Genomic DNA, 56,916 nt, shown 5'->3' with positions numbered 1-56,916 from the left:
CGCTCCAGGTGGTATGCCTCTCTCCACTCGTGCTCTGCAAGAAGGCAAATTCACGACCGTTGACCGCTACCCGCAGCAGGTGGCGGATCTGATTGCTTATCTGCACGATGAGACAGGTCCAACGCATGCGTACCCAGGCTTGTTAGCGGCGCCTGTACTTGAGACCGTGCCAGAGCTGTGGCTGCTTGGCTCCAGCTTCGAGAGCGCGCGCATTGCGGCGAGGCTTGGCCTTGGCTTCGGCTTCGCACAGTTCTTCGGTGTGCCAGGCGGCGAAGAAGCAATTCGCGGCTACCGTGCGAATTTCCAGCCTTCTTCGTTCAACGACAAACCGAACGCACTCGCGGCCGTTGCTGTATTTTGCGCAGATACAGAAGAAGAAGCAGAACGAATTGCTAAGAGCACTTCTCTATTCTTCCTAATGCTTCATCGTGGTGGCAGACTCGACTACTTCCCTTCTGTTGAGACGGCTGAAGCTTATCCTTACGATGAGATCGATATTGAGTTTCTTAACGGACGCCGCAGCAATATGATCGTTGGTACACCTGACATCGTTAAGCAAAAGCTGGAAGCCATCAAAGAACGAATGGACGCCGATGAGCTCATGATCGTAACGAATACGCACAGCTTCGAAGCGCGCATTCGCTCGTTCCAGCTCGTTGCAGAAGTATTCGGCATGCAAGGATAATCTAATTGAATATGTAAGCGGCCTGCACATTGGTGATTTATCACTGATATGCAGGCCGCTTTTATATGGCTATGAAGTATATTCATCTATAATTTCTACTACTTCGATAATTCCGATAACCACTAACTAAGGAAGCTCGTTGCAATGTAATAAACATACAATTCGCTGTCTTGCATGGTCTGCCCCCCTATTAATGATTAAAATCCTGCGACACATTCATGAATTCCAGCTGTTTCATACCATAGAGGAACTTAGGCTTCCGATTGATCATACCCATACCCAGGTCCAGTATTCGCAGATGCTTCAGCTTCTCTAGCTCTCGCGGCAGCTCATGGATCGAGGTGTATCGAATCGTAAGCTGCTCCAGTTGTTCCAGCTCTCCAATCTCCGGAGGGATGCGGTTTAAGCTGATCTCTTCCTTCGGCTTGATCCGATAATCGGGAGTCGGCCGATCCGAGCTGCCACAATGAATGCTAAGCTCTCTCAGATTTTTTAACTTGGCTATGGATGAAGGTATGTTCTCTAGATCTGCTGTCTCGATTCTCAAGCGTTCCAGCTTGCTTAACTCGAACAACGCTTCGGGTAGACGATAAAGATCCTGTTCAAAAATTTGAAGCTCACGCAATTCTGTAAGCTCCCGAATTCGATCAGGCAGCTCCGTGAGCCCATGTCCACTTATATAAAGCCAGTCGGTTTTATGCTTAATCGCATCATCCAGCAGACGATCCAGATCCCGATGAGCCTTTAATTGTATGAAAATCCCTGTCACTCGTTCCATTAGTTCGATTGCTTCTTCCTCTGTTACATCCATACCATACATCCGTTCATGAACAACCGAGTAAAGGTAATCTCCGCCTCCTTCTTTTAAGAAACATAGGTCTTCAGGAAACCTAGGGTATATCCAATCCGACAAACCGTTTGCCAATTGCTTCAGTAGAGTACCGCTTTCTTCGCAGCATCTATACATATAGTAAGTGCCCGCGGTATAAAAGGCATGACTGCGATACGTATCTCTTATTCGAATAACCTCATTCATATCATGGTTTGGAATGACGAGTGTCTTTATCAGGTAAGGCTCTAACACTTCCAATACACTTGCGTATTGGCCTCGTCCCTCTTCATCAGTCGGAATTTTCTCCCCGAGCACAAAACATTCCGAGTTCCTTATCGCCAAATCAACGATCTGCTCATAGGCTTCGCCTTTAGGGTCTGTATACATTCTCATCCTGTGTGTCTCCATTTCCATAGAAAGTACATAACAGCCTTATTGGCATAATACCACAAACTGGAATTCGACCTGCCCGTTAGATCAATAAAAAGTTTCATGCATGGCGCGTGCTGCCCTTCTTTTGCTACAATACTATCGTTGGACAATGACTGCTCCATAAGGAGGATATACATATGAACAAACGTCCGCTTGGAAGAACGGGCTTGCAGGTGAGCGAGGTCAGCTTTGGCACATGGGCGATCGGAGGCTCATGGGGACAGACTAATGAAGCCGAATCGCTTCGCGCGCTGGACAAGGCGATGGAAAAAGGCGTTAACTTTTTCGATACAGCCGACGTCTACGGCGATGGTAAAAGCGAGCGGCTGCTTGCCCGCGCTACGAAAGGCAAGGAAGAAAAAATTCACATTGCGACGAAGTTTTGCCGCCAGGGGGATATTTTTGCCCCGGAAACCTATTCCGAGCAGCGCGTTCGTCAATGGTGCGAAGACAGCTTGAAACGGCTGGAGCGTGATACGATTGACTTGTATCAGATCCACTGCGCGCCGTTTGAGATTCTGAAGCAAGGCGCCGTGTTCGAGGTGCTGGACAAGCTGAAGCAGGAAGGCAAAATCCGCGCCTACGGTGTCAGTGTGGAAACGGTCGAGGAAGGTTTGTTTTGTCTGGAGAAATCCGGTGTAGAGGCGCTGCAAATCATTTTCAACATCTTCCGGCAGAAGCCCATCTCGGAGCTGCTTCCACGGGCGGAGGAGCGCGGCGTCGGGCTGCTTGTTCGGTTGCCGCTCGCAAGTGGCCTCTTGACTGGCAAGTTTACGACGGAGTCAACATTCGAAGCGGAGGATCATCGAAACTTCAACCGCGACGGCGCGGCGTTCAACGTCGGCGAGACATTCGCGGGGTTGCCGTTCGCCAAGGGCGTTGAGCTTGCATCCCAGCTTGGCTGGATTGCCGAAGGCCGTGGCAATATGGCGCATGCCGCACTCCGCTGGCTGCTGGATTTCAAGGAAATCACATGCGTTATCCCGGGATTCAAGAATGTTCGACAGGTCGAGGATAACCTCGGTGTACTAACTGCTAAGCCATTCAGTGCAGAAGAACAAGAGCGGCTGCGGCAATTTTACGAGGAACAGATTCGCGATCATATTCGCGGCCCGTATTAAACGATAAAGGGAGCCTTAGGGCTCCCTTTGTCGTTGGGTTCATATGTACTAACTCTTCTATACAATTCGAGCCTATTCACGCATTGGGAAATCTCCTTGCAAAGCAATAATAAAATTGACCGCCAAATATGGCTGCATGTTGTTATGCGGACTGCTGCCGCCCGCCGCGCCTACCGTACTCGCGTGCAAATGGACTGTGTTTTGGCTGGTCAAGCCAGTGATGTAGGCAAGCGGAGCCCGTCTGCCCTGTGGCGCAGTCGGGAGACTGTTAGCAGGCGCTTCCAGAGGCACCGATGCTTCCCCGTAATTCAACGAATGCGAGTGATAAGGAATTTCCGATTGAAGCAGCGTTACCGTTTGATTGCCTCCAGACTCGCCTATAACACGTGCAGAGAGCCCCAGCCCTTGCCCTTGCTGAATAGGTACTGTGCCCTGCAAGTTCGGAAGCGCAAAGGTGGTTTTTCCGTCCCCGCCATAGTAAGTGCCTATCAGCGAAAACAATGCCGTGTTTTGCGCGATAGGCAGGGTCTGCCCGTTGCAAAACGCCCAGCCTAGCGGCGCAAAGCTGCCGGCGAACATCCGAATCTCCGCTATAAATTGATCTGACATTCAGGATACTCCTTCCTCAACTTCGAGATGGATATGTGCCTTGCAAAGAAATGCAAAAGGAAAGCGTCAAATAAGGCTGCATGTTGTTATGTGCCTGCGTGCCCCCGGTACTCGCTATAGTAGAAGGGGACAATTGCCCGCCGTTGCCCGGTCCGGACGTGTGATAAGCACTGACTGAGGTGCCTGCCCAAACTGCGCCTTGCGGCGAAGAGACGGCTGCTCCGGAGGACGATGCTTTCAGCAAATGACTATGTACAGGAAGCTCCTGAGTCGTTACTGTGTGGCTTTCTTCGCCGCCCTGTTGACCTAGTACAACGCCATTGCCGAAATGCATCGGCACGCGCCCGCGAAAATCTGGAAGCGCAAAAGTCGTTTGTCCGTTGCCGCCGTATGTCGTGCCCAATAGCGAATACAAAGCCTGATACTGGCTAATCTGCAAAGTCTGCCCGTTACAAAACGCCCAGCCTTTTGGCGCAAAATTAAATGGAAACACACGGATTTCTCCAACATAGGGGTCGCTCACTATTAAATTTCACCTTCCCTTAAAGATTCACACAAAAATAGATTTTAGGATTGCGTCGGAAATATTCCATATAATGAAATGATAAAGTTGATGCTCAGGAATGGCATCATATTGTTATGGGGCTGGCTGCTCCCAATCGGTTCAATGGCACCAGCCATCATTTGGCCTTTGACAGCCGCATTCCCCTCCGTATAAAAGGAAAGAGAGGAAGACGCTAACGAAGCATCCTTAGGATTACTTGTATTCCCCTGTGCCGACTGCCCAAGAACGGTATGGGTATGCGCCGGGATTTGGTTCGTCGTTAGCGTTACCTGCTCGGTGCCGCCGTTCTGACCTAACACATAAGTAGAACCTCCAGAAGCATTCGTTCCCATGTGAATCGGAGCCCTGCCGCTCAAATTCGGCAATGCAAAGGTCGATACTCCGTCGCCTCCGTAAGTCGTTCCGATTAGCACATACAAAGCCTCATATTCCGATATCGCCAATGATTGCCCCTGACACAACATCCATCCGGCAGGAGCGAAGTTTCCGGCAAACATTCGAATTTCGCCAATATATGAACTTGCCATTTGTCACTACTCCCTTCTATTATTTCGTTTAACATTTCCATTACAGCTTGCTAACCGGCTAAATCGCCATATGAAAAATCGCCTCATAGCGGTAACCGTTTGCTGTTGGCCCGATCGGACTGACAAAAATATCAAGCTCCCCTAAATCCGCATGGTAAAGCGGCAGCGTCTGCTGTGGAAGAAACACATCGCTTGGTCCGTCGAACAGCAGTGTAAACCGTTCGAAGCCCGGGTCTTCTTTGACCTTTTCCACGACGGCAAGCGTTAGCTCTACCTTACGCTCAAGACCGACCACTTCAAATGCCGTGTTGACTGCCTGTTTGTACATGGCAAGCGTTGGCATCATCTCTCCCCCTCGCCTTCCAGAACACCATACCCATACCAATGCATCTCGCTGTATACGTCTCCTTCTTGTACAGTGCGAAAACCAAGCTTGCTATATAACGATTTAGCTCTTGCGTTTCCGTTATCGACGTTCAACGTCAACGGAACGCCAAAATTCGCGGCTTCCCGCTGCAGCCCCAGCAGCAGTCCGCTTCCGATTCCTTTGCCCCTATACGCCGGCAGCAAAGCGATATCAACCAGCCTGACTTCAGAGCTGCCACGAAACACGCGGTACGCGCCGATCTGTTCGTCATCCAGTTCGATCACTTGGCATTCGCTCCCGGGATAAGCCGCCTGATAGGACATTTCCCTTGCCCGGTATTGAAATGCAGCAAAGGTTCGCAGCGCTTCGCCGCTTAAGCCCCAGCCTTCCAACTCCGACCTTCTTGTCTCCATATAAAGCATCTCCAGAAATATTGAATCTCCCGGAGCAGCGGCTCTGCTATTCAAGATGAACCCCCTAATTACGGCGTAACGGCTTCAAATTTCGCCTTTCCGCAACATTCTTCGTCAATATGTCCATCATATCTCGAACTCTCGCGAAATAAAACAGTTTTTATGTCAAAAACAGGTTCAATAGAACCCCTATCTATGCTATCTTATTGCTAGACTATCAAAACCTATCTTGTTTCGGACGCTCAGGAGGTATTATGAACTATAACAAAGATGTTTCCCGCCGTTCTTTCCTTGCTATGCTCGGCACTAGCACGGCCGCGCTGGCAGCCGCATCCTCGGGGCTTGGACCGCTTATGGAAACCGCCGAAGCATCGGCATCCAAGCTGCTTGGCTCACCAGCTGCTCTCCCTTTTCCCGCGCTTTCGGCGCAAACAGCTGATCGGCTGTCCATTCCGTCCGGCTATTCCGTCAACATCCTGTCGAAGGATGCTGCGGGCGGATACGCCGGCTTCTGGAGCTCCGGCTCTTCCAATGAAGGCCGACTGTGGGTCAGCCGCAGCGTAAACGCCGACCCATCCAAACGGGGAGCATCGGTCTATGACGTGAAGCGCGCTGACGCATCCTCCGCCTGGAGTGTGACAGCAGAGCGCCGCGTCACCGCGCTGGACCGCGTCCGCCTGACGGGGCCGGCAAGCGGCTCCAAGACGCTGCACAACGTGACGGTGGCGCAAGGCTTGTGGAGCAACGGAACCGGCGGCAGAACGCCTTGGGGAACCGTGTTTGCCGGCGAGCAGGCAGCAGACACTGGCGCGGCCAAAGCCGGCCTTGTTCCGGTTGCAACCGGCTGGATGGCCGAAGCCGATCCGGCTGACGGCAGCTTCGCGATCCGCAAGCATACAGCGCTTGGCCGCTTCAATCATGGCCATGCCGCAGCTGTAATCGCGCGGGACAAGCATGCTGTCGTTTATATGGGCAGCGACAAAGCACTGTTCAAATTCGTGAGCGATGATACATACGATTCTCAGCTTGGCAGCAGCAATTCCAAGTTACTTGAAGCGGGCAAGCTGTACGCAGCAGACCTTGGACGCGGCAGTTGGATCGAGCTTACCGTGGACGCGGTACACACGAAGCTGTCCGATCCTTCCTTCCGCGTGCCGGACAACGTCGGCAGGCTGAAGGAGGACTTGCTGGACGATATCCAGAACCAAGCGGATGTGCTCGTTTACGCCCAGGAAGCAGCGCTTATCCTTGGCGCAACGGCTCTTGAACAAGCAACCGGCGTTGCGGTCCACCCAGCTGATCAATCGCTGTTCGTCGCGCAGGTTGGCAGTGCCGCAACCGGTCACGGCTTTGGGAGCGTGCTGCGTTTGGTCGAAGAAGACGGCAATGCAAGCGCCGCGCGTTTCGAAACGGATCTCGCCGTCTCCGGCAGTCGCCAAGCCGGATTCAGCTCGCCGAGCGCAATAGCGTTCGATTCGTCGGGCCGCTTGTGGATTGCCACGGCGATACCGCAAGCGCACTTGAACGAAGGAGCGTACGCTCCTTTTGGCAATAATGGCCTGCTTGTCCTTACACCAAAGGGCGACACGCTTGGCAAAGCGGAAGCATTTGCTTACGCGCCAGTTAAAGGCATGTTCTCCGCTCCGTCCTTTGGCCCTGAAGGGACTTTGTTTACAGCAACGGAGGGCGCGGACATCCTGGCGATTCGCCGAAGCTAACTAATTACGCGCCATTCAAAAAAGGCTTGTTCCGCCGACGACCGGTGGAACAAGCCTTTTAATTATCGTACTATATGAATGCCCCGCATGTTTCCTCCGGCAAACGGGAATTCTTGTCCATTTCCCCTAAAGTGCATCCTTTACCCTCTTATTTGCTCGATCTATCGTTTCGGTTCCTCATGTGTCACGATAAGGTTCCCGAACGGGTCATGGAACTTCAGAAACCGTCGACCATCATCGTCTGTCACGATCAAGCCCTTCAGCTTTCCGCCGCCCGATACTTCTACTTTCCCAACCAGAGCGTCCATATCATCAACCTCGACACCCAACACTGGATACTCCTCGCCGCCGACGGTAAAGTTCGCAGTCGTTCCCGTTTCTGTCTTCCACATGAACAGGTTGACATCGTTTCCGAATTTCACCGAAGCAAAGTCACCGAAATTCCCTTCCAGTCGACAGCCAAATACGCCGCAGTACCATTCGACCGCCTGATCCAAATCGTTTACTGGAAGCTGTACATGGCTGATATAAGGTTTCTTCATCTCAACGAATCTCTCCATTATCGCCTGCTAATCATATTGAGCATGCCATTAGAACATTCCCATCGGGGTCTTTAAACCAGATAACCTCATCGTCCCTATGCTCGATAACGATGTTTAATTTATGTAGGAATTGATAGGTTTCCTCTATATTCGGCGCATCCAGACTAAAGAGAGGTTGGGTTGTTGGTTCTACTTTATCTACACGGCGTAAAAATAGATTTGAACACTGACTCTCTCCCAAACCAAAAATATGAATATCGGTTCGATCTGTTTCAGGAATCGGTAAACCAAGTACTTTGCAGTACCAGACGATTGATTTCTTCACATCAGTGACATAGACAAAAACAGCAGGAACAATCGGTTTTATCGGTGTTTCAATTTCTCGTTTTATCATCTTTGAAACCTCCTATGTGACCTACTCTAGTTTTGACTATTTCTCCTGGCATGCCCAGAAACGATTTCCGTACGGGTCCAAGAACATCATGACTCGATCAGGACCACCAATATCTTGAATATCTCCCACCGTTACACCGCTGCGAATCAAATTGGATTGCAGCTGCTCGATGTTATCCGTTGTAAATTGTATAGAATAATGTGGATTCAGCTTAACGTTACCTGTGTACCATATACTGTTCTCGTCGTCCTCTTCTTCCCCGAAAAGTAAGATTTCTTGTCCATTTGCTAGCTTTAGGCTGGCAATGCCCATCTTCCAAATGAGCTCGAATCCTAGAACGGTCACATACCAATCAATTGCTTTCTCGTATTCTTCCATATTCCCCGATTTAGTAACCGGAATGCCGAAGACAATATTTTTCACAACGTTACTCATTAGTGTCCTCCCAGCTGCCGCGGTGGCAAGTGCTCTTTGATAGCTCTGAACTAACGTCTCCTGTTATTTCAACGAGCTACTAGCTCTTGATAGGTTTGTTTAACAATCCCGTACGCAACCAAATCATAATATTGTTCCCACTTGTAAACATGTTGTACAAGAGTCCCTTCGTAAGTCATCCCGATTTTCTGCATAACCCTTGAGGAAGCTAAGTTTGTCGAAAATGCGTGCGCACATATACGATTCAAATCAAGGTCATCGAATCCGAATTTCATCATTCCAATTCCAGCTTCCGTCATGTAACCCTGACCCCAGTACGGTTTTCCTATCCAATATGCCAATTCCGCTCGTTTATGCTTAGGCGTGATTCCTAAGGCAATCGTACCTAACAATTTATCATCGAGTTTACGAACAATTGCAAAGTGATAATTATTACCTTCCTTGAAGCTTTCATGTGTACGTTTGATAAATTCCTCGGCAGCTCCTTCAGGATATGGATGCGGAATGTTTAAAGTAGATTTCGCAATATCATAGTCCCCCGCCAATTCCCTTATTTGTTCTGCGTCATCAAGCTCCAGTGTTCTTAACATTAAATGATCAGTAAAAAGTTTCAAAGAAACTCACCATCTATCTGCTTCACGGGAATATATATTTTGAAACTACCTGAATCCTGTGTAAAATCGAAATTCCCATCATATTTTTCGAAATGGACGATCTCCTCATCCTCTTCTCCACCATGAGAAGCGTTACAAATACGCTCAAATGTCTCAGGTTGGCTGGACATTGTTCCATGGTGAGAATAAACGTCATATCGAATATCGGGCACTGTTATTTTGACAAAATCGGGAGGTATATCTGAGTATTCATCGATCTCCGTACAAACGATAAACCCCTCCCAAGGTACAATGTGATAGATAAAATACATTGCATCTTTATGGAAACCCGATAGCCCGGAAATCCGTTGGTGGAAATCTTTAAACTTTTGATTTAGCCAGTTGGGCTTACCGTCCCACCCAGGGAAATCTGTTCCGTAGCGAATACCCGCTAACTGATAAGAGCCTCTTCTCTCCGATTGAAATTCCATCTTCTGCCCCTCCATTGCAACATCATCTTTACTGTACGATATTCACTCCAAACCACGCATCGTTCCCAATACGATCGTATAGCCGTCGAGATCTTGCAAGTACACGTTCTTGACTTCCCAGCGTCCATGCGCAACAAATAAGAATGGCTCTACCGCGATCTTGCCGCACTTATTGCGCACTTCTTCGATATAGATCTCGAAGTCCTCCCAACTGATGTGAACAAATGAGTCCCAGCCGTAATCAGGCCCATCCCACTCCGCAGGATAATCATTGCGGTTTATTGAAGCTGCATTGGGCCTTACATCATCACGACTCTTCGCCTGTTGCAGAAGAACACGCATTCCGCCACGCTTGGCATGCCCCCAATCATCAACGTCACAACCAAGGGCATCCCGATAATAAGCCAGTGATGCTTTCAAATCAGAGACGAGACGAACCTGAAAGGTTTCGTCCAGAAATGGTACAGGTTTTGCTTGATGTGCTGCATTCTTCTCACTCATTGTCATGCTCCTTAACTCGATTGGTCTATAATCAAAATTACATTTCCCTCAGAATCAATGACGTGAAACCCAAGAGATTTCGCACCGAATTGCACGACCTCTTCATCAACTTTAGCGCCTCTTCGCTTTAGTTCAGAGTGAGCTTTATGAATATCAGGAGCTTGGAGGCTAAACACAGCCCCATCAACGATTGGCTTATGTTTTTCTCCCCATTCTATTAACAAAAGTCTACAGCCATTGTCCATCACTAAATCAGTTAACCCTAATACGTTTAAGTACCAGTTCTTTGCGCGCTTTTCATCTTCACACGAAATATAAAGGTCAACAATGTGATTCTTTACTAGTGTCAAGAAATCAACTCCTTAATCAAAATATAACTTCCCGTAAGTTGAGTATCAGACTCCTTGCCATGCTGCATACTTGTTCCCATCAGGGTCATAGAAGTAAAATGCTCGTCCGCATCCGCCGGCTCTTTTCATTTGGTCATAAAGTTCATCCAGTTCTGTTACTTCAAAACAAATAGACTCCATCTCATGTTCCTCATTATGTTCGTCCCAATCATGCGTGATGAAGTTCGCCGGCAGCGTTCTTCACTGGTATGTACACGCTTTCAATCCGCCCGCTGATTTAATAGCAAATCTATAGTTGAATCACACTAATCATATTTCCATTAATATCCGTAAGGTCAAATCGTCTAGGTTCTCCATTCCTTATCTCGGACACTTCTACTCCAAGTTGTTCGAGTCTTTCCCTGACTTCATCTGCATTGTTCACAACAAAATTGAAAGGGGTGTACTTATTAATAGGTTCAAAGTCTGGAATTTGTACGATATGAAATCCGCAATTCGGTGCAATCGCTAATCCAGCCATCCTTTCATTGCTCCAGCGTAGACCAAACCCAAACACTTGTTGATACCATTCCAATGATTCCTGAAGATTCCTTACCGGAAGGAATACCGCGTCAATCCGATCAATAAATCGTTCAACAACTTGTTCACTCATTGGGAAACCACCTTTATTGTGATATGTTTCCCTTTTATTGTACAGAACATTTGTTCTGTTGTAAATATTTTCTACAACACAACTATTCTTCCCATCCAGATTGTCCTCGTTATTTGCCTTTGCGTGTCATCTCGGCAAGCAGATCCCACTGCTGCGCGGTAACCTCGAGCAAGTCGTTGAATTGGCCGGCGCCTTGAAGCCACTCTCCTCCGTCGATCGTAACGACTTCTCCGTTCATATACGCGGCGTAATCGGAGATCAGATAGGCGGCTAGATAAGCAAGTTCCTCTTTATCACCTACCCGCCGAAGCGGTATACGGTCAATCATCTTCTCCTCTAGCTCGGGAGTAGGGGAAAGCCTGGACCAAGCGCCTTCCGTTGGGAACGGCCCAGGTGCGATGGCGACCTGGCGGATGCCATGGCGCGCCCATTCCACCGCAAGAGAGCGGGTCAACGCCAATACGCCCGCCTTGGCCGCTGCGGACGGCACAACGAACGCCGAGCCTGTGGACGCGTAAGTTGTCACGATATTCAGCATGGTGCCTCCGCGCCCTTGCTCGATCCACCTTTTGCCGATTTCCAGCGTTGTATAGAACGTACCATGCAGCACGATGTTCAGAACCACGTCGACAGCGCGGGGAGAGAGGCGCTCGGTCGGGCTGATGAAGTTACCGGCCGCATTGTTGACGAGTATATCAATATGTCCAAAATGCTGCTCCACCGCGTCTACAAGCTCCTGAATTTGGGCAGGGTCCCGGACGTCACAGCGTTGGTAGAACACGTTGCGTTCATCCCCGCTCATCTCTTGGGCCGCCTTCTTTAGCACGTCCTCTCGACGGCTGGCGATCGCAAGATGCGCCCCTAGCTCTAGGAACGTTTCCCCCATCGCACGCCCGAGTCCGGTCGCTCCTCCAGTAATGAGAACGACTTTGCCCTTCAACAAATCCTTCGCAAACGGTCCCATTCGACTATTCTCCTTTGCCGAAACGTAATGAACGAACTTCAAAATACTGGCGACTGCCTCCCATCAATATTAGGAGCTGAAGTTGGAAAGATGATGCCAAGTACGCCCACACCTGCGTAGGAGTCGTATTCGGTAATCGAATCCGTCTGCTGCCTTAAGACCGAAAGTTCATGTATCGAGAACAACAGATAGTTTCTACTTCTATAATTAACGGGCTCTAATGGTGTACTTCTCTGAAAATGGATGACTTCTTTCTTATACACCCACTTTTCGAAATCAGAACGATCCGGATTCGTCCATAGCAATGCAAGTAAGATCACACCAACCAGAAGAATTAGCCGTCTCATGCTCAGCCCTCCTTATACAGCAAGCAAGTACACTTTAACCTATGTAAGGTTCCAAGAAAGATGACTTGTTTTCCTTCGTTTCAAGAAGATACGGCCAAGGGGGTATAGAACAAAAAAAACAGCGCCCGAAGGCACTGTCTATCTCTCAAACTAACCTCTGTTTACTTCATCGCCGCCGGCAGTTTCACCGCTTGCAGCATTCCTTTGCTCTGCACAATAATCATGTCGTTCGTTTTCAATGTCGGTCCGAAGTAACGGGAACTGGCCTTCACCGAGAAAATTGGCTTTGTCGTAGCATAATCATAAGCATGGAATACGCCATCCGACTGACCGACATACAGGCCATTATCATAAATGTCCGTCTGTACCACCGGATTATCGACCTGCCAGCCAATCACCTGACCATTCGCAAGCTTCATCGCAGTGAGCGCTCCGGTATTGTAGTTGCGATACAGCATCCGATCTCCATGTACAGCATACAGCGGATAGACATCTTTCAAATACTGTCCCCATGTCTTCACCGGCGCAGCATTCGGCTTATATTGACTGAAGTCATACTGCGCAAGCTTCTCTCCTTGGAAAATATACAGCTTATCGCCATCCAGTATCGGCGCACCATTAATTCCCACTTGAACCGATTGCGTAGGATCAAATTTGCTCGTCCAGCTGTACGTACGCGTTCCTTTCACCTCACCGGTGCGAGCATTAATGGCGTGCATCACCAGCGATTCACGAATCTGACCATCATCCGTCGTCTCGTAGTTACCCATGTTATAGCTGTCCTGCACCGAATAGAGTAGTCCCCCACGAATCGCGATAGGATCCTGCGACTTGAACCGTGTCCACAGCTGCTTGCCAGTCTTCGCATCATAAGCATTTATCTGTGATGACGATAGCGCTCCTTGTACAATATAAGTTCGAATGATGACGCCATCGACCAGTTGTAAGCCGCCAAAACCAGCCGAGTATTCCAATCCTTTCTCCTCTGTCTGCCAACGAAGAGCACCGGTTGCAGCATTGAATGCATAAAGCTTCATATTAGCTGTTACATATATCGTATCACCGTTTGGTTCAATCGATTGTATGCCTTCCACCTTTACAGCGGTCCTCCATTTCAGATTCCCGGCACCACTTATTGCGCATACACGACCATCATTGAGCGCACCGTAAACAGTTCCTTGATTATAGGTAAGCATCGGCCGCCAGCTATTGCCATTCACCCACAGGCTCTTACCCGTAGCGGCATCCAGCGCGATCAGTTGGCCTTTGCTATCAATAGCGATAACTCGTCCATCTTCAGCAAGCGCTGCCTTTGACTCCATTCCACTATAGGAGGAGTTCCAGTTGCTCACAGCGAATGACCACTGCGGCTTCAGGTAAGGTGCATTTACTTCGTATGTACCCCAGTTTACCGATACAGCAGGCTGATCTGCCAATACTTGATTCGTATTCGTTTCGGGGAGCGCCCCGAACAGCAGAAGGGCTGTCGCACCTGCACCGATCAAAATCTTGGACCATCGCGGCATCACCATATTCGTCTTCTGCTTCATTCGTAGGACCACTCCTTATGTAAAATTCATTCGCGTAATCGAAATCGTGTCATTCTATACCTACAGACGTTCCTCCTAATCAAATGGTTGCATGACGAAAAAAGCAGATTACGGAATTTCTCCGCAATCTGCTTCATACACCGACCTACCCAACCTGCTGCTCCGATTTCTCGTTCAGCACGTCGTTGAACGATTGCTGCATGAGCAGCTGGGAATGAACAAGATTCGCGTACAAACCGCTCGTCTTCATCAATTCATCATGCGTGCCGAGCTCCGTAATACTGCCGTCTCGCACGACCACGATCAGATCCGCATCGCGAATCGTCGATAATCGGTGGGCAATAATGAAGGCCGTTCTGCCTTCCAGCACCCGTGCCAGAGCCGTCTGGATATGCAGCTCCGTCTCCGTATCGACGCTCGACGTTGCCTCGTCGAGAATCAGGATTCGCGGATCGCTGAGCAGCACACGTCCAAATGCGAGAAGCTGACGCTGACCGACAGACAGCTTGCTGCCGCGCTCCTCTACCTGTGTCTGATAGCCGTCGGCGAACTTGCTCACGAATTGATCGATACGTACGCTCTTCGCTGCTTCCATGAGCTGCTCATCCGTCGCATCTTCGTTACCGTAACGAAGGTTCTCTTCAATCGTTCCGGAGAAAATGAACGAGTCCTGCAGCACGATGCCCATCTGGCTGCGCAGTGATTCGAGCGTGACGTCCTTCACATCATGTCCATCAATTGTCACCTGACCAGCGGTCACATCATAGAAGCGCATGAGCAGGTTGACGATCGTACTCTTGCCTGCGCCCGTTGGACCAACAATGGCGATGCGCTGACCGGGCTTCACCTTCAGGTTAATGTCGTGAAGCACTTCCGGCTTATCCGGACCGTATTGGAACGCTACATCCTTGAATTCAACCTCGCCGCGAATCAGAGGAAGCTCCTTCGCTCTCGCAGCATTTTTCACCTCAGGCTCGGTATCAAGAATTTCGAACAAGCGCTCTGCCGAAGCCATTGCCGACAGCAGCTGGCTGTATACCTTAGACAATGCGCTAAGCGGTCCCCAGAACCGCCATAAGTAGTTGATGAACGCCATGACGAAACCGATCGTTAATGCACCATCGATAACCCGCTTCGCACCGAACCAAACGACGATACACGTACCGATCATGCCGATCAATTCAACGAGCGGCCATACCGTCGACTCCATCCGAATCGCACGCATGAATGCCGATTTATTGTTACTGTTAATCTCGTTAAACTTCTTGTCGTTCGCATTTTGACGCGAGAACGCCTGCACGACACGCATGCCTTGAATCGTCTCGTTGACGTTACCATTGATGGCCGACATCGTCCGTCTAGACTTCGACCAAGAGCCTTCAATCTTCGGACGCAGCTTGCCGACGATCAGATAGAGCAGCGGGAATGTAATGAACGACAGCAGCGCCAGCTGCCAATCCATCCAGAACAGAATCGCAACGATACCGACCAGATGCGTCACTTCCATGACCGTCGTGATCAGACCGCCGTTCACGAGCTCGCCGATTGCGTTCGTGTCGTTCGTAATCCGCGACATGATTTTGCCGGCAGGACGTCCGTCGAAGAATCGGAAGGACAACGTCTGCAAGTGATTGAACAGCTGCTGACGAAGATCGAACAATACCCGTTGTCCGGTGAAGTTGATCAGCTTCGTGTGCAAGTAGCCGAACAGCCATCCAATGAGGCGGAAGGCAAGGAGCGACACGCCGAGCCAGGTAATGAGTTCAAAGTCCTTCTTCACAATACCATCATCGATCATATATCCGAGCATGAGCGGCTCGGCTAGGCTAAGCCCCATGTTCAGTAGAACGATTAGGATGACGATGCCGAGTGTTCGCCGATACGGCAGTACATAGCGGAAGAGCCTTCGCACGTATGCGAGCTGAAACGGCTTTTCCTCCAGTTCGTCTTCCGAATCCCATTCGACTTGACTCACTGGTACTCCCCCCTTAATAGTTAGTGTTATTAATTATTAGTGTAATGAAATTACGATAATTGCTGATACTACGCGCATCCATCGGTTATTAACGACATTAATGACTAGAAGCCGCCGCCATTTCCTGCCGCTCCAGCAGCCTGCGGAAGAAGCCGTCTTGTTCATTCAGCTCGCGATGTGTGCCTTGCTGTACGACCTTGCCGCTGTCCAATACGATAATGCGGTCCGCACGTCGGATCGAGGACAGCCGTTGTGCGATGATGAACGTCGTACGCCCCTTCATGACTTCCAGCAGTCCTTCGTGGATCGCTGATTCCGTAGCTGTATCGACGCTTGCTGTCGCTTCGTCGAGTACAAGAATTGGCGGATCCATCAGAATCGCACGAGCAAGCGCTACACGCTGCCGCTGACCACCCGATAAGCCGACGCCGCGCTCACCAATCAGCGTATCGTAGCCGTACGGCATATTGACGATGAACGCATGAATTTGCGCTTTCTTCGCCGCATTCTCGATCTGCTCCTGCGTCGCTTCTGGGCGTCCGAAGGCGATGTTATCGCGAATCGATGCGGAGAATAGGAACGTCTCCTGCGGCACGATGCCGATACTGCGGCGCAGTCCATCGAGTTCATAATCTCTTACGTCTATGCCGTCGATCAGTACCGAACCTTCCGATACATCATAGAAGCGGGATAGCAGGGCGATCAGACTGCTCTTGCCGGAACCAGTCGCACCGAGTACGGCGATAACCTCACCTTGCTTGATGTCGAGCTGAATGTCATGGATCACGGCACGGTTCTCTTGTTCCATCCGATCTTGTTCGGAAGCGGCTGCCGCTTCTTTCTTGCTCAGATCTTTAGTCTGTTCTTCATTGGACTTCTTATCGAAGGCGAACGTGACATTCTGGAACTTCACAGAACCCCGAATCGTTGCTGCATCGATTCCGCCGTCCGCCGGCGACTCGATGTCGACCTTCGTGTCGAGTACTTCGAATACCCGAGGAGCTGCTTTCAACGCTTGCTGAAAGATGTTGATCTGCCAGCCCAACATGTTAAGCGGCCAAATAATTCCCCACGTGTACCATTGGAACGCCATGAACGTGCCGAGCGACATTTTATCGTTCGCTACATAGACAGCACCGACCCAGATCATGATGAGGAACGTCAGGCCACCCAAGAAACCCATCAGTGGGAAAGCGTTTGCTTCCAGCTTCGCGCGATGCATGTTCGTCTCGAAATTCTGCTCGTTTCGTCCAGCGAACTTGCTCTTCTCCTTACTTTCGCTTGCGAAAGCTTTAACGACGCGAATGCCTGAGATGTTCTCCTGAAGCGTCGTCGTCAGACGACCCATCTGCTCGCGGATTTTGCCCCATGCCGGACCTACCTTGCGGCTGAACATCCACATAACGATCAGCAGCAATGGAATCGGACTTAAGGCAAGAAGCGTAACCTGCCATTGCATGGAGCACATGAAGATGAGCGTACCAACGAATGTTGCCATGCCTGCTACGAGCATCATCCCGCCGAAGCCAACGAAGTTCTTGACCGCTTCAATATCGCCCGTCATCCGGGACATCAACTGACCGGTCTGCGCCTTATCGTAATACTTGAAAGGCAGACGCTGAAGATGTTCGTACATTTGCTTGCGAAGCGTGAATACGACGTTCTGTCCAATCAGTTCTTGCGTGTAGCCTTGTGCGAAGCTGCCTAAGCTCTTGCCCAACTGCAAGCCAAATAATGCTAGCGCAAGCATGAGAACCATGCCCATGTCGCTCTTGCTGATACCGTCGTCGAATACTTTGCGAAGTACCCAAGGTGCCAGCAAATCGATCAGCGTCGCTAGGAGCATGAGCGTTAATGTTGCGACTACAAGCATTCCACTCGGTCTAACGTATTTCAGTAATCGAAGTAACGTTGCCAACCTTCTCTCTCCTCTCGTAACTCTCCCCTAATCGGCAACAACAAAGAAGACCCAAGCCGCATAGGCTCGGGTCTTCCCGCAGACGACAAGATATACGAAGTCAGACGACTCCGTTATACCCGTGTTTACGCAAAGTCAGGGCCGAATACAGCAAAGCTGTTCATCCAGTTGTTGGCAGTAACAAACGGACGGCTTGCAAAAAACACCTGTTGATTAACAACAGCTTTCATTTGTTGAACTTGACTAACAACAGCGTTCAGAACTTGTTTAACGTTTGGCATATTCGGCCCCTCCTTTCGTAAATGTCGTTTTTATTTAAGTGAGTTCATGGAAATATTAGCATCCCAACTTCAGGCGCGCAACCATTTTATTTCCTTTTTAGAAAATAAAAAGCTTTACAAATCTCTTTGCTCGAACATATCTTCGGGTTCGATGCCTTCCTCTACAGCGAATTCGAAGTCATCGATATCGTAGATTTGGACTGGAATCTCGGCCTCAATAAGCCTTTCCTGGAACTCGATCTGATCCGATAAAATCGGGGTTTCCAGCTTCATTCCCGACAGCAGCACTTCCGTCTCGATTGGATCGAACAGCTCACCATACTGCGCATTGTCGAGCGCGTGAACGACTGTGAACTGAATGTTCTCGTTCAGCAGCAGCGGTGAGCTCTGGCGCCACGGCACCTGCAGAGCCTTCTCAATTTTCTTCTTATTCAATGGATCTTCGAAGAAAGCGATAAGTTCGCCAATCTTCTCCTTCACATGCTTGTCGTCAGATGGATCTTCCATGACGGGATCTGCTCCGTCCTTCATATCGTATAGCTCCGCAATCGTCGAATAAGGAACGATATACTCCACCGGACGACTTGGCACTAACAAGTGCCCGTAAGTTGCCACCATTACCGCCTCAATAACAAAACGCCGTCGCATCTAGCTTCCTCCCAGTCGTGCAAGTCAACCCTATTATACATGATTCGAAAGCTCGTACACAGCACCAAACGCTGATTTATGACAAGTCTAGCCGACTGGTTTGCGCGAGGATGCTTCTAGCAGTTACAATATTAATGATAGGAACCATCCGACAGGAGGCTGATCAAATATGCTCGGATCGTTCGAACAGAGCACCGACAGCACAGAGCAGGTCATTATTATTGGCGCAGGACCGTGCGGAATAGCCGCAGCGATTGCGCTCCAGAAGCTGGGTCTTAATCCACTCATTATCGAGAGCCGTAATATCGTACATTCCATTTCGCAATATCCGACTTATATGCGTTTCTTCAGCACGCCGGAGCGACTTGAAATCGGCGATATTCCTTTTACGACCAATGGTGAGAAGCCAACACGCCAAGAGGCGCTTGCTTACTACCGTACCGTCACGCTTCGCAAGAACATTCGCGTGAATGCATTCGAGACGGTGACAGAAGTGAAGAAAGAAGAGCAGTCATTCCTCGTACGTTCCGTTAATCGTTTCGGCGAAGAGAAGCTGTATCACACAGAACGAGTTGTCGTGTCAACAGGGTACTTCGATCACCCGAACACGCTGGGCATTCCCGGAGAAGATCTGGACAAAGTCAGCCACTTCTTCCGCGAGGCGCATCCTTATACGCGCATGAAGGTTGCGATCATCGGCGGCAGCAACTCCGCCATCGATGCAGCGCTTGAACTGGAGCGTGTTGGTGCCGAAGTCACTGTCGTCTATCGTGGTGAGGGATATGCACGCGGCATTAAGCCGTGGGTGCTGCCTATTTTTGAAGCGCTGGTTGCCAAAGGCACCATTCAGATGCGTTTCCAATCACGCGTTGTAGAGATCGACAAATCGACGGTTACAATCGAAGGACCGGAGCAGCGCGAGCAGCTCCCGAATGACTTCGTTCTTGCCCTTACCGGCTTCCACCCCGATCGCGACTTCTTGTCTAGCATTGGCGTGACGATTGAAGAGGACGGCAGCCCGACGTTCAACGATGATACGATGGAGACGAATGTTCCGGGTGTGTACCTGGCGGGTGTAGTCGCTTCTCGCAAACAAGCGAACGAAGTGTTCATCGAGTCCGGTCGGTTCCACGGCGATCGAATCGCGGCGCACATCACAGAGACGCGAAGCAAACATGCTTAATCTAACCGTGTGACAATGAAGAAGCCTCTAATCCTCACCTTACTGGTGATGGTATTGGAGGCTTTTTATGAATTTACTCGGAGTAATCGCTCCTATTGTGCAGCAACAGGCGATAGCAATATAAAGTCCCCCACATTTCGGATTGGATGGCATTGAGCGGCAGTTTCACATGAACCGAGGAGGGAAATCGAAATCCGGCTAGATGTGCGTGTTCATACAGCTGCTCCAAGTTTACTGTTGGATAATCGAACGTTAGCACTAGCCTGCCGCCCGGATTTAGGGACCGTTGAAATTGTTTGAGCGCCGATATTTGATCACGCTCGCTTAGATGCTCTAGAACGGAGATGCAGAATATCGTATCGAAGTAGTTATCGGCATAGGGCAGCGATGTAATGCTAGCTTGCGATAAATTCAGCTTCGACCAATCGATTTGCTGAATAAGCTGGTTTCCTGCACGCTCTCCGAAATCTCGTATAATGTCAGCGTGAATCTCTTCTCGTGATAAAATGCGCTGATCCCAGTCGCAGGCGTGTACTTCACGAAGATTGCGTGATCCGAGATAAAATTTAAAAGGATGTGAGATACCGCAGGCAGCATCAAGTACAACTTCCTTCTCCCCCGCGAATTGTGAGCACCAAGCGTATTCATAGGGCCGACTCCACCATGTTCGTGGCAGTGGAACTACGAAAGTCTCTTCTCGTTTATCAGAAGCAACGAAGAATCGAGCCTCCATTTCACTGTCAAATACTCTCGAGGTCATAGAGATAACTTAACCTGCTGCTCATTCATACCGTTAAAGGATAAATAAATCTTAATCACCAAGACTTCCCCTCCCACGATGTCCTCGCAATGAAAATAAAGAATATTACTAATTTATGGACTGTTATCGCCTTTATGACTTCACATCATGCGTTCGTGACAATGAAAAAAGCTCTACCGATTCTAGATCGACAGAGCTTTCTAATACCTTTAACGTTGTAAATTGTAACCGTCAGAGCGCCAACTGCAGCTGCTGCAGCTCCCGCCACCCAATACGAATAAGCTTCTGCTCCTCAATCGTCTGCAGCACCAGCGGATCATGCAGCAGCTGCAGCTCCCAGCCGCGCTTCACCGACTGCGTATGGAACGCGTCCAATTCATTACTGGGCTCCATCGGATGCAGGACGATTTCGGATACGCCCGGCTTAAGATTAATAAGCATATAAATAAACTGGTCCCGATACGACTCGTACGTCTCCTCCGGCTGCACCGCAAACGGGAGGCCGAGCAAATAATCAAGCACGACTACGCCGTAGCTTTCAGCCTCTTCCGCACGCTGCTTCGCAATGCTCGCAAGCTCAGGCGGAGCAAGCTGTCCAGTCTCCGTTAACAGATGACGCGGTAATCGAAATGGCAGTCCATATGCCGCACACACCTCGAATACAGGAGTCAGAAAGTCTCTACCCGTCGCAAGCCCATACAGGCTGCCCATATGATTATCGGCATGAGTGGGCTTCATCCCAAGCTTCAATGACATCTCGACTTGTGCAATCAACTCTGCCTTCACTTGAGCCGGATCCGCCTGCCGTTCGAAAGATTTGGCGTCTTTCGGAAAATACCCTTCATCGGTCACCAGTGAATCGGTTGACGCTGTTCGGCAGACGGGTCCCCACTTGTAAGCATCCCATTCGCTTGTCATCGTCCAATGTACGCCGATATCAAGTTCCGGATGTCTTGCACTCCACAATGCCGCTTCGCGCGCCCATCCGCAGGGCAGCATGATCGTTGCGGATGATACCGCCCCATCCTCCAGCAGCTTCATAATCGTTTCATTCGCCGAATGACAAAGGCCAAAATCATCTGCGTTCAAGATCACGAGACGATCCTGATCGCTATATCCTAGTGAACGTGCCGTGCTCATTGCTGCTCACCCTCCGTTCGTTGTGCCGTTCATTCCCAGTATATGGCGGAGGGTTGTACAATCATTCACCTAGTCTGCTGCGTAATAGAGTTGCAAGTTCATCGTGACGCTCGTTGATCCATTGGCATACCGCATCGGCATGCCGAATTTGGCCTTTCCATACATCAGGAGCATCTAAACCGTCGGCACAGCGAATCGCAAAATGCAGAAACACATCAAGCATTCGCAGCTTCATAAGAGAGGGTATCGCTTCTGCTTCATCGCTAGTCAATCTCAGCGCTTCTCCGAATCCCGTTGCGAACGTGTCGATTGCCTTCAAGCGCTGTTCATTCGTTCTGTCTGCATTAATGAAGTCAACCATGACGACCGACGGCTCCATTGCGCGCAGGTCAACGGTACAAAATTCAAAATCAAGCACGCCAACAACCTCGTCACCAACTGCAACGGCATTCGAGAAGTTCAAATCGCCGTGAATCCATTGATGCGGCAGCTTCTTTAATATCGTTAAGGAGGGTGCCAAGTTAGCCCTTACCGCAAGTATACGGCGTATGGCTGACATAACATTGTCGTCAAAAGAGCAGCGTGATGCGGTGTCGATAACTTTCTCATCTGTCCACCCTTCATACGATTGCATCAGCTCATAATACGGCTGATACTGCGGTTCGCTATTCGTCTGAAGCTGCGCCATTGCACGGCTGAGCAAACCCGCTGCATATCCAAGCGAATGTACGTGCTTCTCATTCGATGAGGATGGACGATTCCCATCAATATAGCGGAATAAAGAAGCGAGTTTACCGGTAGAAGCCGCTGTAACCGTCGAACCCGAGGAGCTGCGTATAGGCTCTGGCACCTGTAATACGAAATCCGACTCGGCTAGGAACTGCAGAACTTCGTGCTCCAATTGTACAATCGCGTTGTCCTGATGATTATCATACAAACGAATAGCGTATCGAGCGTTGTCCGTCACAATAAGCCTCGTCGTATTATTCATGCCAGACTCTCGATCAATCGCCCGCCAATCGCCTCGGATTGAATATTGACCTAATATATCGGTTAACAACTGCTCAACCGAGGTTGCTTCTGCCTCGGGAGCGGCTTTCTCTTGTGCTGTCATTATCGATTAGTCCCCTTACTGCCATTAAATACGATTCAATCGTTCCGTCAACGTCTCTCGCCAGCTGTCGGAGAGTGCTGGCACAGCCAACAGTCGGCGAATACCCACTGCATCGGTTTTATCATGATGCATGACACGATTCGCCTCAGCAATCGTGATCCCTGCTTGATCGCGCTCTACGATAATAGCCTCGTCGCCGCTCGCGGCTTCGCCGTCCTCTAATACACGCATATAGAAGCCGGTGTAGCCGGTCTCCGTCACCCATGCCGCCAATTCAGGCGTTTCATGCCGCGCACCCAGTTTATAGCACGGTTGTCTAGGTTGTGTAACCTGCAGCAATGCGCTGCCTACACGAACTTGGTCGCCAATGCACCATTCCGATTCGGACCAACCGGATAGCGTGAAATTTTCGCCGAATGCACCTGCTGTAACTGCAAATCCTAGCCGCTGCTCCCAGTACGGGAAATGATCTGCGCTGTACGCGCATACAGCCTTGTCACTGCCGCCATGATTTTTAAGATCAGCCTGACCATCACCAGGGAGTCCGCTCGCTGTTAATGGGATATTACCAGTTACAGGTTCCTTACGGATGCCGGACTGCACCTCTTTATTACCGTGCTTTAGCACATCCGGCATCCCGACGTTGATCGAAGCGACGATTGTATTTCCGCGATTCATTTCCCGATATCCCCCTGACGATTTCCCATAATCAATGCGCCCATTATAACGGCAAACGCCAAACGTTGGCAAATGCTATGGGTCCAGCTGTAAGTTCGACACAGATTGTCGCAATCCGAATTCAGTCTGCTGTCGAAACATTAACGAAGTTGTATATTTATGCGCTTCCCTGGGAAATAAAAATGCTATTTCTTCGCTTCATTTCCCATCGAGAAATAAGGGTCCGAATTTTCTTTCAATTCGCTGAAGCTCTGCTCGAGAACGCTTAGAAGCTGTCTGCAGCCTTTGCTTAAACGCATTGCCTCGGACGAGTGATGCGAGCCATGCGAACAGTATTAAGCCCCCCGCTGCCGCACCGGCATACGGAGAGAGCAGCAGCATACATCCTGCTGCGCTTACAATCATCCCTCCCCATGCCAGCCAGCTGACACCTGTACCGATAAAACCAAGTTTCCATGGTGCCGTCGCAAGCTTGGTGCGTACTTTTTCTTTATTTCCCAGCAGCCTTAGACCAATTGGAATCGCACAAGCGAGCTGAATCGCGATAATCGAGAAACCGATCAGTGCGATAAGGGGCGAGCTGCCTCCACCCATCCAGCCGATATAGACCAACCCACATCCACCTGCTACTACAGCTGAATAGGTAATCGCAGCGGATGGTTTGCCGGTTCGAGCGGATATACGACCTGTGCGAAAACGCTCGGGCAGGACTCCGTCTCTCGATGCTGCGAATAAGGTGCGGGAAATAACGTTCATATTTTGAACACCAGATAGAAGAACCCCGAAGATCAACAGGAGCATGACAATGGTATCCCAGCGAAGCCAAGGCTGCATGATTGCAGCAACCCAACTGCCATATGGGAGATAGGTATAGTTCGTGACGAACGGCAGACTGATTGTTACGGTACAGAGTAGAACGAAGCCGAGGACAAACATATACACCGGTGATAGAAAAATCGCCCAGGCCGATCGCACTCGCGGATCTGCCGTTTCTTCCGCCCCTGCCGCCCCACCCTCACTGCCGATAAACATGCGCTGTAATAGCAGCAAACCGATCAACCATCCTGAAACAGAAGTTGCGCTTGAATCAACGAGTCCTGCATTCCCCAGCATGATGCCGGAATCAAATAATGACGCTGCTGGAGCCGCACCAGGCCAGATCAGCCATACGATGCCAGCAATAGCGAACACCGCAATTCCGACTGTCAGAATTGTACCAAGGCCAAGCGTGCGTCTCATCTGACGTGCACGAATGAGATTTAAGCGCCATTGCAGCACGTAGAACAAAGCCATCCATGCAAGCGTAGTCCCGCTTCCAGACCTATATCCAAGGCTAGTTGCCGCGAATGTGTCCAACATTTTACCACCAAAGTAATTCGTCAGCGCTAACATAGCGATATGACCTGCCCAATGAAGCAAGCCTGTAACCCAGCTCCAGCGAACGCCTCCAAGTGCAAGTGCCCAGTGGTAAGGTCCTCCTGCTGTAGGAAAAGCCGAACTAAGCTCCGCCAACGCAGCGCCGGTGGCAATGCCAAACAAACCAAGGATGAGCCAACCCCATCCGATAACGGTCCATCCACCATGTTCTATCGCCAACCCATATACAGCAATCATCCCAGCTATTAGACCGAGCTGCTGGAACGATAAGCCAAATGCTGCCCCACTGCCGTAGTTGCGGAGCAGCAATTGAGGAAAGCCCATACGGTTAAGGTCATCTTTGTCGTGCACCAACTGTGCATACGTTGATCCGCCATAAGATTGATGTCGTGATGCACGAATGCTTTCACCTGCCGTATAGGCCAGCCCGATAGCCAGCAAGCAGATTATTGCGAAGACAGCGAGCGCAGCGAGTCCGATGATCAACGCGTATCACCTCCGTTACTCTTGATCGATGGTTCATTGTATGACCACTCGAATTCGATCAGCACCGGACGGCTTCATGCTTTCAACACGATCGCAGCAAAAAAAGACCGCACTGTGCTTGTCAGCAGCAGTACGGTCTATCGATTAAGGTGAAACGATGCGCTGCTCCTTCTCTAGCTCCGTCGCGATGAATTGTGCAATCGCATGAATATCGAATGGCTTCGTGAAGAACGCAAGCGCGCCTAGTCGATCAGCCTCTCGTCGTTTGGAATCATCAAGACTTCCCGTCATAAATACACACGGAATCGCAGCGTTCGAGCTTCCCTTCATAGCGCGTAAACGTCTGAGCAGTTCAATGCCATCCATGCCGGGCATCTGGACATCGGAAAGAAGCATTTCGAATTTGTACTGACTAAGCAGCTGTAATGCCTCATGACAGTCGCCTGCACTCACAACACCGACACCTGCTTGGGTGAGCACTTCGTTCATCAGTTGACGCATGAGCGGATGATCATCCACAAGCAGGACGGAAGGTTTGTCCGGCTGGACAAGAACAGCCGAGGCCGCACCGGCTGTATAGATGTCTGCTGCTGGATACGCAGAATCGGACAAATCAGCTGCAGCTTCATTCTGCACGCCAGCACCAGTTGAAGCTGATGCGCTAGCCTGACTGGCGTTATTTCCATCTGAAACGCTTTCGATCTGGATATTGCGGCGCTGCTTTACTCGTATGACACGGCGGACAAGAAGCCCGGCGATAATCGATATTCCAGCAATAGCGAGGACAGTCTTCAACATGCTCTTTCTCCTAAGACGAGGTCACGCTAGAAGCACTCGTCGAAAATCCGAATCGTCGTAATTAATTACTGGCAGACATAAGTCCGAGAGGACCATTCTCATCCATAATATCTTGCAGATCGTAAACAGAAATCGGAAAGTACACAAACCCGTATGCATAAGCAGCCAGCTCATACAGCTGAAAATAGACGACAAGTGAGCGATCCGCGATGTAATAATCTTGATCCGGTCGAATTGATTTGAATGGCTCAAGTGTCTGAATGTCACGTTCTGCGATTTGCTGCGCAACAAGGTCGGACAGCCTTTTCACATAATCGGCTCCTGGCTTGAATAGCTGAGCCAATGTATAGGAATGACCTGACTGCGTATTGAATGTCAGCGACTTCTGAAGGGTCATCCCATGCGCGCCGCCTGTGTAAGCGTAGTTGAATAACGAGATGCTGAATACGTTCTTCTCATTCGTCTTCGTCTCGAACCAGCCAAGCATCTCGGACCGCGGATCTTCGAGCGAGCCTTGCTCCGAGATGAGCATTTGAACACCTTTACGGATATCCGTATTAATCGCCTGCTCGGCGGCCGGATTAGGAGCGCCAGAGACGACGGGAATATGCAATTCGGTCTTCGGATGCGTCACCTTGTGCGAATGAATCACAAGCGGTTGCTGGACAGCCATGTAGGAGCCACCTTTCTATACGTTCAGATGGTCCATTATATGCGCCCGCCACTTGCTGCCATTCTTACAAATCAACTACAACTGACGTTTCTCATGCTCCGTTAATCGTCTTCCCTTCACGTCGAACAGCAGCTTGCCGACGCTTAGCCCTAATGTCCGGTCGGCGAATCGTTCCGCATAATCGCCTTGGTGAAGAGAAGCGATAACGATGAGTCCCTGTTCTTTGCACAGCTTCTTCAAATCACTAAGCACCTGATCAGCGGAATGTGGATCGAGACCCGTAACCGGCTCATCGGCCAAAATCACTTTCGCACCATGGACGAGCGCCCTTGCGATCGCGATACGCTGCTTCTCTCCGCCGCTTAGCTTCTCTGCTTTCAGCTTCGCTTTATCCAGTAGTCCGAGCTTCTCGATCGTATCCATCGCTCCCATATAATCATCGCTGCGGACCATGCCAGTCCAGCGGCGCCAGAATGGCGTCTGGTTCACTGAACCGATAATAACGTTACGAAGCGCTGTCTTGGTCTTATACAGGATGGGGGATTCCTCTAAGTATGCAGCTTCACGTCTTACTTTGACTTTGCCTGACAACGCGCTCCCCAATACATCCTTCCCATCGAATTCATATGTACCCTTCGTCCATGCCTCACGGAGTGCGAGACAACGAAGCAGTGTTGTCTTGCCGCTGCCGCTGCCGCCCTTCAACGCGACGAATTCGCCTGGCTCAATCTCGAAGCTAATATCGTCCAGTACTTTAGGGCCTCCTGGGATCTGCCTCGTTAGGTGCGATACACGAATCATTGCCTAGTCTCCTTTAAGCGTAATCCTCTCTATTATTCTATCTTACGAGAAACAAAAAATAGTTTCCATCCGAACAGATGTTTGGTATAATGAAAACAAGAACAAGTGTTCTATATCCTAAGCGAACAATCCATTTCATGGAATTAAAGGAGGCCGATCATCATGAAGCGCTGCGAGAACTATCGATATGTAGAGAAGAACCGTCCATTCCGAGATTTGACGTTCAAATTTTATAGCGACGGCAAGTTAACCATCATCGACAACGAGTCAGGCGCTTCGATCGCGCCGAAGGAACTACGCGGAGACAGCTTCGATTTCTATGTTCGAAGACGAATTGATTTTATTAAGAACGACCTGACTGCCAAACGGTTGAAATATGCTTAATCTAATGAACGATCCGAGGCATGCATCGTGAACAGCGATTGCATGCCTCGTTCGTATGGGAAGAATGCTATTACCCTAACGTCCGTGTCACCGCACTGCCAATGCACGTACAATGAAGTATCTTGTTAGATGGATTCTTTGTTAATGCCATTAAGACTTGGCGGCACTTCGCCCTGCTTCTTCGCCTTCGGTGTACGCTCTTCTTCCTTGAAGCTTGCTTCATTACGCTGATTGTTTATCTTCTCGCTCTTGTTATAAGGCATTTCGCTCACCTCCAACGCATAGCATTCGCGCTTCGCTTATCCATTATTCTGTTTGACTTACGGATGCTCCGTACGGTAGATTGATGTCAGGGGGATACGCAAGCCTATGCACTGTTCAGACAGCGCTTACCGGCTTTACGGATGAACGAACGGATACTGCCGTCGCTTATCTTTTTTCTTGTAAAGGAGTCGTGCCCAAGATGAAACAAACCATCCTATTTGACCTAGACGATACGCTCGTGTACTGTAACAAATACTTCTACCTGGTCATCGAACAATTCAGCGACTCTATGCTTACCTGGTTTGCCGGCTACCCCGACATTACGGCAGACATCATCAAGAATAAGCAGACAGAGATCGATATTGCCGGTGTACATGTACTCGGATTCAAGAGCGACCATTTCCCACAATCGTTTATCGATACGTATGTGTATTTCTCCGACATAACAGGTCGTAAGCGTTCTCCAGTTGAAGAGGACTTCTTGTGGAAGCTCGGACGAAGTGTGTACGAACATCAAGTAGAGCCTTATCCGTTCATGGAAGCAACGTTGAACGATCTAGCTGAGGCCGGACATCAACTGCATCTGTATACAGGTGGCGAACTGCTCATTCAACGGCGGAAGATCGATCAGCTGAACCTCGAACGCTACTTCGGATCGCGTATTTATATCCGGCGCCATAAAAACAACGATGCGCTGGAATCGATCCTGCTGGAGGGCGACTTCAATCGCTCGTCAACCTGGATGATCGGCAACTCGATTCGTACAGACGTTGTTCCTGCACTGACGGCTGGCATTAACGCCATTCATATGAAAGTGGATACCGAATGGGTCTATAACAATGTCGAGATTGCTGTACAGCCACAAGGCGCTTTCTTCACGCTCCATCAGCTGCCAGATGTACCACCAACGATTCATCGGTACGTACAGGAACAGCATTAGACGATATAGCCCATGGTGCTATGTGCAGGCCCTGACTTTACGATAACGCAAATAAGGCTAGCTGCCCGCGTTCACTTCGAACGAGATCGCAGCTAGCCTTATTTCATTACATTAACGAATTAATCAGCCTCGACGGCTAATTCCCCTGTATCGATGTTGCGAAGTACAATTCGACCTTCCGCTGGCGTTCCATCAGCCAATGCCAGCTTCAACTTGCCCGTCTTGCCTTTCTCAACGATCGCCTTCACTTGAGCATCCGTCAATGAGCGTCCGAAGCTTTGCTTCCAGATAACGAATTTGCAGCCTTCTCGGTAGTTCGAGCAGCCATATCCTTTACGCCCCATAAATAAGCTGCCACCACAGCCGATACGAGGGCAAGCAGCAATTATGCTAGGCCCTGCACCTGCATCCGAAGAAGCGGGTTGAGCTGCTGCCGTTTTCGTACGAGACGCCCTCTTCGTTGAGACAGCGCCGTCACCGCCTTCGCTAGCAGAGGACGCAGCAGTCTTGGACGTTCTGCTGCTGCCACTGCCGCTTGAACCAGAAGATTTCATCCGCGTTGTTCCCTTGCGGCCTTTGGCTCCTGTTCCTCCTTTAGGCTGCTCATCACTTTCGAACGACGTCTTCGCTGCGCGCGATTGCAATCGCACCTGATCAACGATCTTCGCTGCAAACAGCTTCACCTTATCCATGAACTGCTCGTCTGAAGCAGTACCGCGTGCAATCTCGTTCAAACGGCGCTCCCATTGACCCGTCATCTCTGGCGAAGTGAGCAGATCAATGCCTGCACCACGAATCAGCTCAATCGCTGTACGGCCTTTGAGCGTGATAACGATTTTCTTGCCCTGCATCTCAATGTAACCGACGTGCTTGAGCCTCTCTATCGTCGCTGCGCGCGTCGCTGGCGTACCGAGCCCTGACTGCTTCATCGCATCGCGCAGCTCTTCATCCTCGATCTGCTTGCCGGCACTCTCCATCGCTTTGAGCAGCGTACCTTCGGTAAAATGCTTTGGAGGCTGCGTGTCCTTTTCTTTCACAATCGCGTCAGCGCAGGTGACCGGAACGTTCGGCTCGATGGAGAACGGCTCGTCCACCTCAACCTCTTCGTCTTCTTCCTCTTCCTTTGCATTACTTCGGCTCGTGCTTTTCTTTTCTTTCTGCTGATCGGCATAGATCATCTTCCAACCGATGCTGAGCAGCTGCTTTACCGTCGTCTTGAATGTCTCGCCCTCGACTTCTGTTAGCACCGTATGCATCTTATATTCAGCAGCAGGATAGAACTGGGACAGGAAACGGCGAACAATCAGATCATACAGCTTCTTCTCATCTGGCGTCAGGCCGCTTGCCTTCCGATGCGTCGGCAGAATGGCATGGTGATCCTCAACCTTGGACGGATTGCAGATCGCCTTGTTTCCTGCATGCACCAGGTTACGGTTCGCACCTCTCACGATCGCATCGTAATCGGTTCCTTGAAGCGCTGACAGCGCCTTGTGCATCTCCGGAATATTTTGCTCCGTTACATAGTTCGAGTTCGTACGAGGGTAAGAGATGACCTTGTGCTTCTCGTACAGCGACTGTGCGATATCAAGCGTCTTCTTCGCAGAGAAGCTGTACCTACCGTTCGCTTCACGCTGGAGGAGCGTGAGATCATACAGCTTGTTCGGATACTCCTTTGTATCCTTTACCTCGTACGATGCAATTCGTGCTGGTTTGCCCTTTACCTTCGCAGCGAGCGCATCCGCCTTCGCCTTGTCCGTCATCCGCTCGCCCTGCCACATGCCTTTGTAGGTGACATTCTGTTGATTGAAGTGCCCTTCCAGCTCAAAATACTTGAGCGACGAGAACGCCTCAATTTGCTTCTGACGATCATAGATGAGTGCGAGTACGGGCGTCTGAACGCGGCCGACCGACAGCAATACGTTGTGCTTTGTTGTAAAAGCGCGCGAACCGTTCATGCCAACGAGCCAATCGGCTTCACTTCTTGCCTTGGCAGCTTTCGTCAGATTCTCGAATTCAACGCCTTCTCGCAGCTCGGCGAATCCTTTCCGAATCGTCTCTGGCGTCAGGTCCGATATCCAAAGCCGCTTCACAGGCTGCTTTAACTTCAAGTGCCGTTGAATGAGCGAGAATATATGCTGACCCTCGCGCCCCGCATCGCACGAATTAATGAGCAGGTCGCTGCGTTTGGCAAGCTCGCCAATTAATTTAAGCTGATCAATTGTCTTCCGGTTCGGTACGAGCTTGAACGTATCCGGGATGATCGGAAGATCGTTAATATTCCATTTCTTATATCGATCGTCGTACGCATCAGGCTCCGCAAGCCCGATCAGATGGCCGATGGCCCAAGTGATAATGTACTGATCACCTTCTAGATACGTACGGTGATTTTTCGCTTTCGGATCGATTGCGGCTGCGATATTACGCCCCATGTCTGGCTTCTCCGCAATGATGAGTGTCTTCAAGAAATTCGCTCCTTTGCCATTCTTGTCATGCAAAATAGGCTGCGACAAGGCAGCCCGGCATTTGAAGTATTTTAGCTTGGTCGAAAGAGGTGCTTCCTGATCCGACATCTCATGGTGCTGTATGAGTCTGTCTTATTTTATCATTAATTGCGTTAAACTGTCATGTGCCTATTCGGCTATTCGTTTGCTCATCGAAGACCAGATGGAACGAACGCCTTTGGCCCAATTCTTATCTTCTGCGTATTTGATATTAATCCAAGTGAAAGGATCGATCTCTTCCGGTCTGTTCTTGCTCGCGCTAACGATGGTACGTGCTGCAATCCTCGCAGACTGCTTGATCGTCGTATTATATTCCATCCAGCTGTGAAAGACGTTAAAAGGATTGTTCGCGATTTCCATCGCTCGCTCATGGTCCCGAGGAACAAACGCCTGCTCTTGACCCGTAATTGCGAACATCAGCAGCGGATCGATCCCGAATTCCTCAGCAGCCGCAATAATCGGTTCCGTATACTTCGCTTCGGCTAACAGCGAGTTCTTCGAATTTAAGTACGCAGCCAGCCGATCCATATCAATCTCGCGATACTGCAGACTTGCCGGCAGTTCGTTCTTGGCAGGAACAACTGACGGTGGTGCGGCTGCTACGGGGGCCACCGATCCCGAACGTTCATCTGAATCCGGTCGCTGCAAATACCAGCCATACGCGAGCGTACCAACTGCAATAATCACGCTCATCAACCCGTACAACAAGGGCCGAAACCGTTGTTTCGATGCCGGCTCGGACAAACCGATGTCCGCTGTTTCAGCCTCTGCCATCATCGCTGCCGCACCAGCGCTCGTGACGAACGGGAGAATAACGGCTGAGCCTTCTCGCACCGGGTCTAACGGCTGTGCGTGAGGTATAAGGTATTCCACCATCGTCTGCCACAGCGGCTTGTCACGATTCGCGTCCTCGGCTGACAAGTTAGCTAACGCTTCTCTTAAGTTATCAGGTTGGATCACTGCCTGAAGCTGTTGCTCTACCCATGCATGGAACGGTTCGAACACGACAGCATCATCCATCTGAAGCGGCAAACATACTTCCACGATATCATCGACATTGACCGGACCTGACCGCTCTAAGAGTGCAGTCCGAATAAGCCGGGTCGTCAGATCGTTACGTACATCCTCTGCGAAATCAGGCAATCTTCTGTACACAATCTTACGTACGGCGTCCGCGACAATGTCGGCATGCTTGTCTTGCGGTAAATCAGCGAACTTGTGCTGCACATACGCTCTTATATTGCGCAATTCAGTTGGCGTCAATATGTTGGCGTTATCGGTGGACATAGGACCTACCTCCGCATCAATCGGATGCTAGGAAGCTATTAATCTAGCGATCGTATACCCCGATTTTAGCATATCTTTCCTCAGATTGGGGAGGTTAGATTGCGAATGCGCCCCTGAATATCTTCCGACAAAATGTACGCCGAAATTTGCTCCTTCTCCGACACCGTAAACTGAAATTCGCAATCTATGCCCTCATCATACGGCACGATTTGCGCAATTTGTCCACCAACGGTACAAACCACATAGACCGTCAATTCAGTAATTCCGTCCGGAACTGGCGTCCCCTTCCATAGCTCTGGTATAAGCTCAATGTCCACCAACTGATTGTTACGACGCTCGATCGTCGGTTGGAATGATACGAATTTCAGCTCTGTAATAACGTCCGAACCATATTGAATCATGTACGATGCAACCTCCACTTTCCTGCTATACGTTATGAGACCCAACACTTGGAGACAGCATTAATCGCTGCCCATCATAATAACAGCTTATCATATTGACGACGCTGTCGAAAATGAAAACCAACTTTCGAGATCGTTAGTAAACATAATCTTTCTTATGTAATCCAAAAGAAAAAGCACGATCCGCATTATAGCGCGATCGTGCTTCTTATTTCATTCATCGTGATGAACGTCTTGCTTCTTATGGAAGCATCGACGATCCCATCAGGAATTTATCAACTTCGCGAGCCGCTTCACGGCCTTCGTTGATTGCCCATACAACCAAGCTTTGACCGCGACGCATGTCGCCTGCTGCGAACACTTTGTCAACGTTCGTTACGTATTGGCCGTATTTCGCTTTTACGTTCGAACGACGGTCTTGCTCGAGGCCGAGCTCGTTGATAACCGTGCTCTCAGGACCTTCGAAGCCGACTGCGATGAGGACGATGTCTGCTTTCCAAACCTTCTCCGTGCCCGGGATTTCCGTATACACTTTGCGGCCTGTTTCATCAACCGTACGCTCGATTTGAACCGTGTGCAGCTCCTTCAGGTTGCCGTTCTCATCGCCTACGAATTTCTTCGTCAGGACCGAGAACGCACGCGGATCTTCACCGTACAGAGCTTTCGCTTCTTCGTGAGCGTAATCCAGCGTATAAACGTTCGGGAATTGCGGCCAAGGATTGTTTACAATGTCACGCTCGAGCGGTGCTTTCGCATGCGTACCGAATTGCGTAACCGAACGGCAGCCATGACGAAGTGCAGTTGCTACGCAGTCCGTACCCGTGTCGCCGCCGCCGATAACGATAACGTCCTTGTCTTTTGCCGAGATGTAGTTGCCGTCTTCCAGGTTCGAATCCAGGTAGCTCTTGATCGTACCGTTCAGGTAATCCATCGCTTGATAGATGCCTTTCAGTTCACGGCCTTCCATCGATACGTCGCGAGATTTCGTCGCACCGCCGCACAATACGACAGCGTCGAAGTCGTCAACGAGCTTTTGTGCTGCAATGTCTTTGCCGATTTCCGTGTTCGTAATGAACGTCACGCCTTCTGCTTCCAGCAGATCGACGCGGCGTTGTACAACGCCTTTATCCAGCTTCATCGTTGGAATACCGTACGTGAGAAGTCCGCCGATGCGGTCTGCACGCTCGTACACCGTAACGAGGTGACCCGCTTTGTTCAGTTGAGCTGCTGCTGCGAGACCAGCTGGACCCGAGCCAACGACCGCAACACGCTTGCCTGTCCGTTCCTTCGGTGGCTGTGGTACGACCCAGCCTTCCTCGAAGCCGCGGTCGATGATCGACTGCTCGATGGTCTTGATCGTAACAGGCTGTCCGATAAGGCCAACCGTGCAGGAGCCTTCGCAAGGTGCAGGGCACACACGGCCAGTAAACTCAGGGAAATTGTTCGTTTTGTGCAGACGATCCAGCGCTTCGCGCCACAGTCCACGGTAGATCAGATTGTTCCACTCTGGTATAAGGTTATTGACTGGGCAGCCAGAAGCGTTGCCAGCCAGTTCCATGCCTGTGTGACAGTAAGGCGTTCCGCAATCCATGCAGCGTGCGCCTTGTGTGCGCAGATGTTCTTCGTCCATGTGGAGATGGAACTCTTCCCAATCTTTAATCCGCTCTACCGGATCGCGATCTGCCGGCAGTTCGCGCTTAAACTCCATAAATCCCGTTGGTGTAGACATGATCGCAACTCCCCCATCAATATATTCTCGATTCCCGAAGAATACTTCGGGAATTGATCAGCAACTTGAATCATAGCCTTTGCATGATAACGCTAGTTTAATAGTTGAATTGGGTTCATATTAGCATCATATCGCGCACTAGATAAATGGATTATCCGTACAATCATTTGCACCGTTATACATTTGGGAGCCAATTACCACTCACTGGAACAAACCGTAATCACGACCGTTCAAGCGTCAAGAAGCGGTAAATGTACGGGTTTTTCTCATTTTGTTCGCCATTTCTCCGATCCGTAAGCACCCACTGACTTTCATCATACGCAGGGAAGAAGGCATCTGTACCTGCGAACGTTTCGTCAATTTCAGTGACTAGCAATTTATTGGCATAAGGCAAGAACAATTGATAAATTTCGGCACCGCCGATGACAACAAGCTCTTCCTCGCTGCCATAGCGCTGCAATACCTCTTCGACAGAAGTGACGACCTCTGCACCTTCCAGTACTAGATCGCTATTACGCGAAAGCACGACATTGCGACGATTCGGCAGTGCTTTCGGGAATGACTCGAATGTTTTGCGTCCCATTACTACAGTCTTTCCAGTTGTATAAGATTTGAAAAATGCCATGTCCGCTGGCAAGCGCCACGGAATTCGGTTCTCAATGCCGATACCGCGATTCTGGTCCATCGCCCAGATCATCGTGATTTGACTCATTGTACCCACTCTCCTGTCCGCTGCGCGTCGAATTACACCGCTACCGGTGCTTTGATCGTTGGATGCGGATCATAGCCCTCAAGCGAAATATTCGCTACATCGGCATCGAACACAGATGTCCAATCACCCGACAACTTCAACCTCGGCAGCTCTCTTGGCTCACGGCTCAACTGTTCTTGAATTTGCTCCATATGGTTAACGTAGATGTGTGCGTCCCCTAGCGTATGAACGAATTCGCCTGCCTCAAGTCCGCATTCGTGTGCGATAAGATGAGTAAGCAGCGCATAGCTTGCAATATTAAACGGAATACCAAGGAAAATATCGGCGCTGCGCTGGTAGAGCTGGCAGCTCAGTTTCCCGTCAGCCACATAGAACTGGAACAGCGTATGGCATGGAGGCAGCGCCATCGTCGGCACGTCTTCCGGATTCCATGCCGACACAATCAATCGACGCGAATCAGGATTGCGTTTAATCGTCTCAATGACATCCTGAAGCTGATCAATCGTCGTGCCTTGCGTCGTGCGCCAGGCACGCCATTGCTTGCCGTAGACGTCGCCTAGCTCGCCATACTGGGCTGCAAACGCATCATCGGTGAGCACAAGCTGCTTGAAGCGTTCCATCTGCTCATTATATTGAAGGGCAAACGACTCGTCTGTCTGCGATCGAAGCCCGAAATTCGTCATGTCAGGGCCGTCATACGCTTCGCTCTCAACCCAACGCTTGAACGCCCATTCATTCCAAATATTATTGTTATGCTGCAGCAAATAGCGAATATTCGTGTCGCCTTTCATGAACCACAATAGTTCGCTCACAATATTCGTTTTGAACGCGATACGTTTTGTTGTCAGCAGCGGGAAGCCTTCCTGCAAATCGAATCGCATCTGGTAACCAAAGGTCGAAATCGTCCCCGTTCCCGTACGGTCATCCTTGCGTGTACCATGCTCCAGCACATGCTTCAATAGCTGCAAATATTGATCTTCGTTGCGACTCATCTCATCAATCTCCCATCGATCTGCCTGTCATCTTATTAGCTGTATTGTATCATAAAAAGCGACAGCGCCGACAGATTGAGAAATTCACCAACTCGGATCTTCACAGTTAAATAGCCGCTTTTCCGTATGCCTCAATGCGATTGTTAATGTCCTTTATTCTTGCGGTCATCCATCCGCTTGCGACGCTGCAAATAACGTTCTTCGCCCGTTTCATACAAGGTTACTTCCTCATCCGTCTCAGGAATGACGCCAGGGACTGCCGCTGGCTTGCCATCTTCACCAAGTGATACGAATACGAAAAATGCCGTTACGGCCGTCTCCCGTTCGCCTGTTTTAAGGTTTTCTGTATCGGCTTTCACATAGACTTCAATCGACGTTCGATGCGTCCACGATACGAATGATTCGACAATGATGACTTCGCCAACGCGGATAGGCGCGACAAAGTCGATGCTGTCTGTAGACACCGTGACGACAGACGTCCGTGAATGACGCATTGCCGAGATTGCAGCCACTTTATCCATGTACTCCATCACGACGCCGCCAAACAGCGTCTGAAGATGGTTCGTATCCGAAGGAAACACAATGTCGGTCAGTACCGTTCGTGAATCCGACGCTCGCTTAGGAGTCAATGATTGCGCAGCTTGTTCTGTCATTCCGTATTCCCCCTTCAATGAACTACGAATCCTACCGTCCGAATCCTACAGTAGTGTATGCATTCGCCCAGCAAAAAGAGGCCAGCGACATTCGCAGTCGCTGACCTCTAGAACTGCAGACCGAACCTCTAAAGGATAGGGTCTGCAACTTTTTATTATTTTACAAACGTGTGGATCGGATGTCCGAGCGCTACTTCTGCAGCGTCGAGCACGATTTCACCAAGCGTTGGGTGCGCATGGATTGTCAGAGCGATATCTTCGAGCGTAGCGCCCATCTCGATAGCCAGACCAATCTCAGCGATCATGTTGGAAGCTTCGATACCGACGATTTGCGCGCCGAGTACGAGGCCGTTGTCAGCGTCGGAAACGATTTTCACGAAGCCTTCAGCGCCGTTAAGCGACAGTGCACGGCCGTTCGCTGCGAACGGGAACTTGCCTGCTTTGACGTTGTGGCCTTTCTCTTTCGCTTCTTTCTCCGAGTAGCCAACGCTTGCGCATTCTGGATCGGAGAAAGCAACAGCTGGAATGCATTTGTAGTCGACTACGCTTGGCAGACCCGAGATTGCTTCTGCTGCTACGCGGCCTTCGTACATTGCTTTATGAGCGAGTGCTGCGCCTGGTACGATATCGCCGATTGCGAAGATGTGCGGGATATTCGTACGGCCTTGGTGGTCGACTTTGATCAGACCGCGGTCTGTCATTTCGACGTTGATCAGGTCAAGACCCAGCTCGCCGTCCGTGTTAGGACGACGGCCAACCGTTACGAGCAGGTAATCAGCCGTAACCGTTTCTTCTTTGTCGCCTACAGCGTACGTTACCGTTACGTTGTCAGCTGTTTGAGCAGCGGATTTCGCTTGAGCGCCCGTTACGATCGTAACGTCTTTAGCTTTCAGCTTCTTCGCTACGAGGTTGGACATATCTTTGTCGAAGCCTGGCATGATTGCGTCGGAGCCTTCAACGATCGTCACTTTCGTACCGAATTTGCTGTACATTTGGCCAAGCTCGATACCGATGTAGCCGCCGCCGATTACAACGAGGCTCTTCGGAATTTCTGGCAGCGACAGCGCTTCTGTCGAGGACAGGATCCGGCCGCCGTAAGGGAATGCTTTCAGCTCGATCGGACGGGAGCCCGTCGCGATGATGCAGTTCTTGAAGCGGTAACGCGGTGCTTCTTGATCGTTGAATACGCGAGCTTCGTTCTGGTTGATGAACATTACTTCGCCGTTGAAGTACTCAACTTTGTTCGCTTTGAGCAGCGATGCAACGCCGCCCGTCAGCTTTTTCGTAACGCCGTTTTTGAACTCTTGTACTTTGCTCCAGTCCACTTTCACATCGCCAACCGTAATGCCGAATGCTTCGCCGTGGGAAGCTGCTTCGTATTGGTGAGCTGCCGAGATAAGTGCTTTGGAAGGGATACAACCAACGTTAAGGCAAACGCCGCCTACCGTTGCTTTATCTACGCACAGTACGGATTGACCGAGTTGTGCTGCACGGATTGCTGCAACGTAACCGCCAGGGCCTGCGCCAATGACTAATGTATCGATATCGAGTGAAGCGTCTCCTACTACCATGTTTCGTTACACCTCCATGATGAACAGTTCTGGCTGAGCCAGCAGTTTTTTGATGAAATTCAAGAAGTTTTGTGCCGTTGCGCCGTCAATCAGACGGTGGTCGAAGCTGAGCGACAGAGCCATTACTGGTGCTGCTACGATCTCGCCGTTCTTAACAACAGCTTTCTCCGAGATACGACCCGTACCGAGGATTGCAACTTCTGGGAAGTTGAGAATCGGCGTGAAGAACATGCCGCCTGCGGAACCGATGTTCGTAATCGTGATCGTACTGCCACGCAGCTCGTTAGCAGCAAGCTTGCCCTCGCGGCCGCGAACAGCCAGATCGCTGATTTTGCTAGCAACCGAGTAGATATTTTTACGGTCTGCATCTTCGATAACTGGAACGATCAAGCCGTTCTCCGTATCCGTAGCGATACCGATATTGTAGTATTTGCGCAGAACGATTTCTTGAGCTGCTTCGTCCAGCGTGGAGTTCATGATTGGGAATTCGCGGCATGCAGCCACGAGCGCCTTCACGATGAACGGCAGATAAGTCAGCTTAACGCCTTTCTTCTCTGCGTAAGGCTTATATTTCGCGCGCAGTGCAACAAGCTCTGTTACGTCGACTTCGTCCATCAGCGTAACGTGTGGAGCCGTTTGTACCGTTTTGACCATTGCATTCGCAATTACTTTACGGATACCTTTGAATGGTACGCGCTCTTCTGGACGATAAGCGTCGCCTGCTGCAACTGGCGCTGCTGGCTTAGATGCCGCTGCTGCAGGCGCTTCTGCTGCCGCTGGAGCCGCCGCCGCTTCTGTAGCTGCTGCTGCTGCTGCAGGTGCTGCGCCGCCGGATACGAATGCATCGATATCTTCACGCGTAACTTTGCCGTTCTTGCCGGAGCCCGTTACCGTCGTGATGTCAATGCCCTTCTCACGAGCATATTTACGAACGCTAGGCGTAGCCAATACAAGTGCACCGCTTGCTTGTGGAGCAGGCGCTGCAGCTTGTGCTGCTGGAGCCGCCGGTGCTGCTGCAGGAGCTTCAGCCGCTGGTGCGCTGTCCGCTGCAACTGTTGCGCCTTCTGGCAGTTCGCCTTCAACGTCGATGACTGCTACAACTTCGCCAACGTGGCAAACTTGGCCGTCTTTCGCGAACACTTCAACAACTTTGCCTTCTACTGGACAAGGTACTTCTACGATTGCCTTGTCGTTCTGAACTTCCATAATGATGCTCTCATCATTAACCGCGTCGCCTGGCTTGATGTGCATTTTGACGATTTCGCCCTCATGCAGACCTTCGCCCAGCTCCGGGAATCGATATTCGAATTTAGCCATCCGAATGCCTCCCTCGTTCTGTATACGTGACCGACCTTCGCCCTAACAGCGCTGCAGGATCGATTATGAATTAAAAGTTCAGTACTTGCTTCGCTGCTTTCACTACGCGCTCTGGCGATGGCAGCCATGCATCTTCGATTTGCGCGAACGGATAAACCGTGTCAGGACCCGCTACGCGGAGTACTGGCGCTTCGAGGTGCAGGATTGCTTTTTCATTGATTTGTGCAATAACTTCAGCCGCAGCGCCGGATGTTTTTTGTGCTTCTTGAACGACGATTGCGCGGTTCGTTTTTTGCAGCGATTTAACGATCGTGTCGATATCAAGCGGAACCAGCGTACGAAGGTCGATAACTTCAGCCTCGATGCCTTCTTTAGCAAGCTCTTCAGCTGCTTTCTTCGCCGTGTGAACCATCATGCCGTAAGCGATGATCGTCACGTCTTTACCTTCACGAACAACGTTTGCTTTACCGATCTCGATCGTGTACTCACCTTCTGGCACTTCGTCACGGAATGCACGGTACAAGTTCAGGTGCTCCATGAAGAAGACAGGGTCATTATCACGGATTGCAGAGATCATGAGACCTTTAGCATCGTAAGGGTTCGAAGGTACGATAACCTTGATACCTGGTGTTTGGATTGCCAAGCCTTCGAGCGAGTCCGTGTGCAGCTCAGCCGCTTTAACGCCGCCGCCGAATGGCGTACGGAATACGATTGGCGAGTTGTAACGGCCGCCGGAGCGGTAACGCATACGAGCAGCTTGTACAAACATTTGATCGAGTGCTTCATAGATGAAGCCAACGAACTGGATTTCTGCGATCGGACGGAAGCCTTGCGTACCCATACCGACTGCCATACCAGCGATTGCGGACTCAGCGAGAGGCGTATCGAATACGCGCTCCTCGCCGAATTCCTCTTGCAGGCCTTCCGTTACACGGAATACGCCGCCGACTTTACCTACGTCCTCACCGAAAATAAGAACGTTAGGATCCTGTTTCAATTCCACGCGCATTGCATCGCGCAGCGCTTCAAGCATATTCATTTGAGCCATGATCGATGGAATCCTCCTTCAGCGATTTAGTCGATTATTATTGAAAGTCTGCCTTTTGCTCTTCTAGATGCTGAGGCGTTTTCTCGAACATCGAGTCGATCAGGCCAGAAACCGTCATCTTCTCTGTTTGTTCCGCTTTCTTGATGTGCTCGTTCACTGTTGCTTTGGACTCTTCTTTGACACGAGCTGTGTCTTCTTCTGTCCAGAGACCTTTCGCTTCCAAATACTTGCTGAAGCGTACGAGCGGATCGCGCGGTGCCCAATCGTTCTCTTCGTCCTTCGTGCGGTATTTGGTCGTGTCGTCCGCCATCGAGTGTGGACGGTAACGATAAGTAATGAGCTCGATCAGCGTAGCGCCTTCGCCGTTGCGGCCGCGCTCTGCTGCCTCGGATACTGCTTTATAGACAGCAAGTGGATCCATGCCGTCAACTTGAACGCCTTTGATGCCAGCAGCAACAGCTTTGTGCGCTACGGAAAGCGCAGCCGTTTGCTTCGCATACGGCGTCGTGATTGCATAGCCGTTATTTTGAACGACGAAGATTACAGGAAGCTTGAATACGCCAGCGTAGTTCAGTGCTTCGTAGAAGTCGCCTTCGGACGAACCGCCGTCACCCGTGTACGTAATCGCAACGCGTTTCTCGCCTTTTTTCTTGAATGCCATCGCTACGCCCATCGCATGAAGCACTTGTGCGCCGATGATGATTTGCGGCATCAGAACATTGACGCCTTCTGGAATTTGACCGCCGTGTTGGTGTCCACGGGAGTACAGGAATGCTTGGTACAGTGGAAGACCATGCCACACGAGCTGCGGCATATCGCGGTAGCCAGGAGCTACGAAGTCTTCTTTATTCAATGCGTACTCACTGCAAACCATCGAAGCTTCTTGACCGGATACCGGTGCGTAGAAGCCGAGACGACCTTGACGGCCCAGGTTTACTGCGCGCTCATCCCAAGCACGCGTGAATACCATACGGTACATTATTTCTTTCAGTTGTTCATCGGACAGGCTCGGAACCAGGTCCGGGGCTACGACTTCGCCTTCAGGCGACAAAATGGACAACGGTGTAACTGGCTCGGACTGAACTTCGTAAGACGGTTGTTTAGTCACCACTTTGCTCATCGCAAACGCTCACCTCGTAATAAAATTTGAATATCACATACCTCTGTTATAGAATAATTATATACCTGTTTCGAGAAAATGGTCAAAGTAAAAACACGATATACCCGCGGTTTTTTAGAGTTTTAGACGACTTTTCATCGAAATTGTATATGTAACAGCAACAATTCAATAGTATTACAGTGTAATACAATGTCACAGTTGAAGCCTAGAAAAGCGCGGACTTCCTATCTATTGTTTACCCATGAGAGGCGCATCTCATGCAGGGCGAAAGGAGCATGTCAACATGGATGACAAATATTTGAAACGAACAGTAAACAAAGAAGTCATAGCGAGTCGCTATTTGCCAGAAGGCGAACGCAAGCTTCGTGTATTTCTGCCACCTGGCTATAATGAAGTGCTTAGCTACCCGGTTGTATACTGCCAAGACGGCGAAGACTTCTTCAATTTCGGACGAGTCGCAACGATCTCCAACCAGCTTATATTAGATGAAGGAATCGAACCGTTCATTGTTGTAGGTGTCGAAGTAGACAAGAAGGTTCGCACGGAGGAGTATTCCCCTGACGGATCGCGGCATGCTGAATACGTACGATTTTTCGCCGAGGAGCTCATCCCTTTTATCGAAAGCAAATATCCGGTTCGTCGCGATGCGGCTTCGCGTCTGCTGGCCGGTGATTCACTCGGCGGCACTTCCTCCCTTCATATCGCATTGAATCATCGTGAGATGTTTACACAGGTGTTGTCGCTGTCAGGTGCCTTCTTCGATTGCTCGCTTGATCTAATGGAGCTCGAAACCGATTTGTCGTGGCTGGACATCTACATGACGGTTGGCTTGCAAGAGGATGCGTACGAGACGATGGATCGCGGCGTGCACAACTTCGTCGAGCTGAATCGCGATGCGCGAGCGCTGCTTGAAGAGCGTGGTGCGAAGGTGTCGTACTTGGAGCGTGACGGTAAACATACGTGGGGCTTCTGGCAGAAGGATCTGCCGGCGGGGCTGGCTCACTTTTTGGATCGATGATCGATGATAATCTCCCGCCAAGTATCAAATAGAATAACAAAAACGCTGGACCATGACTGGTTCCAGCGTTTTGTTGTTGTAGGCATAGAACACATCTGTAACGGTTGTGCCAGGGCTTATTCGACTAGTAGAGCAGAATTCCATCGTCTAGCGGTTGCTATAAAGCTTATTGAAGCATTTTCGCATCAAAATGGTGCTTTCAAACCACCATTAGCGTTTGTCGCATCCGTTAGAATCTGAAATGCTTGTCGTTCAACGCAATAGCCGCTGTGACAACCATTACGTACCTTAACTAGTCGTAACTATAGCTACAAACCGAATATACACAAGAACCCCCCGACATTGGATATCGGGGGTTTCGCACTTGTTATCCAGCTATGTCCTGCTTGATCTGAGCCAGCAGGCGGTCGCAGCCAGTCGAGACAAGCTCGTATACTTCTTCAAAGTTGCCCGTGTAATACGGATCCGGAACGTCCGTTGTTCCGGCTTCGGGCACGAGGTCGAGCAGCTTGAACAGCTTCGCTTCGCCATGCTCGTTTGCCGATAGCCCTTGGCGGATCGCATCGACATTACTTTCATTGCTGTTGTCCATGCAGACAATATAATCGAAATCGGAGAAATCGCGGCCTCTTACTTGACGTGCACGCATGCCTTCGTACGAGATGCCTCGAGAGTCGAGCAGCTTGCGTGTACCTTCATGCGGCGGCTTGCCAATATGCCAATCACCGGTTCCGGCAGAATCGATTCCGATCTCGCCGCTAAGCCCCGCTTCCTCTACCTTGCGTCTGAATACCGCCTCCGCCATTGGGGAGCGGCAAATGTTGCCCAAACAAACGAACAATACATGCTTCAACGATTCCACCATCCTTTTCTAACCAAAGCGCCGATCGGGTTGCCAACTGCTGGCTTGATCGTCTTCTTGCGTTCAAGCTCAACTTGCTTAACTGCCTGATTCTCTTGCGCCTCTTGCGTCGATTGCTGCTGCTCTGGACGATCGTAGACCGATTGTACAAAAGCATGTTTAAGCGAACGGCGCGGCAGGCGCCAGCGGAAGTGTACCGAGAGCATACGAAGGATAATAATGATAACGAATAATGTCAGCAGCTCAATCGTCGATTCGAACCATTTGTTATAAATGCATAGACCTGCGAGCATCGCCCATACTGCATAAATCTCATCCCGCAGCACGAGCGGCTTACGTCCCGCAAGCACATCGCGGATAATACCGCCGCCAATACCCGTCAGCATTGCCGCAACCAGCACCGCACTTACTGGGTGACCGATCTGTGTTGCATACAACGCCCCTTGAATTGCAAAAGCTGATAATCCGATCGCATCGAAGAACGCTTCGCTTCTTCTCCAACGATTCAGCCAGGAGATCGGCAAAATGAATGCGATCGTCATCGAGATGAGCGCAATCTTGAACAGCTCCCCTTGACTCCACAAGGTTGATACAGGAATGCCGATCAACACGTTACGCACAACACCACCGCCAAATGCAGTAACGAGACCTAGCACGAATACGCCGAGAATATCGTACTCTTCCTCCATCGCGACGATGGCGCCGCTGACTGCGAACGCAATCGTACCAATAATACTGAACACGCCAAAAATGTCCATGTCCACTTCCGCTCTCATTGCCTCCGATTCTGTTCGACCGGCGTCCACTAGCCGGTGTCGTCCAAAGATCATTGTAAACGCGTCTTTGCGACAGCGCAAGACGACAATTTTCGTTAACTCTAACGTTTATTTCACGGTATTAATGAAGTGCCTTATAATTCAATCGACATACCTGTTCTCGCGAACTCCACACCTTCTGGCAGAACATAGTCTCGGCGAAGGTCAATATCATGCGACATATGCGTGAACACGGTCCTTGCCGGGCGCAAATCGTTCAGCAGAACGAGTGCTTCCTTCACGTCATACACGGAACGCGTCTCAAACGGATAAGGCTCTTCATAGAAACTTGTTCCTAATATAAGAAGGTCCAATCCGTATAACGGCTTAAGTTCATCCTCCGACAATGCTATCGCATCTGAGCAATAAGCCCACGAACGCCCCGTCCCTTGATGATCGAACCGATAAGCATAGGAATAGCCATTTTTCCCATGACATACTTTCCAGGTCTGCACTTGCCAGCCACCGAACGTCAAGCCGTCATCGGCCTTATTAAATTGAATCTGTCTGTTCACCCACGGGAATCGATCGTTAATCTCATTTATAACTTCTGCAGGCGAATACGCATCGCCCCTTTGCTCTAACCACCGGCACGCATCCGCCCATTCAACCAGTCCGCCAATATGATCAAAATGCGCGTGGGTTATGAGCATCCGTTCTGGCGCACGTACGCCAGCAGCCTCCATCTGACGGCCCCAGTCCGGCCCGCAGTCGATCCACATTTGTCCCAATTCTTCATCTTCGATCTGAAGCACTGAGCGGTATCTACGATTCTCACCTGTTAAGCGAGCTTCATTGCAAACCTCACAGTCGCAATATACGCGAGGAACGCCCATTGAATCCGCTGTACCGCGAAAAGTCAACCTTGTCATGCAGAAACTTCCTCTCATTTACTCTCATTATGCTCATATGAACATGAGAATTTTCTCACTGAACTTTCATAAAACGCCGTAAACCGTGTAGTAGCCACACTTTTCGCGTTTCGTGGAAAACGTTAGGAGATTGTGGCTGTGTTATAGTTAATCCAGCAAAAGCTTAGTCTAACGATGGAGGGACAACATGAACATCAAGAAAACATGGATGAAGACTATCGTCAGCGTCATGCTGGGTGCAACTATCGGCGTTACCTCGCTCGGCTTCGGATTCACAGGTCAAGCATCAGCGGCGACGCCAAAAGCAGAAGAAGTATTAACGACTGGAAAAACGTATCTCGGCATCCCATATCGCTTCGGCGCTCCTAGCGGAGTCACATATGCATTTGATTGCTCTTCGTTCACGCAGTACATATTTGAGGAGAACGGCATCGCGCTTCCTCGCACATCGAAAGAACAGTCCACACTCGGCACTAAAGTCGATAAAGGTTATCTGAGCAAGGGCGACCTCGTTTTCTTTAGTTCTGACAGCAGCTCGACAGTCGCACACGTAGCAATCTACGCCGGCAACAACAAAATTTTGCACGCTTCAACGAGCAGCGGCGTCACGATCTCTAGCCTCGATTCGACGTACTGGTCGAAGAACTACATTACAGCGCGTCGAGTTATTAAGTAATCACGCGTCCCACACATAGCAAGAACGGCAAACACGCTCCATGCAATGACATGTAGGTCCGAGGTTTGTCGTTTTTGTATACCCGCCAATTCATCACTCATCCACATCCTCTAACCAACTATCACATAATAAAGACTCTGCCCACCTAATTCGTCTTCTAACGAATAGGCAAGCAGAGCCTCCGGCCCCAATCACTCGAACGAACTACCCTCTACGATTCGGGAATTGCAGCATAATGGTCGTACCATGTCCTGGCTTACTCATCACATCGATCTGACCCTCATGCAGGTCCACGATACGTTTCGCGATCGATAATCCAAGTCCGACTCCGCCTGTTGCACGGCTGCGCGCGCCGTCGACGCGGTAGAATCGTTCAAATAGATAAGGGATTTCATTCTCAGGTATCCCGATCCCTTTGTCCGTCACGTAAACACGCACCATCTGCTTCACGGAGCTAACGGTAACATCGATCGTGTCCTTACTGTATTTAATGGCGTTATCGATTAAGATTACGAACAGTTGACGGATCTTATCCCGATCGCCCTTCATGAACACACTGCCGTTCGCCGCATTCACCCGTACCGTCCGTCCGAAGGTAACATGCATCATCTCTGACAGCTCGTCCACAATGGGAACAAGATCAAAGGTTTCGAGATTCAGCCAGTCTTCTTGCTCCGCGTCAGCAAGTGTCAGCATCGACTTCGTCAGGTTCTGCAGCCGCTCAACCTCGCGTGCAATCGACTCAATTGCCTCATCGCGAACCGCAGCATCATCTCTGCCCCAACGCTTCAGCATACCCGCATAGCTGCCGATTACCGTTAGTGGTGTCTTCAGCTCATGCGATGCATCAGCGACGAATTGCTTCTGACGAGCAAAGGTCCGATCAAGCCGTTCGATCATTTGATTGAATGCCCGGACTAACTGCTGCATCTCGGCTGAATCGTCCTCGGGCTTCGACTCAATCTTGCGAAGCTTACCGCTTCGATCGATCTCCCGCATCGTTGATACCATCTGCTGAATCGGCGAGGTGAGTCTTGATGTAAACCAATAGGTGCCGAAGATCGCGAATAAAATGGCGCCAGCGCTTGTGACAGCAAGAGCGACAACGAGAATTTGCAAGTACGTATCGAGCGTATTCATCTTACGCATAATCTCGAGACTCGCAACCTGAATCGGTCCTTCGTACAACGGGACCCGCATATACAGCACTCTTTTCCCGCCGATCGTCATTAAGCCCGAATCATGGGATCGGTAGTACACCGCTGGTTGACTGAGCAATTCCTTGTCCGAGCCTTCCTCGCTCCATATATCGCCAGACGGAGCCACGATGCGAATAAGCTCGTTCACATTGTAGAAATCATTCAGCAGTCCGGGGTCCTTATAGGTCGCAAGCTGCTCAGGATGCGTATTCTCCAGCAGCAGCTTCACCTTATCGGTCAGCGACTGCTCTTCGCTACGCGTCGTAATATTAATAACGAACAAGTACACGAAGATGTTGAATAACAGCAAGATGAAGATAATCCAGAAGATCGTGAATAACGTATATCGTTTTCGAAGCGTCATCCATTCGGCTCCTTCAGCATGTAGCCTACACCACGTACGGTATGGATAAGCTTATACCGGAAGCCCTTGTCGATCTTCTGCCGTAAGTATCGGATATAGACGTCGACCAGATTGGTTTCGCCAATGAAATCATATCCCCATACTTCAGACAAAATATCTTCACGCGACTTCTCTTCATTCTTATGCTCTGCCAAATATACCAGCAGTTCGAACTCACGTGGTGTCAAATCAACCGCCAACTCTTTGCGGAACACCTTCCGTGTACGAAGCTCGATCGTCAGATCTCCAACCTTGATTAGGTCAGATCCTTCAGCTTCCTTCGAGTGCTGAGCGAAGATGCGCAGAATGTTCCGGACACGAGCAAGCAGCTCCTCCATGGCGAAAGGCTTTGTGACATAGTCACTTGCACCATGCTCGAAGCCGCTTACTTTATCTGGAACCGTATCTCTTGCTGTCAGCAGAATGACAGGAACTGTGTTCCCGCCCTGTCTAAGACGGCGAAGCACCTCGATGCCGTTCAAGCCGGGAAGCATCACATCAAGCAGCACCAAATCCCAATTGCCGGTTTGCGCCATTTCGAGCCCGGTTCGGCCATCGCCAGCAACACCAACCGTATAGCTCTCATGCTCCAGCTCTAGTTGAAGGACACGCGATATGCCCTCTTCATCTTCAATAACCAGAATTCGTTCATTCAAGTAAGCTTCACCTGCCCTCTCACCCAAGCGTGAGTATTAGATTCATCCATTACTCACGCTTGGATTTCTCTGGAATGAAACGCACTGTGCCGTTTTAAAAGGACGACGATAGCCGTTTCACCTTGTCTCTGAGGTTTATCGCGCAATATACAATTAGTATGCCTTAATGTGGCTGAAGCGACCACGATTCGACATCCCAAGTTTTCGTGACCCAATCTTCATAGAAGTCAGGTTCGTGGGAAACGAGCACGACGGTGCCTTTGAATTCCTTCAATGCACGCTTCAATTCTTCCTTCGCTACAACGTCCAAGTGGTTCGTTGGTTCGTCGAATAGAATCCAGTTGCTCTCGCGCATCATTAGCTTACACAGACGAACCTTCGCCTGCTCACCACCGCTGAGCTGATTCAGTGAACGCGTAATATGCTCGTTCTTCAGTCCACAGCGTGCGAGTGCGGCACGTACCTCGTGTTGGTTCAAGCTCGAGAACTCGTTCCATACATCGTCAAGCGGTGTAAGACCCGGAGCTTTCACTTCTTGGGCAAAATAAGCGGGGTGCAAGAAATCGCCACGATACGTCTTACCTTCGAGCGGCTCAATAACACCAAGGATCGTCTTCAGCAGCGTCGACTTACCAACGCCGTTGCAGCCGACGATTGCGACTTTATCGCCGCGTTCGATGAGAACATCCATCTTGGGCAATAGCGGACGATCATAACCGATCGACAGTCCCTTCGCTTCGAAGACTGTTTTGCCGCTCGTTCTCGCTTCTTTGAAGCCGAACGTTGGTTTCTGCGCTTCTTCCGGCTTATCAATGCGTTCGATACGGTCCAGTTGCTTCTCGCGAGACTTCGCGCGGCCGGATGTCGAATAGCGGGCTTTATTGCGCTGAATAAAGTCCTCCTGTTTCTTAATAAACTCCTGCTGCTTCTCGTAAGCATCAATATGCTGATTTTTATTAATATCCGCCATTTGGAGGAACTTCTCGTAGTTGCCTGTGTAACGCGTCAAGCGTGCAAATTCAAGATGATACACTACGTCAACAACAGCATTCATGAAGCTCGTTTCGTGAGAAATGAGGACAAAGGCATAAGGGTACGATTGCAGATAGTTCGTCAGCCACGTAATATGCTCTTCGTCCAAGTAGTTGGTAGGCTCGTCGAGCAGCAGAACCGTCGGTTTCTCCAGCAGCAGCTTTGCAAGCAGTACCTTTGTACGTTGACCACCGCTAAGCGCAGCAACGTCGCGCTCGAGACCAATCGCATTAAGGCCGAGGCCATTCGCCATCTCTTCAACTTTTACATCAAGCATATAGAAATCGCCGATATCAAGCGCTTCTTGAATTTCGCCCATACGCTCAAGCAGCTGCTCCAGCGTATCCGGGTCAGCATCAGCCATCTGGCCGGCGATATCATTCAGTTCTTGTTCCAATTCCAGCAGCGGAAGGAAAGCATCCTTCAGCACGTCACGAATCGTCTTGCCTGGTGTCAGCTTCGTATGCTGGTCCAAATAACCGTAGCGGACCTTCGGTGTCCACTCTACGCGACCGCTATCCTTCAGAAGCGATCCCGTCAAAATATTCATCAGCGTCGATTTGCCAGTACCATTCGCACCGACGAGTCCGACATGTTCACCAGCCAGCAGCCGGAAGGACACGTTCTTGAACAGCGTCCGATCTCCAAACGTATGTGATAAATCTTCGACAGTCAATAAACTCATGTATTAAACTCCGTTCCCTCATCTAATATAGTTGAATAATGCGCCTTAAAGCATGCACGCGCCGGACTTATTGTACCATATCGAAGCAACGTTGTGGATGACCAAATGCCGCAGATGCTGTCATTTCTCGCCGGATACGACAGCCAACACCTGTTTCAATGAAGCAGTTATTGATTTGCGATAGGCAGATACATCCGTTACCCATCGACCATCCCACAGCAGCTTCATCCATACCTCATGCGGGATATACGGAACGGATGCCGCTGGCTGTTCGGGAAACATGGACAACCAATCGCGTCGCTGCTCAAACTTCACGTCCTTATTCGCAATCCAAAGCACCTTTGCTCCTTCTCCCCGCGCCTTTACAAGCTCAGCCATCAGCTGCCGCAGCCGAACGGCAGACCATCTTGCTGGATTCGGATCAGCTACGATAATAATAGTAGAAGCTCTGCCCATCCAATCAAGGCTGCTTCGCTCATGCCAGCCGGAGGAAAGATCAAGCAGCGTCTTACGAACTGCCGATGCCTGTTCGACGAGTAAGCGGAATGCCGCCTCCTCATCCGCTCGCGAAGGCGGTCTCTCCGGCGACTGACAATACCAATCAATTAACGGCTGCTCCAAGCGGTAATAGACGCCGTCAGATGCAGGATTAATGGTGCCGCCATCGCGAGATCCGTTCAGCCATGCATGCCATTCAGGCGCATAGCCGGCAGACTCTATGGCGGAAACAGCGGCCCCTTCACCCGCCAGCAACCTGGCTAACGTCATGGTCACGAATGTCGAACCCGCTCCAGGTGCCGCCGATAGTACAACCGATAAGTTTGGTAGTCTAGTACTCACGCCGCGGCCACCCAGCATCCGATTCACAGACCGTCCAATCGGCAGGGCATCGGCAAGTACTTCTTCGACCTGACGCATCGAGGGGAAGCGCATAGACGGATTCGCATGCAGCATTCGATGAACCGCTGCAATTAAGGTTGGAGGAACATCGATTGCAAGCTCGTACGAATCAAGCAGTTTTGTATGCGATGAGGTATACGTGCGTCCTCCGCTTAATAGAAAGAAGAGCAATGCACCTAGACCGTACACATCCGTTCTCGCATCGCTCTGACCGATCCCTTCTTGTTCAGGAGCAGCGAAGCCAGGCGTACCAAGCAGAACGGTATCGAAGCGCATACCCTCCTTATAGAATCGCGCAATTCCAAAATCAATCAACCGCACATGTCCGTTCTTATCGATCATGACATTAGACGGCTTCAAATCTCGATGGATGATCTGCGGTGTCTGCTCATGAAGATAAGACAGCGCTCCGCACAACTGAATACCAATGGATACGATCTCTTGTACGGGCATCCTGCCATGATAATGGCTGAGCCTCTTTGCGACCGTTTCCCCATGCACGTAGTCCATAACGACATATTCAACACCTGTTGTATCGGGAGGAAAATAATCGACGATCTGCGGAACGTTCGGGTGGCTCAGTCTCATCAACATGCGGGCTTCTTCCGCGCACATGTCATAGTCAAAGCCTAGACGGCCAGCAGCCTTCACTGCCCGCAGCTTGCCCTGCAATCGGGTGTCCTCCGCCGCGTACACAACGCCCATACCGCCTCGTCCGATTACACCTGCGATTCGGTATCGTCCTCCGATCATCATCCCTGCTTCTAAAGGCATCATACCGCCCTTGTGCATCGAAATCGTATCCATATCCATCCCCTTCCTATTTGAGAACGAGAAAAATCCCGGCAGAGAGCGCTGGTAACAGCACTTCATACCGGGATTCTTTCCCATCACGTTCCTATCCAGTTATGGATTCATTATACGAGCGATTCGACCTCTACGCAAGCCATCACAAAGGCGCCTACGCCGTGAAGATCGTTCTCGCTTGTCGGTCGAGTGACGTAACTATTGTAATCACCTGCTGATGTGCCGATACAAATACCGGTCAACACGAATCGTCCGGCTTCATCCATTTTCACAAAATCGAACAGTCCCTTGTATCCTCGTACCGCCGCTTCAGCGCAGCTCTCCGACACGATTCCAAATTTGACAGCTTTGGCGATGGCATAGATAAACAAGCAAGAACAGGAGGTTTCCAGCCAGTTATCATGCAGATGACCTTTGTCGACGACTTGGAACCAAAGTCCACTATTCGGGTCCTGGAATTGGATAATGGACTGAACGAAGCGGGCCAGCGCTTGCAACAGCTCCGTTCGACCAGCATGCCCCTCTGGCAAGCAATCGATAAATTGCGATAGCGCAAGGCCGTACCAACCAATCGACCGCCCCCACAGCTCCGGCGAGCAGCCGGTATCCGGATCAGCCCAAGACATGCGCCGAGACTCGTCCCAGGCATGGAATAACAGACCTGTTCGCTCATCTGACATAAACCGCCGCATAAGCCGTTCTTGATGCAGCACCATATCTCGCAGTTCATGATCGCCATACGCATTCGCATATTTGAGTGCGAATACCCCGCCCATATAGAGGCCGTCCAGCCACATTTGATACGGATATTTATCCTTGTGCCAGAATCCGCCCTCCGAGTTGCGATTCAACGTATCGAACAAGCGCCGCAGCTTGCTCGCAGCCGTCCGGTATTTGCCCCCTCCACCAACTCGGGCATCGAGATCAAATAACAGCAGGCCAGCTTGAATGGCATCCAACTCGTCGCGAGCGAAATAAAGATTGCCGTTCGCATCCACCAGCTCATCGACATAGCCTTGTATGTAACGCGAATACCGCTCCTCGGAAGCGGCTCTCGCGAGCATTTCCATCCCGCTTAAGAACACGCCCTGGTGATAATGCCACCGGTGTGCCGGCGGCAGCTCGATTGGCGCATAACGACTTATGATGGAATCGCAAGCCGTTGCTGCCCATTCAAGCGGCCGCATTTCATTTGGTCTATTCATAGAAGTTCCACTCCATCTCTCATTATCCTTTAATCGAACCTACCAATGCTCCCTTGGCAAAATGCTTCTGCAAGAACGGATAAACAATCAGAATCGGCAGCGTCGATACGACGATTACCGCCATCTTCACCGCTTGATCCGGCGGCGGAACCGTACTATCCAAGCTTGAGTCAGATTCGAATCCGCTCGCGAGCACGACGATCTGACGCAGCAGCACTTGAATCGGCCATTTGTCACTGTCGGTTAGGTAAAAGATAGCGTTCGAGTAGGTATTCCAATAGGTGACGGCATAGAACAGTGAGATCGTTGCCAATGCTGGCATCGACAGCGGCAATACGATTCGGAACAACGTTCCGAAGTCGCTGCAGCCATCAATTCGAGCGGACTCTTCCAGCCCGTCCGGGATGTTCTGGAAGAAGCTGCGCAGAATGATCATATTAAACGCACTGATCGCTGCTGGCAGAATCAACGAAGCGTAGCTGTTGATGAGCCCGAGATTTTTGACAACGATAAAGGTTGGAATGAGCCCCCCGTGGAACAGCATCGTAATAACGACGAACAAGTTAAGGAAAAGACGTCCGTCCAAGTCGCGGCGCGCAAGCCCGTAAGCCATGAGTGATGTGAGCAGCATACTGAACAGCGTACCGAACAAGGTCACGCCAACCGATACGGCCATCGCACGCATAATCGTATTCGTTGAGAAAATGAACGTGTACGCATCGAAGCTCCACTGCGTTGGAATAAGCACGAATTTCTTCGCCGCAAGCTCCGCATTTGTTGTAAATGAACCTGCCACGATATGGATGAATGGCAGTATTGTGATGAGAGCGATCAGGGTGAGCAGCAAATAGTTGGCCGCGGAGAACATCCGATTGCCCAGCTTCCGATCTTCCACCATGATGGCCCACCTCCTTCAATATATAGTAACGATCAATAGATGCCTTCCTCGCCCATACGCTTCGCCATACGATTCGCGAATAAGACGAGTACGAGTCCGATGACGGACTTGAACAGACCGATAGCTGCGCTATAGCTGAATTGACCTTGCCGCAGACCCGCTGTATACACATACGTATCAATGATCTCTGCCACATCACGGTTCATGGAGTTGAGCAGCAGATAGACATGTTCAAAGCCAAGTTCCAGCACATCGCCGATCTTGAGGATAAGCAGCACGACGATAACGCTGCGGATCGATGGAAGTGTGACATGCCACATTTGGCGGAGCCGTCCGGCACCGTCCATGCGTGCCGCCTCGTACAGCTGCGGATCGATCGATGCGATTGCTGCCAAGTAAATAATCGTTCCCCATCCGGCTTCACGCCATATCACCTGAATGATGTACACAGGACGGAACCAGTCTGGACTAAGCAGGAAGTTGATTTTGTCAAAGCCGAAATATTCAAGCAAGGAGTTCATAATACCGCCATCCATCGTCAGCATGACGAAGCTGATCGACACGATAATAACCCAAGACATGAAGTGAGGCAGATACACGAGCGTCTGGAACGTCCGCTTAAAGATCGATAGTCGCACCTCATTAAGCATGAGAGATAAGATAATCGGTATCGGGAAGAAGAAGATTAGATTCATGGCGAACAAGGTCAACGTATTGAGCAAAATGTTCAAAAAATCAGGCTCGCTGAACAGTCTGCGGAAGTGCTCAAGGCCAACCCATTCACTGCCCGTTATCCCTTTGCCGGGATAAGGCTTATAGTCCTCGAAGGCGATGATAAGGCCGAACATCGGGAAGTATTTGAAGATAAGAAAATACAAGAAACCAGGCGCGATCATGATGTACAGCCACTTGTTCCGCCATACGCGCTTGGCTAGCGCATGTTCGCGGCGAGGCATCGGCTTCATCTCTGGCATCTCAACCACTTGTTCCATGCTGATCCCCCTCTGACGTTGATTCGTGAAGCGATCGGGGGCTGCCCGTGGTCGAACAGCCCACCAAACCTTTGCATTCACTTAACAGTTGCTAATAGCGAATATAAATGATTACTTATTCGATGCGTTATACTCGTCGATCATCGCTTGACCGCCGCGGCTCTTCCAATCATCGATTGCTTTCTGGAAGCCGGCTTGGTCGATTTGACCATACATATATTTGTAGGTCGCATCCGTCATGATCTCTTGCAGTTGGGCGCCTTTCTCAGCGAACGTTGCAGAGTCAAGCGCTGCCGTTGGGTCAGCAATTGCGATTTTCTCGTTGGCTGGGATCAGCTCCGAATCCGCATGGATGCGGGCTGGCAGCGTATTGAGAGGCTCGTACATGCCGTTTGTTTCCGGCTCGCCGATTACGCTGTCCTTGAAGCCTTTAACCTCACGTTCAACCTTCTCTTTGTCGTCAGACACTTTCGCTTTGCCGTCTTCAACCGTGTAGTGAGTACCTTCAATGCCCCAATACATCACGTTTGCAACTTCCGGCGTCATCATTTTGTCAAAGAACGCGAGGATCTTCTTCAGCTCAGCCTCGTCTTTGACCGCCGATTTCGGGAACAGTACAACGTTGTTGTAGCCAGGAATCGACCAGGTCGATTGTTGACCTTCAGGTCCTTTGATCAGTGCCGCTGTATCAACGACTGCCGTAGGCACGTTCTTGATCAAGTCTTTGTTGAGCGAATCAACGTCTTGCATGCTGCCGATGTATACGCCAGCTTTGCCGCTTGTGAACAGCTTGGTTTGGTCCGTCTTACTCGTTGCGAGGAAATCTTGGTTCATCAGCTTATCGTCGCGAATTTTCTTCATGTAATCCATCGATTCAAGGTATTGCGGGAACATGAAGTCTGGCTGCAGTTGGCCATCCTTCTCACCCCAGTTGTTTGGCGTGCCGAACCAGGAAGCAACCGTTTTGAATGCGCCGTAGATCAAGTCGTTGCGATCAGCCAGACCGATCGTATCGTTCTTGCCGTTCTTGTCTGGGTCGCCTTCCGTAAACGCCTTC

Annotated in this window: 60 protein-coding genes (2 of these 60 running past the window's edge); 8 read left to right on the top strand and 52 right to left on the bottom strand. The window is 50.3% G+C overall.

Annotated elements, in window-relative coordinates; translation table 11 throughout:
- Positions 1-685, top strand: partial view of an LLM class flavin-dependent oxidoreductase gene (locus DFQ01_RS16405; protein WP_110044977.1) — the 3' portion only. The gene continues 320 nt to the left of window position 1, outside the view; 685 of the gene's 1,005 nt are visible here — the last part of the coding sequence; its start codon lies beyond the left edge, outside the window; its stop codon occupies positions 683-685.
- A 190-nt stretch (positions 686-875) separates the two neighbouring features.
- On the opposite strand, the gene DFQ01_RS16400 is transcribed toward DFQ01_RS16405, so the two are convergent.
- Complete coding sequence (locus DFQ01_RS16400) at positions 876-1,910, bottom strand: leucine-rich repeat domain-containing protein (protein WP_110044976.1); 1,035 nt, start codon at positions 1,908-1,910, stop codon at positions 876-878.
- 176 nt (positions 1,911-2,086) lie between these two features.
- Between DFQ01_RS16400 and DFQ01_RS16390 the strand changes: the two genes are divergently transcribed.
- The gene (locus DFQ01_RS16390; protein WP_110044974.1) at positions 2,087-3,070 is read left to right on the top strand and encodes an aldo/keto reductase; all 984 of its coding nucleotides are present in this window, start codon (positions 2,087-2,089) and stop codon (positions 3,068-3,070) included.
- Positions 3,071-3,142: 72 nt separating this feature from the next.
- Here DFQ01_RS16390 and DFQ01_RS16385 read toward each other — a convergent pair whose 3' ends face one another.
- The 5 genes from DFQ01_RS16385 to DFQ01_RS16365 all read right to left on the bottom strand — a co-directional run bounded on the left by DFQ01_RS16385 (position 3,143) and on the right by DFQ01_RS16365 (position 5,551).
- A complete protein-coding gene (locus DFQ01_RS16385; protein ID WP_110044973.1) occupies positions 3,143-3,679 on the bottom strand; it encodes a phage tail protein in 537 nt (178 codons plus the stop codon).
- A 16-nt stretch (positions 3,680-3,695) separates the two neighbouring features.
- Positions 3,696-4,172, bottom strand: coding sequence for a phage tail protein (locus DFQ01_RS16380; protein ID WP_342769996.1), 477 nt, complete (start codon positions 4,170-4,172; stop codon positions 3,696-3,698).
- A gap of 74 nt (positions 4,173-4,246) precedes the next feature.
- Positions 4,247-4,771, bottom strand: a complete 525-nt coding sequence (locus DFQ01_RS16375) for a phage tail protein (RefSeq protein ID WP_110044971.1) — start codon at positions 4,769-4,771, stop codon at positions 4,247-4,249.
- Positions 4,772-4,829: 58 nt separating this feature from the next.
- Positions 4,830-5,117, bottom strand: coding sequence for a DUF6916 family protein (locus tag DFQ01_RS16370; RefSeq protein WP_146216889.1), 288 nt, complete (start codon positions 5,115-5,117; stop codon positions 4,830-4,832).
- On the bottom strand, positions 5,114-5,551 hold the full coding sequence (locus tag DFQ01_RS16365; protein ID WP_174812661.1) for a GNAT family N-acetyltransferase: 438 nt from the start codon (positions 5,549-5,551) through the stop codon (positions 5,114-5,116). Before DFQ01_RS16365 ends, DFQ01_RS16370 begins: the two co-directional genes overlap by 4 nt.
- A gap of 254 nt (positions 5,552-5,805) precedes the next feature.
- Between DFQ01_RS16365 and DFQ01_RS16360 the strand changes: the two genes are divergently transcribed.
- Entirely contained in the window at positions 5,806-7,269 is a 1,464-nt protein-coding gene (locus DFQ01_RS16360; RefSeq protein WP_110044968.1) for a PhoX family protein, read from the top strand.
- A 161-nt stretch (positions 7,270-7,430) separates the two neighbouring features.
- Here DFQ01_RS16360 and DFQ01_RS16355 read toward each other — a convergent pair whose 3' ends face one another.
- The 15 genes from DFQ01_RS16355 to DFQ01_RS16290 all read right to left on the bottom strand — a co-directional run bounded on the left by DFQ01_RS16355 (position 7,431) and on the right by DFQ01_RS16290 (position 18,910).
- Positions 7,431-7,811 (bottom strand): VOC family protein, encoded by a 381-nt coding sequence (locus DFQ01_RS16355; protein ID WP_174812660.1) that lies wholly within the window; start codon positions 7,809-7,811, stop codon positions 7,431-7,433.
- A gap of 31 nt (positions 7,812-7,842) precedes the next feature.
- Positions 7,843-8,205 carry a VOC family protein gene (locus DFQ01_RS16350; RefSeq protein WP_110044966.1) on the bottom strand — a complete coding sequence of 121 codons (363 nt, stop codon included), beginning with the start codon at positions 8,203-8,205 and terminating at the stop codon, positions 7,843-7,845.
- Between the two features lie 36 nt (positions 8,206-8,241).
- Positions 8,242-8,640: a VOC family protein gene (locus DFQ01_RS16345; protein WP_110044965.1), complete on the bottom strand. Its 399-nt coding sequence runs from the start codon at positions 8,638-8,640 to the stop codon at positions 8,242-8,244.
- A gap of 68 nt (positions 8,641-8,708) precedes the next feature.
- The gene (locus DFQ01_RS16340) at positions 8,709-9,254 is read right to left on the bottom strand and encodes a GNAT family N-acetyltransferase (RefSeq protein WP_245946736.1); all 546 of its coding nucleotides are present in this window, start codon (positions 9,252-9,254) and stop codon (positions 8,709-8,711) included.
- Positions 9,251-9,724: a GyrI-like domain-containing protein gene (locus DFQ01_RS16335; RefSeq protein ID WP_174812659.1), complete on the bottom strand. Its 474-nt coding sequence runs from the start codon at positions 9,722-9,724 to the stop codon at positions 9,251-9,253. The genes DFQ01_RS16340 and DFQ01_RS16335 overlap by 4 nt, the downstream gene beginning before the upstream one ends.
- A gap of 42 nt (positions 9,725-9,766) precedes the next feature.
- Positions 9,767-10,225, bottom strand: coding sequence for a VOC family protein (locus tag DFQ01_RS16330; protein WP_110044963.1), 459 nt, complete (start codon positions 10,223-10,225; stop codon positions 9,767-9,769).
- Positions 10,226-10,236: 11 nt separating this feature from the next.
- Complete coding sequence (locus DFQ01_RS16325) at positions 10,237-10,575, bottom strand: VOC family protein (protein ID WP_110044962.1); 339 nt, start codon at positions 10,573-10,575, stop codon at positions 10,237-10,239.
- Between the two features lie 289 nt (positions 10,576-10,864).
- The gene (locus DFQ01_RS16320) at positions 10,865-11,227 is read right to left on the bottom strand and encodes a VOC family protein (protein WP_110044961.1); all 363 of its coding nucleotides are present in this window, start codon (positions 11,225-11,227) and stop codon (positions 10,865-10,867) included.
- A 109-nt stretch (positions 11,228-11,336) separates the two neighbouring features.
- Positions 11,337-12,191, bottom strand: coding sequence for an SDR family oxidoreductase (locus tag DFQ01_RS16315; protein ID WP_110044960.1), 855 nt, complete (start codon positions 12,189-12,191; stop codon positions 11,337-11,339).
- A gap of 38 nt (positions 12,192-12,229) precedes the next feature.
- Positions 12,230-12,538 (bottom strand): hypothetical protein, encoded by a 309-nt coding sequence (locus DFQ01_RS16310; protein WP_110044959.1) that lies wholly within the window; start codon positions 12,536-12,538, stop codon positions 12,230-12,232.
- A gap of 161 nt (positions 12,539-12,699) precedes the next feature.
- Positions 12,700-14,088: an outer membrane protein assembly factor BamB family protein gene (locus tag DFQ01_RS16305; RefSeq protein WP_110044958.1), complete on the bottom strand. Its 1,389-nt coding sequence runs from the start codon at positions 14,086-14,088 to the stop codon at positions 12,700-12,702.
- A 145-nt stretch (positions 14,089-14,233) separates the two neighbouring features.
- The gene (locus tag DFQ01_RS16300) at positions 14,234-16,063 is read right to left on the bottom strand and encodes an ABC transporter ATP-binding protein (protein ID WP_110044957.1); all 1,830 of its coding nucleotides are present in this window, start codon (positions 16,061-16,063) and stop codon (positions 14,234-14,236) included.
- A gap of 97 nt (positions 16,064-16,160) precedes the next feature.
- Positions 16,161-17,981 (bottom strand): ABC transporter ATP-binding protein, encoded by a 1,821-nt coding sequence (locus tag DFQ01_RS16295; protein WP_110044956.1) that lies wholly within the window; start codon positions 17,979-17,981, stop codon positions 16,161-16,163.
- A gap of 125 nt (positions 17,982-18,106) precedes the next feature.
- Positions 18,107-18,262 carry a hypothetical protein gene (locus DFQ01_RS31155; protein ID WP_174812658.1) on the bottom strand — a complete coding sequence of 52 codons (156 nt, stop codon included), beginning with the start codon at positions 18,260-18,262 and terminating at the stop codon, positions 18,107-18,109.
- Positions 18,263-18,376: 114 nt separating this feature from the next.
- Positions 18,377-18,910, bottom strand: coding sequence for an ADP-heptose synthase (locus tag DFQ01_RS16290; protein ID WP_110044955.1), 534 nt, complete (start codon positions 18,908-18,910; stop codon positions 18,377-18,379).
- Positions 18,911-19,079: 169 nt separating this feature from the next.
- Here DFQ01_RS16290 and DFQ01_RS16285 point away from each other — a divergent pair, with 169 nt between their 5' ends.
- A complete protein-coding gene (locus DFQ01_RS16285) occupies positions 19,080-20,093 on the top strand; it encodes a YpdA family putative bacillithiol disulfide reductase (RefSeq protein WP_110044954.1) in 1,014 nt (337 codons plus the stop codon).
- 73 nt (positions 20,094-20,166) lie between these two features.
- Here the strand turns inward: DFQ01_RS16285 and DFQ01_RS16280 are convergent, their stop codons facing one another.
- The 8 genes from DFQ01_RS16280 to DFQ01_RS16245 form a co-directional block, all read right to left on the bottom strand.
- Positions 20,167-20,853, bottom strand: coding sequence for a class I SAM-dependent methyltransferase (locus DFQ01_RS16280; protein WP_110044953.1), 687 nt, complete (start codon positions 20,851-20,853; stop codon positions 20,167-20,169).
- A 231-nt stretch (positions 20,854-21,084) separates the two neighbouring features.
- Positions 21,085-21,993, bottom strand: a complete 909-nt coding sequence (locus DFQ01_RS16275; RefSeq protein ID WP_110044952.1) for a polysaccharide deacetylase family protein — start codon at positions 21,991-21,993, stop codon at positions 21,085-21,087.
- A gap of 61 nt (positions 21,994-22,054) precedes the next feature.
- Positions 22,055-23,107: a phosphotransferase gene (locus tag DFQ01_RS16270; RefSeq protein ID WP_110044951.1), complete on the bottom strand. Its 1,053-nt coding sequence runs from the start codon at positions 23,105-23,107 to the stop codon at positions 22,055-22,057.
- A 24-nt stretch (positions 23,108-23,131) separates the two neighbouring features.
- On the bottom strand, positions 23,132-23,785 hold the full coding sequence (locus tag DFQ01_RS16265) for an MOSC domain-containing protein (protein WP_110044950.1): 654 nt from the start codon (positions 23,783-23,785) through the stop codon (positions 23,132-23,134).
- 198 nt (positions 23,786-23,983) lie between these two features.
- Positions 23,984-25,648: an amino acid permease gene (locus tag DFQ01_RS16260; protein WP_110044949.1), complete on the bottom strand. Its 1,665-nt coding sequence runs from the start codon at positions 25,646-25,648 to the stop codon at positions 23,984-23,986.
- Positions 25,649-25,792: 144 nt separating this feature from the next.
- Entirely contained in the window at positions 25,793-26,446 is a 654-nt protein-coding gene (locus DFQ01_RS16255; protein WP_110044948.1) for a response regulator, read from the bottom strand.
- A gap of 61 nt (positions 26,447-26,507) precedes the next feature.
- A complete protein-coding gene (locus DFQ01_RS16250) occupies positions 26,508-27,119 on the bottom strand; it encodes a DUF3298 and DUF4163 domain-containing protein (RefSeq protein ID WP_110044947.1) in 612 nt (203 codons plus the stop codon).
- A gap of 75 nt (positions 27,120-27,194) precedes the next feature.
- Complete coding sequence (locus tag DFQ01_RS16245) at positions 27,195-27,920, bottom strand: phosphonate ABC transporter ATP-binding protein (protein ID WP_110044946.1); 726 nt, start codon at positions 27,918-27,920, stop codon at positions 27,195-27,197.
- Positions 27,921-28,082: 162 nt separating this feature from the next.
- Between DFQ01_RS16245 and DFQ01_RS16240 the strand changes: the two genes are divergently transcribed.
- Positions 28,083-28,304: a hypothetical protein gene (locus DFQ01_RS16240; RefSeq protein ID WP_110044945.1), complete on the top strand. Its 222-nt coding sequence runs from the start codon at positions 28,083-28,085 to the stop codon at positions 28,302-28,304.
- 125 nt (positions 28,305-28,429) lie between these two features.
- On the opposite strand, the gene DFQ01_RS31150 is transcribed toward DFQ01_RS16240, so the two are convergent.
- Positions 28,430-28,567: a hypothetical protein gene (locus DFQ01_RS31150; protein WP_174812657.1), complete on the bottom strand. Its 138-nt coding sequence runs from the start codon at positions 28,565-28,567 to the stop codon at positions 28,430-28,432.
- 200 nt (positions 28,568-28,767) lie between these two features.
- Here DFQ01_RS31150 and DFQ01_RS16235 point away from each other — a divergent pair, with 200 nt between their 5' ends.
- Entirely contained in the window at positions 28,768-29,508 is a 741-nt protein-coding gene (locus tag DFQ01_RS16235; protein WP_110044944.1) for an HAD family hydrolase, read from the top strand.
- 119 nt (positions 29,509-29,627) lie between these two features.
- On the opposite strand, the gene DFQ01_RS16230 is transcribed toward DFQ01_RS16235, so the two are convergent.
- The 11 genes from DFQ01_RS16230 to pdhA form a co-directional block, all read right to left on the bottom strand.
- Positions 29,628-31,970 (bottom strand): DNA topoisomerase 3, encoded by a 2,343-nt coding sequence (locus DFQ01_RS16230; RefSeq protein ID WP_110045025.1) that lies wholly within the window; start codon positions 31,968-31,970, stop codon positions 29,628-29,630.
- A 168-nt stretch (positions 31,971-32,138) separates the two neighbouring features.
- Positions 32,139-33,296, bottom strand: a complete 1,158-nt coding sequence (locus DFQ01_RS16225; protein ID WP_110044943.1) for a glucosaminidase domain-containing protein — start codon at positions 33,294-33,296, stop codon at positions 32,139-32,141.
- Positions 33,297-33,376: 80 nt separating this feature from the next.
- Positions 33,377-33,697, bottom strand: coding sequence for a hypothetical protein (locus DFQ01_RS16220; protein WP_110044942.1), 321 nt, complete (start codon positions 33,695-33,697; stop codon positions 33,377-33,379).
- Between the two features lie 241 nt (positions 33,698-33,938).
- Positions 33,939-35,426 (bottom strand): glutamate synthase subunit beta, encoded by a 1,488-nt coding sequence (locus tag DFQ01_RS16215; protein WP_110044941.1) that lies wholly within the window; start codon positions 35,424-35,426, stop codon positions 33,939-33,941.
- 220 nt (positions 35,427-35,646) lie between these two features.
- Positions 35,647-36,138: a dihydrofolate reductase gene (locus DFQ01_RS16210; protein WP_110044940.1), complete on the bottom strand. Its 492-nt coding sequence runs from the start codon at positions 36,136-36,138 to the stop codon at positions 35,647-35,649.
- A 32-nt stretch (positions 36,139-36,170) separates the two neighbouring features.
- The gene (locus DFQ01_RS16205) at positions 36,171-37,130 is read right to left on the bottom strand and encodes a thymidylate synthase (protein ID WP_110044939.1); all 960 of its coding nucleotides are present in this window, start codon (positions 37,128-37,130) and stop codon (positions 36,171-36,173) included.
- A 143-nt stretch (positions 37,131-37,273) separates the two neighbouring features.
- Entirely contained in the window at positions 37,274-37,783 is a 510-nt protein-coding gene (locus DFQ01_RS16200) for an acyl-CoA thioesterase (protein ID WP_110044938.1), read from the bottom strand.
- Between the two features lie 155 nt (positions 37,784-37,938).
- The gene (gene lpdA, locus DFQ01_RS16195; RefSeq protein ID WP_110044937.1) at positions 37,939-39,354 is read right to left on the bottom strand and encodes a dihydrolipoyl dehydrogenase; all 1,416 of its coding nucleotides are present in this window, start codon (positions 39,352-39,354) and stop codon (positions 37,939-37,941) included.
- A 6-nt stretch (positions 39,355-39,360) separates the two neighbouring features.
- Complete coding sequence (locus DFQ01_RS16190) at positions 39,361-40,671, bottom strand: dihydrolipoamide acetyltransferase family protein (RefSeq protein WP_110044936.1); 1,311 nt, start codon at positions 40,669-40,671, stop codon at positions 39,361-39,363.
- Positions 40,672-40,741: 70 nt separating this feature from the next.
- A complete protein-coding gene (locus DFQ01_RS16185) occupies positions 40,742-41,719 on the bottom strand; it encodes an alpha-ketoacid dehydrogenase subunit beta (protein ID WP_110044935.1) in 978 nt (325 codons plus the stop codon).
- Positions 41,720-41,756: 37 nt separating this feature from the next.
- A complete protein-coding gene (gene pdhA, locus DFQ01_RS16180) occupies positions 41,757-42,827 on the bottom strand; it encodes a pyruvate dehydrogenase (acetyl-transferring) E1 component subunit alpha (protein WP_425452412.1) in 1,071 nt (356 codons plus the stop codon).
- 295 nt (positions 42,828-43,122) lie between these two features.
- On the opposite strand from pdhA, the gene DFQ01_RS16175 reads away from it, so the two are divergent.
- The gene (locus DFQ01_RS16175) at positions 43,123-43,857 is read left to right on the top strand and encodes an alpha/beta hydrolase (RefSeq protein ID WP_110044933.1); all 735 of its coding nucleotides are present in this window, start codon (positions 43,123-43,125) and stop codon (positions 43,855-43,857) included.
- A gap of 367 nt (positions 43,858-44,224) precedes the next feature.
- Here DFQ01_RS16175 and DFQ01_RS16170 read toward each other — a convergent pair whose 3' ends face one another.
- The 3 genes from DFQ01_RS16170 to DFQ01_RS16160 form a co-directional block, all read right to left on the bottom strand.
- Positions 44,225-44,710: a low molecular weight protein-tyrosine-phosphatase gene (locus DFQ01_RS16170; RefSeq protein ID WP_110044932.1), complete on the bottom strand. Its 486-nt coding sequence runs from the start codon at positions 44,708-44,710 to the stop codon at positions 44,225-44,227.
- Positions 44,707-45,495, bottom strand: a complete 789-nt coding sequence (locus DFQ01_RS16165) for a trimeric intracellular cation channel family protein (protein ID WP_110044931.1) — start codon at positions 45,493-45,495, stop codon at positions 44,707-44,709. Before DFQ01_RS16165 ends, DFQ01_RS16170 begins: the two co-directional genes overlap by 4 nt.
- Before the next feature lie 134 nt (positions 45,496-45,629).
- Complete coding sequence (locus tag DFQ01_RS16160) at positions 45,630-46,406, bottom strand: MBL fold metallo-hydrolase (protein WP_110044930.1); 777 nt, start codon at positions 46,404-46,406, stop codon at positions 45,630-45,632.
- Positions 46,407-46,593: 187 nt separating this feature from the next.
- Between DFQ01_RS16160 and DFQ01_RS16155 the strand changes: the two genes are divergently transcribed.
- Entirely contained in the window at positions 46,594-47,082 is a 489-nt protein-coding gene (locus tag DFQ01_RS16155; protein WP_110044929.1) for a C40 family peptidase, read from the top strand.
- 204 nt (positions 47,083-47,286) lie between these two features.
- Here the strand turns inward: DFQ01_RS16155 and DFQ01_RS16150 are convergent, their stop codons facing one another.
- The 8 genes from DFQ01_RS16150 to DFQ01_RS16115 form a co-directional block, all read right to left on the bottom strand.
- Positions 47,287-48,645 (bottom strand): HAMP domain-containing sensor histidine kinase, encoded by a 1,359-nt coding sequence (locus DFQ01_RS16150; RefSeq protein WP_110044928.1) that lies wholly within the window; start codon positions 48,643-48,645, stop codon positions 47,287-47,289.
- Positions 48,642-49,340: a response regulator transcription factor gene (locus DFQ01_RS16145; protein WP_110044927.1), complete on the bottom strand. Its 699-nt coding sequence runs from the start codon at positions 49,338-49,340 to the stop codon at positions 48,642-48,644. The genes DFQ01_RS16150 and DFQ01_RS16145 overlap by 4 nt, the downstream gene beginning before the upstream one ends.
- 163 nt (positions 49,341-49,503) lie before the next feature.
- Positions 49,504-51,057, bottom strand: a complete 1,554-nt coding sequence (locus DFQ01_RS16140) for an ABC-F family ATP-binding cassette domain-containing protein (protein WP_110044926.1) — start codon at positions 51,055-51,057, stop codon at positions 49,504-49,506.
- Between the two features lie 120 nt (positions 51,058-51,177).
- Complete coding sequence (locus tag DFQ01_RS16135) at positions 51,178-52,764, bottom strand: serine/threonine protein kinase (RefSeq protein ID WP_174812656.1); 1,587 nt, start codon at positions 52,762-52,764, stop codon at positions 51,178-51,180.
- A 110-nt stretch (positions 52,765-52,874) separates the two neighbouring features.
- Positions 52,875-53,969: a glycoside hydrolase family 88/105 protein gene (locus tag DFQ01_RS16130; RefSeq protein WP_110044924.1), complete on the bottom strand. Its 1,095-nt coding sequence runs from the start codon at positions 53,967-53,969 to the stop codon at positions 52,875-52,877.
- A 22-nt stretch (positions 53,970-53,991) separates the two neighbouring features.
- On the bottom strand, positions 53,992-54,867 hold the full coding sequence (locus DFQ01_RS16125) for a carbohydrate ABC transporter permease (RefSeq protein WP_110044923.1): 876 nt from the start codon (positions 54,865-54,867) through the stop codon (positions 53,992-53,994).
- Between the two features lie 32 nt (positions 54,868-54,899).
- Positions 54,900-55,859: an ABC transporter permease gene (locus tag DFQ01_RS16120; protein ID WP_110044922.1), complete on the bottom strand. Its 960-nt coding sequence runs from the start codon at positions 55,857-55,859 to the stop codon at positions 54,900-54,902.
- A 111-nt stretch (positions 55,860-55,970) separates the two neighbouring features.
- A protein-coding gene (locus DFQ01_RS16115; protein WP_110044921.1) for an extracellular solute-binding protein crosses the window boundary here: on the bottom strand, positions 55,971-56,916 show its 3' portion. 611 nt of this gene lie beyond the right edge of the window; the window shows 946 of its 1,557 coding nt (coding positions 612-1,557); its start codon lies off the right edge, out of view; its stop codon occupies positions 55,971-55,973.

The organism is Paenibacillus cellulosilyticus (genome assembly GCF_003182255.1).
Taxonomy (GTDB): Bacteria; Bacillota; Bacilli; order Paenibacillales; family Paenibacillaceae; genus Paenibacillus_T; species Paenibacillus_T cellulosilyticus.
Note: the sequence above shows the minus strand (reverse complement) of the source record. Positions and strands in the feature narration are given on the sequence as shown.

What these genes read in the sequence shown, in the direction of transcription:
- DFQ01_RS16400 (WP_110044976.1), bottom strand. Translation starts at nt 1,910, where the DNA reads ATGAGAATGTATACAGACCCTAAAGGCGAAGCCTATGAGCAGATCGTT.
- DFQ01_RS16390 (WP_110044974.1), top strand. Translation starts at nt 2,087, where the DNA reads ATGAACAAACGTCCGCTTGGAAGAACGGGCTTGCAGGTGAGCGAGGTC.
- DFQ01_RS16385 (WP_110044973.1), bottom strand. Translation starts at nt 3,679, where the DNA reads ATGTCAGATCAATTTATAGCGGAGATTCGGATGTTCGCCGGCAGCTTT.
- DFQ01_RS16375 (WP_110044971.1), bottom strand. Translation starts at nt 4,771, where the DNA reads ATGGCAAGTTCATATATTGGCGAAATTCGAATGTTTGCCGGAAACTTC.
- DFQ01_RS16370 (WP_146216889.1), bottom strand. Translation starts at nt 5,117, where the DNA reads ATGATGCCAACGCTTGCCATGTACAAACAGGCAGTCAACACGGCATTT.
- DFQ01_RS16365 (WP_174812661.1), bottom strand. Translation starts at nt 5,551, where the DNA reads ATGGAGACAAGAAGGTCGGAGTTGGAAGGCTGGGGCTTAAGCGGCGAA.
- DFQ01_RS16360 (WP_110044968.1), top strand. Translation starts at nt 5,806, where the DNA reads ATGAACTATAACAAAGATGTTTCCCGCCGTTCTTTCCTTGCTATGCTC.
- DFQ01_RS16355 (WP_174812660.1), bottom strand. Translation starts at nt 7,811, where the DNA reads ATGAAGAAACCTTATATCAGCCATGTACAGCTTCCAGTAAACGATTTG.
- DFQ01_RS16350 (WP_110044966.1), bottom strand. Translation starts at nt 8,205, where the DNA reads ATGATAAAACGAGAAATTGAAACACCGATAAAACCGATTGTTCCTGCT.
- DFQ01_RS16345 (WP_110044965.1), bottom strand. Translation starts at nt 8,640, where the DNA reads ATGAGTAACGTTGTGAAAAATATTGTCTTCGGCATTCCGGTTACTAAA.
- DFQ01_RS16335 (WP_174812659.1), bottom strand. Translation starts at nt 9,724, where the DNA reads ATGGAATTTCAATCGGAGAGAAGAGGCTCTTATCAGTTAGCGGGTATT.
- DFQ01_RS16330 (WP_110044963.1), bottom strand. Translation starts at nt 10,225, where the DNA reads ATGAGTGAGAAGAATGCAGCACATCAAGCAAAACCTGTACCATTTCTG.
- DFQ01_RS16320 (WP_110044961.1), bottom strand. Translation starts at nt 11,227, where the DNA reads ATGAGTGAACAAGTTGTTGAACGATTTATTGATCGGATTGACGCGGTA.
- DFQ01_RS16315 (WP_110044960.1), bottom strand. Translation starts at nt 12,191, where the DNA reads ATGGGACCGTTTGCGAAGGATTTGTTGAAGGGCAAAGTCGTTCTCATT.
- DFQ01_RS16310 (WP_110044959.1), bottom strand. Translation starts at nt 12,538, where the DNA reads ATGAGACGGCTAATTCTTCTGGTTGGTGTGATCTTACTTGCATTGCTA.
- DFQ01_RS16305 (WP_110044958.1), bottom strand. Translation starts at nt 14,088, where the DNA reads ATGAAGCAGAAGACGAATATGGTGATGCCGCGATGGTCCAAGATTTTG.
- DFQ01_RS31155 (WP_174812658.1), bottom strand. Translation starts at nt 18,262, where the DNA reads ATGCCAAACGTTAAACAAGTTCTGAACGCTGTTGTTAGTCAAGTTCAA.
- DFQ01_RS16290 (WP_110044955.1), bottom strand. Translation starts at nt 18,910, where the DNA reads ATGCGACGGCGTTTTGTTATTGAGGCGGTAATGGTGGCAACTTACGGG.
- DFQ01_RS16285 (WP_110044954.1), top strand. Translation starts at nt 19,080, where the DNA reads ATGCTCGGATCGTTCGAACAGAGCACCGACAGCACAGAGCAGGTCATT.
- DFQ01_RS16280 (WP_110044953.1), bottom strand. Translation starts at nt 20,853, where the DNA reads ATGACCTCGAGAGTATTTGACAGTGAAATGGAGGCTCGATTCTTCGTT.
- DFQ01_RS16275 (WP_110044952.1), bottom strand. Translation starts at nt 21,993, where the DNA reads ATGAGCACGGCACGTTCACTAGGATATAGCGATCAGGATCGTCTCGTG.
- DFQ01_RS16270 (WP_110044951.1), bottom strand. Translation starts at nt 23,107, where the DNA reads ATGACAGCACAAGAGAAAGCCGCTCCCGAGGCAGAAGCAACCTCGGTT.
- DFQ01_RS16265 (WP_110044950.1), bottom strand. Translation starts at nt 23,785, where the DNA reads ATGAATCGCGGAAATACAATCGTCGCTTCGATCAACGTCGGGATGCCG.
- DFQ01_RS16255 (WP_110044948.1), bottom strand. Translation starts at nt 26,446, where the DNA reads ATGTTGAAGACTGTCCTCGCTATTGCTGGAATATCGATTATCGCCGGG.
- DFQ01_RS16250 (WP_110044947.1), bottom strand. Translation starts at nt 27,119, where the DNA reads ATGGCTGTCCAGCAACCGCTTGTGATTCATTCGCACAAGGTGACGCAT.
- DFQ01_RS16245 (WP_110044946.1), bottom strand. Translation starts at nt 27,920, where the DNA reads ATGATTCGTGTATCGCACCTAACGAGGCAGATCCCAGGAGGCCCTAAA.
- DFQ01_RS16240 (WP_110044945.1), top strand. Translation starts at nt 28,083, where the DNA reads ATGAAGCGCTGCGAGAACTATCGATATGTAGAGAAGAACCGTCCATTC.
- DFQ01_RS31150 (WP_174812657.1), bottom strand. Translation starts at nt 28,567, where the DNA reads ATGCCTTATAACAAGAGCGAGAAGATAAACAATCAGCGTAATGAAGCA.
- DFQ01_RS16235 (WP_110044944.1), top strand. Translation starts at nt 28,768, where the DNA reads ATGAAACAAACCATCCTATTTGACCTAGACGATACGCTCGTGTACTGT.
- DFQ01_RS16225 (WP_110044943.1), bottom strand. Translation starts at nt 33,296, where the DNA reads ATGTCCACCGATAACGCCAACATATTGACGCCAACTGAATTGCGCAAT.
- DFQ01_RS16220 (WP_110044942.1), bottom strand. Translation starts at nt 33,697, where the DNA reads ATGATTCAATATGGTTCGGACGTTATTACAGAGCTGAAATTCGTATCA.
- DFQ01_RS16215 (WP_110044941.1), bottom strand. Translation starts at nt 35,426, where the DNA reads ATGTCTACACCAACGGGATTTATGGAGTTTAAGCGCGAACTGCCGGCA.
- DFQ01_RS16210 (WP_110044940.1), bottom strand. Translation starts at nt 36,138, where the DNA reads ATGAGTCAAATCACGATGATCTGGGCGATGGACCAGAATCGCGGTATC.
- DFQ01_RS16205 (WP_110044939.1), bottom strand. Translation starts at nt 37,130, where the DNA reads ATGAGTCGCAACGAAGATCAATATTTGCAGCTATTGAAGCATGTGCTG.
- DFQ01_RS16200 (WP_110044938.1), bottom strand. Translation starts at nt 37,783, where the DNA reads ATGACAGAACAAGCTGCGCAATCATTGACTCCTAAGCGAGCGTCGGAT.
- lpdA (WP_110044937.1), bottom strand. Translation starts at nt 39,354, where the DNA reads ATGGTAGTAGGAGACGCTTCACTCGATATCGATACATTAGTCATTGGC.
- DFQ01_RS16190 (WP_110044936.1), bottom strand. Translation starts at nt 40,671, where the DNA reads ATGGCTAAATTCGAATATCGATTCCCGGAGCTGGGCGAAGGTCTGCAT.
- DFQ01_RS16185 (WP_110044935.1), bottom strand. Translation starts at nt 41,719, where the DNA reads ATGGCTCAAATGAATATGCTTGAAGCGCTGCGCGATGCAATGCGCGTG.
- DFQ01_RS16175 (WP_110044933.1), top strand. Translation starts at nt 43,123, where the DNA reads ATGGATGACAAATATTTGAAACGAACAGTAAACAAAGAAGTCATAGCG.
- DFQ01_RS16165 (WP_110044931.1), bottom strand. Translation starts at nt 45,495, where the DNA reads ATGAGAGCGGAAGTGGACATGGACATTTTTGGCGTGTTCAGTATTATT.
- DFQ01_RS16160 (WP_110044930.1), bottom strand. Translation starts at nt 46,406, where the DNA reads ATGACAAGGTTGACTTTTCGCGGTACAGCGGATTCAATGGGCGTTCCT.
- DFQ01_RS16155 (WP_110044929.1), top strand. Translation starts at nt 46,594, where the DNA reads ATGAACATCAAGAAAACATGGATGAAGACTATCGTCAGCGTCATGCTG.
- DFQ01_RS16150 (WP_110044928.1), bottom strand. Translation starts at nt 48,645, where the DNA reads ATGACGCTTCGAAAACGATATACGTTATTCACGATCTTCTGGATTATC.
- DFQ01_RS16140 (WP_110044926.1), bottom strand. Translation starts at nt 51,057, where the DNA reads ATGAGTTTATTGACTGTCGAAGATTTATCACATACGTTTGGAGATCGG.
- DFQ01_RS16135 (WP_174812656.1), bottom strand. Translation starts at nt 52,764, where the DNA reads ATGGATACGATTTCGATGCACAAGGGCGGTATGATGCCTTTAGAAGCA.
- DFQ01_RS16130 (WP_110044924.1), bottom strand. Translation starts at nt 53,969, where the DNA reads ATGAATAGACCAAATGAAATGCGGCCGCTTGAATGGGCAGCAACGGCT.
- DFQ01_RS16125 (WP_110044923.1), bottom strand. Translation starts at nt 54,867, where the DNA reads ATGGTGGAAGATCGGAAGCTGGGCAATCGGATGTTCTCCGCGGCCAAC.
- DFQ01_RS16120 (WP_110044922.1), bottom strand. Translation starts at nt 55,859, where the DNA reads ATGGAACAAGTGGTTGAGATGCCAGAGATGAAGCCGATGCCTCGCCGC.